Origin of the sequence: Desulfotruncus alcoholivorax DSM 16058, from assembly GCF_000430885.1 — a bacterium.
Classification (GTDB): domain Bacteria; phylum Bacillota; class Desulfotomaculia; order Desulfotomaculales; family Desulfallaceae; genus Desulfotruncus; species Desulfotruncus alcoholivorax.
Window position 1 is genome coordinate 1 of record NZ_AUMW01000001.1, and the last position, 57,671, is coordinate 57,671.

Consider the following 57,671-nt stretch of genomic DNA (forward strand, 5'->3'; position numbering starts at 1 on the left):
GACGTGGAGCGAACCGCGCTGCTGTAGCAGTTGCTCACAGCATTTTAACCATCGTCTACCACATTATTAAACGTAAGCAACCTTATATTGAGCTTGGTCCAACTTTTTATGAAGAACGCAAACGCGAAACTGTTATAAAACAGTCCATTAAGAAACTGGAATCCTTGGGATATAAGGTCACCGTTGAATTAATAGCCTAACGTTTTTAATTGGGCATATAGTCCTTCTGTTGACCGGATTTGCTTTTTGTAGAATTGATCAAGTCTGGTTTAGTATGTTATTGTCTCTTTTCATGGTTGTTGTTTGTTAATTTTCAGGACAGATTGCGCCATAATCCATAGCGCTTGTCTAAACAGGAGCCAGCCGGATGTTACCGGCAGCCGCCAGTTTGTCATTTTTGATTACCATTGCCCCGGTAACCGATTTAATTCCCATGGCAAAGTCAACCGCCGCCTGTAGGTCAGCTTCACTTTGCACTATATTGCCGGTAGCCGTTGCCACCGCATCCGCCAGCGCCGTTGAAGGGGCCAGGATAACCACGGCGTCGGCACAGCCGAAGCTGAGAGAATGTCCAACGGTTCCTGATGAGGTACAGATGCCCAGCGGAGTCTGGTGGGGCTCGATCTCAATGGCCAGCTTGTTGGTAAAAGGAGATGGGCCGGCAAAAATCCCAACCTTTCGCAGCCTGCCGGAGCGCAGGTAAATATCGCCTCCGTTTTCCACAATTACCTCAGATGACCTTCTGGCAAGATACGAACCTATATGATGGGCTATGGCGCCGGCCACTGCGGACATCGGTCCGATACCGGCGGCATTGCCGGCCTCGGCCATGATGCGCACTAATTCCGGCGCTTCCTTACTTACAAGAAACGGTTCTAATGTAGTTAAAAAGAGTTCATTTTCGCTGATGTAGCCCTCAATTTGGGATCTAATTGTTAAAACCTCTTTTCTAACTCCTTCAATAAGGGCAGGAGTTACAAATCTACCCGGCACGCCAATATCCAAATCTGTTTCCTTGACGACAACCCTAAAAAAGGACAGATCCTTTTGATTATGAAGTAACCTGTAGGTCCTGTTAACATAATCCGTCAAATTAGAAACATACCTCCATGGCCCGCATGGGGCAAGCTTTAACACAAAGGTGGCAAACGACACAGCGGTCACTGTCAAACCGCACGATCATATCCGGCCTTTCAATGTACAGGGCTCCCGATGGACAAATATCGGTGCAGGCGCCGCAGCTGACGCATTTTTGTTCATTCTGAATGATTTGTTCGGTCAGCGACTTAACCTGGACACCCAGACTGCGCAGATAATCAATGCCCTGTTCGGCTTTTTCTCCGTTAATGTCCAGCACCATTGTACCCTCTTTTTGAGGATTTACATTAGCCTTCAATATATTAATAACCAAATCATAATCTTTTACCAACTTGTAGATAACCGGTTGGTCGGATATTTTTGCGTCAAAACGCAAGACCACTTTCTGGGGGGCCATATGTCCACTCTCCTTTTATACGAATTAACCTTTTAACGAATTTGCAACTATGCCCGAGTCGGCATTAGCTAATAACTGCACCGGCTCGCTTAACAGAAAATCGCCTTTTTTAATCCACGTCTTCAGTGTAGCCGCGATTTCACGGGCCCGTGGGTAACTGGAAACCGGTGCCGTAGGCACTTCCTTGCCGTTAATATTAATTTTACCGCTTTTTAGTTGAGCGTAGCTTATAAAACCAAGACTGGAGGATTTAAAATTCGGATAATCTTCACTATAGTCAACAATCGGCGCATATAACTCATCGTCGCCTACAGCTGCGTAGCGGCAAATCTCTTCATTTAAGATAGGTATGGGTATACCCAGGCCAACGGTCATAGTTGCGCCATAACCGATCATACTTGTTCCCACCAACCAGCGTGGGCTCATTTGTTTTAAATCCCCAATTACGGAAAGTGTTCCTCCGGCAAAGCCATAATCAGTTCCGTCTTCGCCGGTGTTACGGCCGGGGAAGTGCTGAGTGCCGTTCCACGCTACGTAACCGATGCCCCCTCCAAGAAAGATACGAGTCCCTATACCGATGGTTCTGAACATAGGATCTTTTAACAGAGGGCTAAGTTGCCCTGATGTAGAAAAGTGAGCGTTACCCATATGGGGCTTAAGCACTCCAAGGTAGGTATAGATAGTTTTGGCACTCAGGTTTATCGCGCAGTTGTAATTTTGATAAGCGTTGCGCGGGTTGAACAGTATAGCTTCGTTGATATCATCAATAGTAATTTCAGTTTCAATTTCTTTGCGCGGGTAACAGTCAGTGCCGTAACCCGTAGCCTTCAGCATAACTTTTTTTCTGGCTACAAGGTCCTGAATGACGTGTCCGCCGCCGTAACGAAATTCACCGGGGTGATCGCTGTTAAGCGGATCGTCTTCCCGCACCTCTGTGGCTCCGATATATGCATCAACAGCTGCAATGCCGGTATAGGCCGGTACATTGTTCAGCCAGACTTTGTGCATTTTGATTCTTGGCTTGGCATGCCCGAAACTCAAAAATGCCCCTGAAGAACACATTGGGCCGAACGTTCCTGTTGTTACAACGTCGACTTCAGAAGCGGCACGTTCCACGCCTTTTTCCTTAACCATTGACACAAGTTCTTCCGCTGTAACAACTACAGCCTTGCCTGCTTTAATTCTGGCATTGATTTCCTGGTAAGTTTTTTCAACTGCCATTTTGACACCTCCAAATTATTGTGCTCCTACCGGCAAAATTAAACCTCTTCTGTTACAGAAGAGGTTATGATGCATTCATTACCTCTTATCTGTCAGAAGCATTTAACTCCTGCAGGAATTAGCACCATACTTTGCACCAACGACAAAGCTGGTTGCCGGGTTTCATTGGGCCAGTCCCTCCACCTCTCCGGATAAGAGCAGTTTATAAATTTTTAAGTTGTTGCACCTTACTAGTTTATCAATTACTATACACTAATGTCAATATGGCAAATAAGTATCTTTGTACAAAATTATATTTGGGGAATCTATGCCTCCGCTATGAACTGTTCAGATAACCGGTCAATAGCTTTTTTTTCTATCCTGCTGACATAGGAACGAGATATACCCAACTTTTTAGCTATCTCCTTCTGGGTTCTACGCTTTTTACCACGCAAGCCGAATCTAAGCACCAGAACCTTTCTTTCCTGCGGGGTTAAGTTCTTTAATTTCCGCCACAGCTGTTCCTGGTCAAGAATACGGGCAACCTTTTCTGCGACGGTTTCTGCATCCGTGCTCAAAACATCCATAAAATGGATTTCATTACCTTCCTTATCGGTGCCTATAGGCTCATACAGGGACATTTCCGAGCGCATTTTTTTCTTTGACCGCATATACATTAATATCTCGTTTTCAATACATTTTGAGGCATAGGTGGCCAGGCGCGATGATTTGTTGCCGTTAAAGGTATTAACAGCTTTGATTAAGCCGATGGTGCCGATTGATATTAGGTCATCAAAATCGTCACCGCTGCCGTCGAACTTTTTAATAATGTGAGCAACAAGTCGTAAATTTCTTTCAATTAAGACCTCTCTTGCATTATCATCACCCTTCGCCAACCTTTCCAGGTATTCCTGTTCCTCTTCCTCGGTCAATGGCTTGGGAAAACTGTTTTGCGCCACATACGACAGCAGCAGCATAATACCGTTAATTAAGGACGCAACAGCCAGAGTCCAAAAACCGGGCAATATAAATTCCCCCTCTTTTAATCGGATTCTATATGATATGCTTCGAAAAGATTTTCAGTGCCTGTACATGAAAAAATTCTAACCACAATCTACATACAACAAACAAACATAAAATCCTTGACTTTTCACCCGGTTCAAATATATAATAATTAATGCAGCCGCATTGACTGCTCAAAAAGACGACATCGGGGCGTAGCTCAGTTTGGCTAGAGCGCTACCTTGGGGTGGTAGAGGCCGCACGTTCAAGTCGTGTCGCTCCGACCATTAAATTCAAGGGTTCCGGCAATCGGGACCCTTGAATTTTTTATTTTATTTTGACGACAACCAGGGTTTGACGACAATACATGGCTGGACTATTTATTGGCAGTTATCCTTTCTTGTTTAGTTAAACGGTTATCCGACCTGATTATATCGTCCCGCACGGCTTTAACGTCCTTCTTAAAAGTGTTAATGTCTTTCTGCAGTTTGTGCTGGCCCTTCTCCAAACAAATCAGCCATTCATTAATTGGCTGAAGATGCTCATTTAATTGTTCAAGTTCACTCATTGGCGTTGCCCTCCTCTTAAAGGCGGTTCAAAGCATCAAGGTTTTTTACCGCTCGCACATCTAAAATTAACATATAATGGTGCCGATATTTCAGTTGTATACTATAATTAAAAAAATCTTTTCTTAAAGACAATTTGAGACACAATTGGAATACATGTTAAAATATAAAAAATAAAATGTGTTTACCGAGTTGGGCAAACCTGTGCGAAAGCCGGGGACGCTAGAGCCATGGGTCTAAAGCAAATGCAATGACTGCCAGGCACCAAGGCTTACGACTATTACCGGGGTGGGTATGGTCTTCAGGACCATGCATTTTTATTTCTAGGGAGGATACATCTTATGTCAGCAATCTTTTTCTTCAAAATGATGCGGGACCGTCAAAAAGTAAAACAGCATCCGGGCCGGCGGCACCATTGTCATAATAATTTTAAAAGTGGGAACAGGCGTTATGTAATTAAAAGATATGTCATATACTTAATGTCTTTTTTAAGTTCAAAGAAAGATATTAAATAAAGGGGTGGAGATTTATGAGTACCATACGGGAAACAGACCTGCCGGGTATAGGAAGAAAGTTTCAAATTGATACACGGAGTGGGGATAAACTAGTAATTGTAGTTCATGATGACGGGAAACGAGAGATGCACCACTTTGACTATAATGACCCGGATGAAAGCATTTCCATGATTACTCTTGATGATTCCGAGGCCCGTCGTGTGGGGGCTATCCTGGGAGGCATGGTTTATATGCCCAAAGCTCTGGAATCGGTGGATGTGGCTTTTGATGAAATGGTTATAGAGTGGTTCAAGGTTGAGCCTGAAGCTAAAGGCATTGGGAAAACAATAGGTGATCTTCATATCAGGAAAAAAACCGGGGCAGCGGTAATTGCCGTCATCTTGAAAGACCAGGCGAAAGTTATAAACCCCGGGCCCGAGCAGATGATCTATAAAGGGGCTACTCTTGTGGTTTTGGGTGAAAGAGGACAGGTTAAGGCGTGCAAGCGACTGATCAACGATGGGAGTATGTGATTAAATGGAGCAAAATATTCTCTTGGAAATTGGCATTGCCATCGGCATGATAGCCGCTGCCGGGATTCTGGCTTCCCGCTTGCGGTTTTCCATCGTCCCATTGTTAATACTGGCTGGGTTGGCCGTGGGACCGCACATGCCGCAATTGGGGATAGTTGATCTAAGGTTTATCAAAAGTGCTCCCTTAATAGACTTTATGGGACAACTAGGTGTACTTTACCTTATGTTTTACCTTGGTCTGGAATTTTCGGTCGGGCGACTGTTAAAAGCAAGCCGTGCCATCTTAAAGACCGGGTTAATATATATGGCAATCAATTTTACAATAGGAGTTTTATATCCTTTTCTCCTGGGTTGGCCAATTAAGGAAGTACTGGTGGTTGCAGGGATAATGACAATATCATCCAGTGCTATTGTAGCCAAGGTTCTGGTAGAACTGAAACGGGCTGTCAGACCTGAAACAGAAATGATTTTGGGCTTAATGATGTTTCAGGATGTTTTTGTTGCCATATATTTGGCTATTGTTTCCGGGCTCGTTTTAACCGGGTCGCCGTCGCCGGTAATAATTTTGAAGTCTGCATTGGTGGCTTTAGGGTTCATGGTAGGAGTTTTGTTGTTGGGCCGCAGGTTAATATCCTTATTAAACCGCCTTCTTAATATTCCGTCAGATGAAGTGTTTATGCTGGCTTTATTTGCTGTTTTAATTTTGGTGGCAGGGTTCTCAAAATCAATACACGTTGCCGAGGCCATAGGGGCATTACTGGTTGGGCTTATTTTGGCCGAAACGGAACACATCGAAAGGATAGAACATTTAGTTGTACCTTTTAGGGATTTTTTCGGCGCCCTGTTTTTCTTTAGCTTTGGTTTAAGTATAGACCCGTTGGCACTGTCAGGTGCAGTATGGCCAGTGGTAATAGCTGTATTGCTAACGGTTTTTGGCAATTTTGTTTCCGGCCTGATTTCCGGGCGTATATCCGGGTATTCACACCGGGCTTCCGTAAATATCGGGTTGACAATCACCTCACGAGGAGAGTTCTCCATTGTTTTGGCCGGCCTAGCGAAAGCAGGGGCTTTGCTGCCCGTCTTACAATCCTTTGCCGCATTATATGTAATACTTATGGCCGTATTAGGACCCCTGTTGACTAAAGAGTCGAAGTGGATCTATTCCCAATTAAGCCGCTTGTTCAGATGGCCTCCCATAGTAGAGAAAAGTAGAGGAAAACAAAAGGGCAGGGTTGCTGCTCCCGGTTAGAGACGAGATTAATATGTCAGCGGTTCTATGTCCAACATTTGAGTGAAAAAGGCCATAACTCTATGCAGCATAGAGCATATGGCCTTACCATTTTATTCGACAAGCTCATGAAGGGCGCCAATGTGGTGGGAACCCCCGGATTTTAGTTTACTTTGCGGTTGCGGCCGGCCCACTCTTTCTCACGCAGTTTATATTTCATAATTTTACCTGTTGAGGTTTTTGGCAATTCACCAAACTCTATCGCTTTGGGAACTTTGAACCGGGCCATATTCTCCCTGCAATAATTAATGATATCTTCCGGTGTTAGATTGCTGCCAGGCCTTGGTACGATAAAGGCTTTTGGAACTTCCCCCCATTTGGGGTCAGGTATGGCCACCACGGCTACTTCTTGAACATCAGGGTGGGTGTAAATAACGTTTTCAACCTCGACTGTTGAAATGTTTTCACCACCGCTTATAATGATATCCTTCATGCGGTCCTTAATTTCAGCGTATCCGTTGGGGTGCATCACAGCCAGGTCACCGCTGTGGAACCAACCGCCCCGAAACGCTTCAGCTGTTGCTTCCGGCTGTTTATAATACCCCATCATAACATTATTGCCGCGCATCACAATTTCTCCAATGGTTTCTCCATCCCAGGGAACTGACTCCATTGTGGCAGGGTCCACCACATCCATATACATGGCGGTAATATAGGGAACACCCTGGCGAGCCTTGATTTTAGCCCGCTCATCCGCAGGCAGGCTGTCCCATTCCTCCTGCCATTCGCAAATGCTATGCGGCCCAAAAACTTCTGTTAACCCGTAAGTCTGGGTTACTGTTGCTCCGATGGCTTCCATGTTTTTGATTATCGTTGGTGCCGGTGGGGCACCTGCAGTCATTATGCTTAATTCGCGTTTCATTTTTACATCTTTGGCTTTAGGATAAGTAGACATGGAAATCAAGACGGTAGGTGCGGCACAAAGGTGAGATACCCCTTCAACTTCTATCAGACGGTAGATTTCCTCCGGAACAACCTTGCGCAGGCAAATATGGGTGCCGCCTACGGCGGTAACACCCCAGGTAAAACACCAGCCGTTGCAGTGGAACATGGGTAAAGTCCAAAGATAAACCGACCGTGAATTCATCCCGATTTCCAAAGCCTCACCGATTGCGTTCAGGTAAGCCCCGCGGTGGTGATACATGACGCCCTTGGGCAGCCCCGTGGTTCCACTGGTATAATTGATCGTTGCAACTTGATATTCGTCATCCACTTCAGTTTCTACATAATCGGTCGAACCGGTGGCTAAAAATGCTTCGTAATCCATCCCGTCAAAGGGCTTTTCATCGCTAATATCACAAATATTAACATAAGTAGTTACATTGCTTAACGCGCCGGGGTTGACCAGGGCGGCGAATTCGTTGTCTACAAACAGAGCTTTGGCATCAGAGTGATTGATGATATAAGTAACTTCCTTTTCCATTAAACGAATGTTGATGCTGACAAGGGCGGCCCCAATCATGGGCACGGCATAATGTGCTTCCAGCATTGGCGGGGTATTGGGGCAGATGAAAGCCACCTTGTCACCCTTGCCGATGCCTATGTTTTTCAATGCGTTGGCCAGACGCTTGACTCTATTATAAAACTCATCATATGTGTACCGCTGGTCATTATATATTACAGCAGTTTTATTTTTATAGACCATGGCACTTCTCTTGATAAAGTTTACCGGAGTTAGTACATCATAACAAACCTTGTTATTTAACATAGGTTAACCCCCCCCTTTAAATTTTTACAATGCATACAGTAAAAACAGTAATCCGCCTTTTAGTTGGTCACCCCTTTGTTTTTAAAATTTTTAAATATATATATATTCTGAAATTAAAAGTAATTTCGACTTTTGTTTAAAAACTCCTTCTAGTTTTTTAAAAAAATATTCATTTTAATAAATAGAAAATTTTAAAATTTTTTAATTAATCGAATTTATTATTTCTTTTAGTTTTCTTCCGGTTAATTGTGCCATAACTTTGTTACCCCGGTGATTAAGATGGCACTCGTCATAAAAATAAACCGGGTTTCCCCGCCCCGTACCCGGAAGACACAACGCAGTATAATAATCAATTAGCGGTATTGATTTGGAAGATGTATAATACTTCAACCATTCTCTAAATTGATCAAGCCATAGCATCATTTCTTCAGCGCCAAAAGGTATGAAAGAACTGCCGCCTGAAGGATTGTGGCATAATGGTGTCGTTAGCCCGATTACAGGCTTTATGCCTGCATCCCGGCATTGGCCAACCATTTCATCAACTGCTTTTTGGGAATGGACCGGGTCATTGTTGAGCCAGGCATCGTTAGAACCGCCAAGTATATGAACAAATGTTGGTTTATGACGTAAGACATCTCTAATAAACCTCCTGTGCATATCCATTAGCGAATCTCCGTTGATGCCAAGGTTGATAGCCTCAAGATTGCAGTGCATGTTTTTTTGAAGTAAGCCAACCCAAGAGTATTCAGGGCCATAAGGATAACCATAAGTGATGCTGTCACCGATAAAAGCAGCAGTTATTTTTTTATTTTGGCTGATAACGGTCTTCAAACTCTTTCACTCCTAGCCTGGCAGATCTGCTTTATCAAGAACTTTATAGCAAAATATACGATGATTAAAGCCATAATAGCCAGAGGTAAACGGTTATGCAGGTATGAGGCTATTTCTGGCCATTTTTGACCAAACAACATACCAATTGAAATATTGGCGGAAACCCAGATCACAGTGAAAATAAAATTGTAAAATAAAAAATGAGCCAGCTTTAAACCGCTTGCGCCGGCCATATAGGGTGTTAGGTTGCTTACCATTGGAACAAATCTGCCGGCAATAATAAATAAAGGCGCAGATTGTTCAATCCAACTGCGTGCCCGTTTAATTTGATCTTTGGTAACGCTCTTGAATCTTTTGTTGTTAAAGATGGATTCTCCCATGCGCCAGCCGATAAAATAAGCAGCCACAGCCCCGATATTAAACCCGATTACTGACACTAAAAATACTTGATAAAAGTTCATTTCGTTTTGATTTACTAAGAACCCGGAGAACATAACCATGACGCCGCCCGGAAAAGGAAAACCCAGGGCTTCAATTACCAATCCCCCTAACAGCCCGGCCAATCCATAATTGCGAAAAAATTCCATAACATATTCCAGAATGAATGCCTCCCTCCACATAATATCTTATCCAGGAGAGAGGCCAAATTTTCATTAATTATTTTATAAAACCCTGGCGGTACCTTTGTAGACAAGGCCCCTTTGACCGTCAACGGTTACAATTTCTCCATCAGGAATAATCGACGTCGCTCCTTCCAAGCCAACTATAACCGGTATTCCAAATTCAAGGCCCACAATGGCGGCATGTGAAGTAAGACCGCCAACCTCGGTAATGATTGCCGATGCTTTTTCAATAGCGGGAATAAAATCACGATCAGTATCATAAGTAACCAGTATTTGCCCTTCACGTAATTTTTCTACTGCTTCACGCCAACTTCCTGCGACACAAACACTGCCGGTGACAGCTTTATTTCCAATACCTGTTCCCCTGGCTATGATATCTCCAACAGTATGAACCTTGATCAGGTTTGTGGTTCCATGCACTCCAACCGGTACACCTGCGGTTATTACCGTAAGGTCGCCGGCCTTGATCAAACCGGCAGCAAGTGAAACCTCCACTGCAGCATTAATCATGCTATCTGTATCCTCGGTCCGTCCAACCAGCAGGGGCTGTACTCCCCAAACAAGAGCCAGTTTACGCAAAACCTTGGCATGCGGGGTTGCCGCTATAACCGGCGCCCTGGGCCTGTACTTGCTTACCATTCTGGCGGTATAACCCGCTTCAGTGGATGAAATAATAGCGGCTGCACCAAGATCCATGGCCGTTGTAACTGTGGCATGACTGATGGCGTCTGTTACCGTTTTGGAGAGCGCCCGGCGTTTATTTTTCAACAGTTCCTCAAATTTAATGGCCGATTCCGCCTGGGCGGCTATTCTTGCCATGGTTTCAACGGCTTCGATGGGATATTTACCCGCAGCAGTTTCTCCTGAAAGCATAATAGCGTCCGTTCCGTCCAGTATAGCGTTGGCCACGTCACTGGCCTCGGCCCTGGTTGGGCGCGGGTTCTGAATCATCGACTCCAGCATCTGAGTTGCTGTTATTACAGGTTTTCCGGTTTGATTGCATTTTTCAATGATAGTTTTTTGAATCAGGGGCACTTCCTCCGGGGGAATTTCCACGCCCAAATCGCCCCGGGCCACCATTATACCGTCTGAAACCTTGATGATTTCAGCCAGGTTAACAACCGCTTCCCTGCTTTCAATTTTAGAAATGATGTCCATGTGGCCGTTATTATCCTCAATAATTCTTCTAATGGCCAATACATCGGAAGCTTTACGAATAAAGGACGCGGCAACAAAATCAAGATTATTCTCAATGCCAAAGATGATATCTTTTTTGTCATTTTCGGTTAGGGATGGCAGGCTTACCTTCACACCGGGGACATTAACACCCTTTTGGCTGGTGATTTCGCCCCCGTTCTCTATTTTACAAAAAATATTAGGCCCGTCCACAGCCTTCACACGCAGCGCAATCAGCCCGTCTGAAATGAGTATTCTATCACCGGCCTTGACATCACCGGGCAGTCCCTTGTATGAGACCGGTAATAGCTGTTCGGTTCCTTTTACGTCTTCGGTGGTTAAGCAGACATCGGCGCCGGCTTTTAATTCCACCGGTTCTTTTTCCAGCATGCCAAGCCGTATTTCCGGGCCTTTAGTATCTAACATGATTGCTATATTTTTCCCAACATTGCCGGCAGCCTCACGAATCGCCTTTATGCGCTTGGCATGCTCTTCGTGGGTGCCGTGAGAAAAGTTCAGCCTGGCAACATTCATGCCCGCCAGCATCATTTTTTCCAACATTTCAACGGATTCACTGGCCGGGCCAATAGTACAAACTATTTTTGTGCGGCGCAAATTTAGCTACCTCCTTTGGCGGTGGTTAAATGGACAATATGCCCGCCAATTTATATAGTTCAAGATCAACTGCGTTTTTGCACCTGAAAGTTGAAGCAAGCGATTCGGAAACAATCTTACCATCAACTATTCCCACCATGTGATTCGTATTACCAGACATTAACAGCTCTACTGCCTTTGCTCCCATTCTGCTGGCTAGAATACGATCGAAAGCCGTAGGCGTTCCTCCCCGCTGCAGGTGCCCCAAAATAGTAACCTTAGTTTCCAAACCGGTCATTTCATGCAGCATCTTTCCTATCTCCAACCCGCTGGCTGCGCCTTCAGCGACAATGATGATGCTGTGCAATTTGCCTCTTTGGTAGCCGCGGTACAGCTTTTCGCAAACTTCATTGATGTTATTATCCAGCTCAGGAATAAGTATGGACTCCGCGCCTCCGGCCAAACCCGACGCAAGAGCTATATGCCCGCTTTCCCGCCCCATTACCTCCAGGATAAAAGTCCTTTCATGCGAGGTCGCAGTGTCACGAATTTTATTGATCGCTTCCACCACAGTGTTGACTGCGGTGTCAAAGCCAATGGAATAATCCGTTCCCGCAATGTCATTGTCGATTGTGCCGGGCACCCCTATCACCGGAAGACCGTATTCTTCATGAAAAACATTAGCTCCCCTGAATGAACCGTCGCCGCCGATGACTACCAATCCCTGGATACCGAAGCGCAGCACATTTTCATGGGCCTTGGCTCTGCCGCGGTGAGTTTTAAACTCTTCCGACCTGGCAGTGCGCAATATCGTTCCACCCCGGTGAATTATATCAGCCACAGAACTAAGATTCATCGGTCCCATATCAGCATCAATAAACCCGCTGTAGCCCCTTTGAATTCCAATTACTTCAAGGCCGTGAAATATCGCCTTTCTAACCACGGCCCGGATGGCCGCGTTCATGCCCGGTGAGTCGCCGCCGCTGGTTAACACAGCAATTCTTTGCACATTACTGCACCCCCTGTCACATTCAACCATATCAACGGGTTTTTGAATGACAATAATACTTTTTACTTTCCCGTATTAAATATGCAATTTATTTTTACCGGGTGCCCGCAATCTGAAAAAAATCCAGAGCAAACTCTGGATCTTAATCTTCAACGGTCTTTATTTTACCATGCTTGGTTAGCAGCTCAGCGCGCCCGCGAATTTTTATGGCGGAAGTGTGCTCGGTAAATTGTGCAATCATTATCTCGCCCTTGTCCAGCTTTTCGGAATGGTGGAATTTGGTATCTCGGCCACGGGTTAGACCTATTATCGTAACCCCGTTTTCAAGCGCTTTAATCACAACATAATCACCTGTTATTTCAGGTAATGCAGTCAATTGTTTCACCTCGTTTTAAAAATTGCCTTCAAATTACCTATTAGTTGGGGACATTCCTCGCAGAAGTGTGTCCCCTTTCCTTGTTTTCTCCTTTCCTTATTATCCATTAATTCTCAAGTAAAAGTCAACTAATTAAGCCCGCAACCTGTCCCTGCTCCGACATGGGATTTTTAACTTTAATGCTGTTTGCTCCAAGCAGTTCAACAAGCTCATCAGCCACCGCCGTGTCAAGGTTGACCCAAAACCTGCGATCTGCCCGGGCCAGTTTTTTATCGCTTGGAAAATAGATATAAACCGGGCAGTCGCCTGGAAAAGAACAAAGGATTGCTTGTATTTCGGATACCAGTTTAGGTGAAGCCTGTTCAATTTTTATATATAATTCTCCAATATTCTTCTTATTTAATATCTCCAGTGAATTAACAATTATTTTTACTTCATCACCGTTTTGATTAACGTTTCCCTTGACTAAAACCGGGTTGTCAGCTTTCAGTAATGATATATGCTGCTGGTAAACGCGTGGAAAAATAACCAGCTCAACCGAGCCGGTCAAATCTTCCAGCACTGCAAAGGCCATGTTATCTCCTTTTTTGGTGGTAATTTTTTTAATGGTACCAAGCATCCCACCCACCGTCACTTCAGCGCGCTCCTCCAAATCTGCCAGCCCGGCCACCTGGTGAGTGGACTGCCGGTTAATTGATTCACGATATTCCGAAAGTGGATGCCCGCTGACGTAAAGGCCCAAAGCCTCCTTTTCCATGTTCAGCAATTCGCCCTGAGAGAATTCTCTTATCTCGGGCATTTCGACAACCAAGGTATCTTTTATTTCCTCACCCCAGAAATCAAGTAGGGATAGCTGCCCGGTTTCCCGGTCTTTATGCGAAGCCTGGGCCAAACTAAGCCCCGCATCTATGGCAGCCAGCATCTGTGAGCGATAATGCCCCAGTGAATCAAGTGCTCCGCTTTTAACCAGATTTTCCATAACCCTGCGGTTAACCATTCTTGTGTTCATTCTCTGGCAAAAGTCCGCAAAGGACTTATAAGGTTGACCGGATTTTTTTCTTTCTTCGATGATCCATTTAACTGCATTTAAACCAACATTTTTTATGGCAGCCAGGCCAAAACGTATTTTATCGCCGTCCACAGTGAAATTTTCACCGCTGACGTTAACATCCGGAGGGAGTACGTCAATATTCATTCTGCGGCATTCTTCAATAAACACAGCCACCTTGTCCGTATTGTCTTTAACCGATGTTAAAAGCGCGGCCATGTATTCAACCGGGTAATTGGCCTTTAAAAAAGCAGTTTGGTACGAAACCATAGCATAGGCGGCGCTATGGCTTTTGTTAAATCCATAGCCGGCAAAGTATTCCATTAAGTCAAATACCTGCCCGGCTATTTCCGCGTCAACATTGTTTTTAACAGCGCCCTCAATAAATTTGGTCCGCTGCCCCGCAATAATCTCAGGCTTTTTCTTGCCCATAGCCCGCCGCAATAAATCGGCCTCACCCAGTGTAAAACCGGAAAGGTCGCTGGCAATGCGCATTACCTGCTCCTGGTAAAGAATTACTCCGTAGGTGTCCCGGAGAATTGGCTCGAGCTTGGGATGAAGATAAGCCACCTTTTTTTCACCGTGCTTGTTTTTGATAAAATCTTCAACCATCCCGCTGCCCAGGGGCCCGGGGCGATACAGGGCAACCAGGGCGACAATATCCTCAAATACTTCCGGCCTTAAATCACGTAAGATAGCTCTCATGCCGCTGCTTTCCAGCTGAAACACCCCGACCCCGTCACCGTTGCATAAAAGCTCAAACGTTTTCGGATCATCCAGCGGTATTTCATCAATGTTTATTTTGATCCCCCGGTTAGAGTGAATCATATTAACGGCATCCGCTATTACCGTAAGGGTGCGTAATCCCAATAAGTCCATTTTTAACAAGCCCAGTTCCTCCACCTGGTCCTTGGCGAACTGAGTGGTCAGCGGGCCTTCTGCAGCCTTGTATAAAGGCACGTAATGAGTCAGGGGCTGGCGTGTAATCACCACCCCGGCTGCATGAGTGGAGGCGTGCCTGGGCATGCCCTCCACAAGGGCGGCCATGTCGATAAGCTTTTTTACCTGGCTGTCTTCCCGGTAAAGAGTGGTCAAATCTGTAGATTCCTGCAGCGCTTTCTCAATGGTTATTTTTAATTCGTTCGGCACCATTTTGGCTATCCGGTCTACGTCGCCATAGGGCATCCCCAGCGCCCGGCCGACATCCCTTATGGCGGCTTTGGCAGCCATTGTTCCAAAGGTGGCAATTTGAGCTACCCTGTCGCTGCCATATTTCCTGGCTACATAGTCAATAACCTCGGTGCGCCTTTCAAAACAGAAATCTATATCAATATCAGGCATAGAAACCCTTTCCGGATTAAGAAATCTTTCAAACAGCAGGTTGTACTTTAACGGGTCAATGTTAGTTATGCCCAATACATAAGCCACCAGGCTGCCGGCCGCAGAACCGCGCCCGGGCCCTACCGGTATCCCGGCTTCCCTGGCGAAATGAATAAAGTCCCAAACGATTAAAAAGTAGGCCGAATACCCCATTTGTTTAATAACTTTAAGTTCGTATTCCAGCCGCTGCTGTATAGTTTCATTCATTTCACCAAAACGCCAACTGACCCCCTGCAGGCACAACTCACGCAGGTAGCTGTCGACCGTATGTCCATCGGGAACCGTGTATACCGGCAGGTGAAGGTTGCCAAATTCCAATTCCACGTGGCAGCGTTCCGCAATTCTATTGGTATTATCCATGGCCTCGCGCAATTCTCCAAACAACAAGGCCATTTCCTGCTCGCTTTTAAGATATAGTTCCTGCGATTGAAATTTCATTCGCCCGGGGTCATCCACGGTTTTTCCGGTCTGAATGCACAACAAAACATCTTGCATTTCACTGTGTTCACGCAATACATAATGTACATCATTAGTAGCAACCAGGGGTATGCCGGTTTTTTTATGCAATTCCAACAAGCCGCGATTGGCCTTCTTTTGATCCTCAAAGCCATGCTCCTGCAGTTCCAGGTAGAAATTGTCCCGGCCAAAAATATCCAGGTAATCAGACGCGCTTCGGCCGGCCTGCCCGTAATCGCCTTTAATAACCTGGGATGCGATTTCACCGGCAATGCAGCCGCTTAAAGCAATTAGCCCGTCACTGTGGGCTGCCAGCAGTTCTTTATCTACCCTGGGCTTATAGTAAAAACCTTCGGTAAAGCCTATTGAGACAACTTTCAGCAGATTTCTATAACCTGTTTCGTTTTCAGCCAGCAACACCAGGTGATATAAGTTGTCGTCTATTTTGGGAGTGCGGTCATGCCTGGTACGTGGCGCAACGTATACTTCACAGCCGATTACAGGCTTAATGCCTTTTTTATGGCAGGCTTTATAAAAGTCCACTACGCCGTACATTACCCCGTGGTCTGTTATGGCCAGTGATTGCATGCCTAATTGGGTTGCCGTTTCAACAAGCTGCTTGATTCTGGCTGCGCCGTCCAGCAGGCTGTACTCTGTGTGCACATGTAAGTGAGCAAACAACCAAAAAACCTCCAACAACTATAAAAATTTAATGTGGTGCACATGAATTTCATAGTAGGGGAAATATGGGTCGTCAATAATAATTGGGATCATAAAATCGCGTTGATCTGTTTGGGCAGAAGCGCAAAGTTCCTTTATAAAATCAAAGGTCGCCGGTCTGCCCGGATGAGCCATTAAAAGGTTGCCGCCTTTAGAAATAACCTGCCTGATTACGCTTAGAAGATGCACATTTAATTTGGGGTCATAAAAAATATCCGAACCCATAACCCAGCCAAATTGCCTGTCTATTTTAAAATTGCGCCAGTCACCCAAGAATGTCTGAAAATCTTTCAGCCCGTTTCGCGCGGCATTTATGCTGGCCAGTTCCAACGCCAGGGGATTGAAATCCGAAAAAGTAACCTTTGCGCCCCTAAGACCACAGACTATACCGGGCAATCCAAGCCCTGTTCCCAGTTCCAGCAATTCCTCGTCCCCGAAGTGAAGGTTGTCCCAAATCCACCGGGACAAGCCGCGGGCCGCAGGCCAAATTTCAGCCCAACATGGAACCTTGTCTTCATCTGCGGGGTCCGTTATTAATGCTTCCACATTTTTAACCACTGTTAAGTTTATTGTATAACCAGGCAGCTCAAATAAAGTTTCAGTGGTTTCCACGGGCTGATGTCCACCGTCCTTTACATGAAAAACGCGATTAAATCAGTTCCCTTATTACGCGCTTTTCAGTACTTTTTTCCTTAGCTCTGGTCATATATATGACCAGAATAATTTTAAAAAAGTGCATTAAAAAATCCCCTTGCTAAGGGGATTTTACCTTAAAATAGCAGTCAAAAACAATATATTTTACATCTCTATTTGGTACTGTTTAATTTTTTTATACAACCAGGCCCGGGAAATACCCAAAAGCTTGGCTGATTGCAGTTTGTTGCCGCCTGTACTTTCCAACGCTTCAATTAATGCATCTCTTTCCACGGTTTCCAGCAAAGTGGGCAGGGTTTTGTTGGCACTGCTTACTTTAGGCTTTTTAACAGTATGATCAGCCTGGTCAACAAGGTAGGACGGCATGTGGCTCAGCTCAATTTCATCATTTTCAACCAGGTTAAAAGCCCTTTCAATAATATTTTCCAATTCACGCACATTACCAGGCCAACTGTACCGTTCAAACAAATCCAGTACTTTCTGGCTTACTCTGTTAATTTTTAAAGAAAAATCACGGTTAAACTTATTTATGAAATGGTTTACCAAGCCGGGGATGTCTTCAAGCCTTTCGCGCAAAGGCGGGATCTGAATATTTACCACATTTAGCCGGTAATATAAATCACGGCGGAACTTTCCTTCCGCAATCAAATCTTCAAGCTTGCGATTGGTTGCAGCAATGATTCTGACATCCACTTTCTGGGTCTTGGCGTCACCCAATCTTTCTATTTCTTTATCCTGAAGCACCCTGAGTACCTTTGCCTGCATCGAAAGCGGCATATCACCTATTTCATCAAGGAAAATTGTGCCCCGGTGGGCCAGTTCGAATTTTCCTGCCTGCCCGCCTTTCCTCGACCCCGTAAAAGCTCCCTCCCTGTAGCCGAATAACTCCGACTCCAGGAGGTTTTCAGGAATTGCGGCGCAGTTAACCTTAATAAATGGCCCCCCGGCCCTTGGCGACAGCGTGTGCACGGCATGGGCAAAAAGCTCCTTGCCTGTGCCGCTTTCCCCGGTAATTAATACTGTTGAGGGCCCACGAGCTACTTTACGCACTATTTCTTTTTGTTTATTGATGACTTGACTGGCTCCTATAATGTCGTCCAAAGAATACCGTGCTTGCTCATCATGCTTTACTGGTTTAGCTTGCTTGTCCTTAATTGCAATTGATGCCAGGCTTTGCAAATCATGATAAATAACTCTTCCTACAGTACCTTCAATTTTGCCATTGTTTAAAACCGGATAACAGCTGACCAGTACATTGTTATGATCAAATTTAATGATTTCGTTATGCTGTGACTGCCCGTCAATCTGCAAGAAATGCACTTTTGTTTCCGGTAAAATTTCAGTGATATGCCGGTTTATCATTTCAGCAGGGTTTTTTTTAAGCAAATCGGCCATGGCCCTGTTGGTAAAGTTAACGTAGCCATCACTGCTGATAGAAATATAACCTTCTTGAGTATTATCAAATATTGCTTCTAAAATATTTTTTTCTTTTTTTACTTTGTCCAGCTCCGATGCCAGTTGATGCAGTTCTGTGATCTCCTGTGCAACACCTATGGCCCCTACAATTCTTTTATCCTTGATTATCGGGGTTCTGTTAACTATAAAAAGAGAATTTCCCAGGACAAATTTGCGGCCTATATGTGACTTGCCGGTTTTCAGTACTTTTACCAGGCCGGTATAAGGGATCACCTTGGATACCGGTTTGCCCAGCGCCTGCTCCGCTGCTATGCCAAACAGTCTTTCACAGGTATGATTAAAAATTGTGATGCAGCCATGATGGTCAATAGCTATTACCAGGTTGGCTATACAGTCAAAAATTGAATTTTGATCTCCCATGGGTGGAATTTCTTTTACCAGATTGCTCTTAAGGGACATTGCTCACTCCCCTTTCACCGGCAAGTGGAGAATATTAAAAATATTCAACAAAAAAAACACAATTTCCTGCTAAAAATCATTTAATAAGCTGTTCTTTATTTGTGTTGATGGTCATGAAAACGGCAGGAACAACCATGAAGATTGGCTGATTTAGCAGGTTTAATCTCACCGGCAGCTTTTTTGACCAAATCATTGATATTCATTTCACTGACAAAGATCTGTTGATCATCTTTATTTTTCAAAAATATATTCAGGGTATTTTTAATATTGTCAACCGTAACTTCTGTTTCATCAAGAGCGGACAGTGCCTTGGCCCAATCAATAGTTTCGGCAATAGAGGGCTTTTTTCGCAAATTAAGATTGTTCCTGATATAATTGGCAATATTGGCTATTTGTTTTGTTATCTCCAGCCCTGCCTCAGGCACTTTAACCTGCAGAATGCGCGACTCTTTCTCTATGGACGGAAAATCAATGTAAAGGTATACACAGCGCCTTTTCAGACCGTCCGAAAGTTCCCTTTCGCCATTGCTGGTAAGTACAACGATTGGAATATGCCTAGCCTTTACGGTACCCAATTCCGGAATGGAAACCTGGAAATCAGAAAGGACTTCAAATAAAAATGCTTCAAATTCTGCTTCTACCTTATCAACTTCATCAATAAGCAAAACAACTTGCTTTTCAGATCTGATTGCCTGCAACAAAGGCCTTTCCAGCAAATAATCTTCACTGAAAAGATTGCGTTCTATGATTGGGGACATTTCTGCTAAGGAAGTGTGTCCCCTTTCCTCTATACTACCGGGCTCTGTATCCCGAGACAGTTGTATTTTTATTAATTGCCTTTGATAATTCCACTCATAAAGGGCCTTATTTTCATCTAATCCTTCATAGCACTGCAAGCGAATCAAATCTGTATTAAATATTTTTGCCAAAACCTTGGCAATTTCTGTTTTTCCAACCCCCGGGGCACCTTCTACCAGCAATGGTTTGCCCAGTTTTAAAGCCAAGAAGACAGTAATAACCAGCTCATCATCGCAAATATAGCCTTCGTTTTCCAATGAAGTTTTAAGTTCTTTAATCGTTAGGTCCATATTTATTCCTCCATATCCAGTTTACCTAAGACCGCAAAAATTGTTTTGCCTCAACGCTTCAAAAAGTACAATTGCCACCGAGTTGGAAAGGTTTAAAGACCTGGCGTTGTTGAGCATGGGAATGCGTATACAGCTATCTTGATGGTTATTAATGATCTGATCGGGCAAGCCTGCTGTTTCCTTCCCGAAAACAAGGAAATCGTTTGGCCCGTATGCCACCTCTGTGTATAGTTTATTTCCCCGGGTGGTTGCAAAATGGAAACTGTATTCCGGGTATGCCTCAAAAATTTCCTGTAAGCTATCATGATAATGGATGGTTAACAGATGCCAGTAATCAAGCCCGGCCCTTTTTAAATGTTTGTCGTCAACGGAAAACCCAAGGGGTTTTACCAGGTGCAGTTCAGCGCCCGTAACCGCGCAAGTTCTGGCAACGTTACCAGTATTTGCCGGTATTTCCGGTTCCACCAGTACTAAATGCATGCTCATATCTCCCTGTCAGCCTTTTTGCCTTGTTGATATTTACAAAATTTTTTAACTGGACAATGATCGCATTTCGGTACCCTGGAAGTACATATGGTACGGCCAAACTGAATCAAACGGTGGTGCCAGTTACCTCTTTCCTTCTCAGGTATTAATTCAATCAAGTCATTTTCCACTTGAAGCGCAGTGTTGCCGCCGGACAAGCCCAGCCTTCTTGAAACCCGGTAAACGTGAGTATCTACAGGAAAGGTTGGCTTATTGTATGCAATATTTAATACCACATTAGCGGTTTTTCGCCCAACTCCAGGCAGTGACTGCAACTCAATAAGATTATCCGGAACTTTTCCCCCGTACTTTTCAACCAGTATGCGGGATGTTTTTATTATATGCAAGCTTTTATTACGGTAAAGGCCGCAGCCCTTTATCTCTTTTCCCAGCTGTTCCGGGGTAAGGTTGGCAAAGTCCCGGGGTGTTCGATACTTGGCAAACAGGTTGGCAGTCGTTTTATTAACCTGCTTGTCCGTGCACTGCGCGGACAAAATAACCGCCAGCAGCAATTCAAAAGTGCTATTAAAGTTTAATGTCGGACCAATATCCGGCAGCTCACGGGCGAGGATTTTTAAAATTTCCTGTTTATTGACCATTCTTTATCAGTCTCTGATGTTCTACTTTAATACACTTATCCATAATCATAGCAATCCCTTGCAATGCTGCCAACTTTGCGCACTCCTCGTTCTCAATGCCCAACTGCAGCCAAATCGTCCCGGGCTTTTTAGTTAAAGCTTCCTCCACAACCGGCAATACCAGATCACTTCGTCTAAAAACGTTCACAATATCAATTTTACCAGGTACTTCAAGTAAGCTGGTGTATGCCTTTTGATTAAGCACTTCTTTCGCTCTGGGGTTGACAGGTATAATTTTATAACCGTTGTCAATCATATATTGGGCAACCATATAACTGTCGCGATGAGGTTTATCTGACAGCCCAACTATCGCAATAGTTTTGCTTTGCATTAATATTTGTCTGATTTGGTCGTCGCCAGGGTTTGTAAACATCAATAAATACCCCCGTTCCCTTTCAATTGCTCAAACGCTCAATTCCTCTAGTTCTATATTTAAAATTTTATACCTGCACACATAAATAGACAAATTTAATAAATTGTTTCATATAAGCAAAACAAAAAAATTATAAACAAAAAAGGTTATGGCAATAATAAAAAAGGCTTTAAATCAAAAACCACTATGCCGCGGAATGCTTATCATCATTAATCTTCCCGCCGGTTTTTATTTTTTTGACAGCATTGTTGAATCCATTTAAAAGGAGGTTTTTACAATTGGGCGTCATTTTTAACTTGGCAGTGGGAGTGGTTTTGGTTCTATTGCTCCTAACCGTTATTTTATGGTCCGCCAAAATTAGACGCAAACCGGTGCAGAAAAAGCCACAGGTGCCGGTTTTTCAAGAAGAGTTGGCTGAAGAAGTAGCCTTCCCAGTTTCACAATCTGATTCGGCACCAAAAGTTTCAAAACAACCTATCCCGGAAATACCATGGCACTATGGCATAGACAGGCTGGTGCTGATGGTTCGGGACCCTAACTGGATATATGCCTACTGGGAAATAACAGCCACAAAACAGGAGGAATTTAATGAGCAGTTCGGACCCGAAGCATGGAGTTCTTCCCGCCCGGTGCTCAGGGTTTATGATGTTACGGGCGTGGAGTATTTTAATGGTAATAATGCCAATGATTATTTAGATATTTCCATTAATGACTACACTGATAGCTGGCATATCGAGGTAGCCCGCCCCAATTCATCTTTTTGTGTCGATGTGGGTAGAGTAATGCCGGACGGAAGATTTATCACCATATTAAGATCCAATATAGTAAAGACCCCCAGTTTAAGCATTTCAAATTTGCTTGACGAAGAGTGGATGTGGATTGAAGGAATATACCGGTCCATTACCAACTTGCGCATGGGCAGTTCCCCCATGATAACTGAAGAAACAAGCCAGGGTTTGGGAATTATTCCCCTGGGAATCAGCTCACCCGGCATGCCTGATAAAAAGCATTGAATTTGATGATAAAGGAGAATGTTATTTTGGCCAATGGTTTTTTATGTTTTGTGCTACATGCGCATTTACCTTTTGTAAGACACCCCGAATACGAATATTTTTTGGAAGAGAGATGGCTTTTTGAAGCCATAACGGAAACCTATGTACCCTTAATAGAAAAATTTGACGAACTTGTAGACGAAGGTATACCGTTTCGTTTAACTTTTTCCGTATCACCAACACTGGTAAGCATGCTTACGGATGGCCTGCTGCAGCAAAGGTATCTGAAATACATTGACAACCTGATAGAGCTGGCACATAAAGAAACAACCCGCACTTCCGGTACTGAATTTCACCCGATAGCATTGATGTACCGGGACAGGCTGTTAAAGATAAAGCATATATACACTGACAAATACCAGTTCAACCTAATCAACGCTTTGGCCAAATTGAAGCACCTGAACAGGCTTGAAGTAATTACCTGCGCGGCAACCCATGGCTTTCTGCCGTTAATGATTCATCCTGAAGCTATACGGGCCCAAATAGGTGTTGCTGTAGACATTTATAACAAACATTTTGGTGAAACCCCGGTTGGCTTCTGGCTGCCCGAATGTGCCTACTCCGAGGGTGTTGACAGTATATTAAAAGAGTTCGGCATAAAATATTTTTTAACTGACACGCATGGAGTGCTGTTTGCCTCACACAGGCCCAAATTCGGTATCTATGCGCCCATCTATTGTCCAACCGGGGTAGCGGTGTTCGGGCGCGATATGGAGTCTTCCAAGCAGGTTTGGAGCTCAAATGAAGGTTATCCGGGTGATTTTGATTATCGCGAATACTACCGTGATATCGGGCATGACCTTGAATACGGTTATATTCAGCCTCATATTCATCCTGACGGAATCAGGGTAAATACTGGTTTAAAATATTTTAGAATAACCGGTAAAGATAATCATAAAGAACCTTATAACAGAGAAAATGCCTTGCGTAAAGCAGATATTCATGCGGGAAACTTTTTATTTAACCGCGAGCACCAAATTAAACACTTATGTTCACTGATGGACAGGGAACCTATCATTGTTGCACCTTACGATGCGGAATTGTTTGGACACTGGTGGTTTGAAGGTCCCGAGTGGCTAAAAAGCGTGCTGCGTAAAGCCTATTACGATTTTGACCTGATTGAGACCATCACCCCTGGAGATTACCTGAAAAAATATCCCTGCAACCAGGTTGCCCGGCCCTGCCCGTCAACCTGGGGCAACAAAGGTTATAACGAAGTTTGGCTATGCCGGGAAAACGATTGGATTTACCGTCATCTCCATATAGCCGCCGGGCGCATGATTGAGCTTGCAAGCAACCACCATCACAGCGGCGGACTGACAGAAAGGGCATTAAAGCAAGCGGCCAGGGAACTTTTGCTGGCACAGAGCAGCGACTGGGCCTTCATTATGAACACGGGTACAATGGTGGAATACGCAATACTCAGGACCAAACAGCATATACACAACTTTTTGGCACTTTACGACCAAATAAAATCTAATTACATCGACGCAGGAATGTTAGCTGAGTTGGAAAACAAAAATAATATTTTCCCCGACATAGACATTAACTATTATAACAAAGCAGTATAACTGGAAATATTTATATACAGTTGTAAACGATTATTTACATTTATAATAACCTCAAAAGGGGTTATTTTTTTTATATAAATGTATATTTTTTAAAATTTTCAGTCTTGTGTAAACATTCGTACTAATATTTTAATTTTAACAATATTAATTTTAACGACTATTTTGCTTATTGGATGTGAGCATGGTTTTTGCATATTATTTATTGTGAAGTAAAGGGGCATATTTTACAAAGGTGGAGGTGGTAGCAGGTTTAATTGGCTCTCAATTCTGAAAATTTAAACTTTAAAATCAAGGAGGTTGTTTAATGTCTCAAGGACACGCTGCTAATCCAGGACCCGCAGGGCTGGTTGCCCTTGCAATGGCATGTTTTACTTTTTATGCGGTTCATACCGGTAAAGTTGAGGCCACATGCATACCCCTGCTAGGCGTTTGGCTGCTTGGTGGATTCATTGTACAAGTTATTGTCGGCGTTATGGAGCTAAACCATGGCAATGTTTTAGGCGGCAATATTTTTACCTTCTTCTCGGCCTTTTTTATGTTTGCAACAGGGGGAGAACTTATTGTTAAATTTTTAGCCGGAGTATACAAATGGCCGGCATTGGATGCCCGTATCGACGGATGGGCCTGGCTTGCACTGGCCATTGCACTGGTAACCTGGACGCCGGGGTACTTTAAGTCCCCGCTCAGTCTTCTTGCGGTAGTTCTGGCTTTGGATATTGCCGTGCCGGTTGTGGCTCTGATGGACTTGGGAGTTATCGGCCATGAATGGCATGCTGTATCCGGAAACTTCCTTTTGATTGCCGGCATTTTCGGTCTTTACACTTCCACCGGCGTGGTGCTCAATACGGTGTTTGAAAGGACCATTATACCATTGGGGGGGCCGCTGGTTAAACCCAAGTCGACTGCCACACTGGCTAAATAGTAGGGGCGGACGACTCTGTCCGCTGCTTCGCTTATGATATTCTTATGGTGATTTTACCATTGCATGTATTTTGTAGGGGCGGACAGGGTCGTCCGCCCCTACTTTATTGGGGACATACCTCCGACCCCAAACTCTATTGGGGACATACCTCCGTCCCCCAAATTATGACCCCAAAGAGGAGGTGTGTCCCCATTCCTATTAACCTGTTTTGCTTGCTGGATTGATTATCTTTTGTATTTTATCAATATAAAAGTCTGCCAGGGATTCAGCTATCTCCATCGTGCTGCCTTCACTAAAGATACGGCAAACCGGTTCTTCAGGGTCCGGCAGCACCAGTGCCCACCCATTCTGGTGGTAAACTTTTACCCCGTCCTGCAACTCCATTTTCTCTTCGGGCATTTCCTCGATTAAACTGCGAATCACAGTGCCTTTAGCTTCCCAGGGCACGCCTGTTTCTTTCTTTTCCATAAAAAATGACGGGATCTCATCCACTGTTTCGGAGAGGGTAACCTTCTCCCGCGCCAGGTATTCGACAATGTTAATTATTGCGGCAAGTGCATCAAAATGAATCATAGATTGGGTGATGTGACCTTCTGAATCAATAAGGGACTGTTTATCCTCTTGGAGCAACTTGTCATAAAAATCTTGAACTGCTGTTTTAGTTCTAACTACCCGAACATCGTATTTACTGGCAAGAATGTCGATGGCACGGGGCGCAGTTACAGGAACCACAACCGACCCGCCCCTTGAACGCATCACCATTAAGGCCGAAAGTGCCACCAAGAGGTCCTCCTGAATAACCCGCCCCAGGTTATCTATTAAAACCATGCTATCTCCGCCTGAGTCGATAATCAAACCCATAGAATGCCCTTTTTCAGTAACTATTGCCGCAACTTTTTCTGCCAGCGACCTGTAATTACTCCAGTTCAACGGAAATTGCATTGGTTGTTCTACTTCCATTTGTTCCAGGGCGACATTTAATTCATTACATAGCGGCTCTATAAACCTGCCGGAATTAGTCCGGTCATAAATAGCCGCTATACTCAGGCCTGCTTTTCGGATTGAATGAATATCCACTTTCCGCAAAAGTGATCTAATATATTCTTTTGGTACATCAGAAATTAATTTTGATTCACGTATTGTTGAAAAATCTGCCCGCTTAAAATCTTCCCTGGCCAGCAGGTTTTCAATTTTTCGTTCCTGGCTGCGGGGTATATTCCCACCCTGACTATTGGTAAATAATATGTTAATCCGCTCCTGCCTTCTTGGTGATATGCGAACATGTATGCCACCATCACAGCCATACTTGCGGGTAGCAAAGCGGTGCATGGGAGTAACCCCTTCACTTATGCTTAACACATCAACTCCCGCAGACATTAATCCACAGGTTATAGCATCCCTGATCATCTTGGAAGGAGTATATAGATCACTGCTAACGCATATCCTGGCTCCCTCACCAAGTGTGGAAGCAAAGGCCGCCGCTACCCTGGCGGCAAATTCAGGCGTAACTTCAACATTAAACATGCCTGTTATGCCCTCTATACCAAAAATTCGCCTGGACACGCGATTACCCCAAATCATGCTTTCCCGCACAGTTGATCCGGTTTCAACCACTTTATACGGCCATAATTTAACATCGGGGTTAATAACGCACCTTTCCCGGATTACCGAGTCGCTGCCAATGACCGCCCCTTCATAGACATTACTGCCGGCCTGCACTTGCACCCTGCTGCCCAGCACACAACCCCGCAAGCTGACCCCGGGGGCGATAAAATTATTGTTCCAAAGCACACTTCTTTTAATCGATGAGCCTTCTTGGATTATAGTGCCCGGTCCAATGGATGTAAATTGATCGATCCGTACGTTTTTACCAATATTAACCGCTTCGCCGATAAAAGCAGGCCCGTTTATTTGTGCGGTAGCATCTATTTTTACCCCGCGCCCAACGTAAACGCCGGGCAGTTGCTCTTCCGCGTGTATTTTTAAATTTATTGAACCTGACAGGAAATCATAATGTGCTTGCACATACTGTCTTAAATCACCGATATCACACCAATAGCCGGATAATACCACGCCGTACATCGGTTTCCCCATTTCCAACAGCAGCGGAAATAAATCTTTGCTAAAATCAAATTTCGTGTTTGGTGGAATATAATCCAATACCTCCGGTTCCAAAATGTAAATGCCGGTGTTTACGGTGTCGCTAAAAACCTCGCCCCAGCTTGGTTTTTCCAGAAACTGCGCAATACTGCCATCCCGTCCGGTAATCACAACACCATATTCCAGGGGGCAGCTTACCCTGGTTAGTACCAGGGTGGCAACAGAACCTTTTTCTCTATGAAAAGACACCGCCTTGGTCAAGTCAAAATCCGTTAAGGCGTCACCACTGATAACAATAAACGGGCTGTCTAAAAATTTTTCCGCGTTTTTAACGCTTCCAGCCGTACCCAATGGGGTTTCCTCTATAAAATACTGCATATTGGTATTAAAATCGCTTCCGTTGCCAAAATAATTACGAATTTCCTCCGGCATGTATTGCAAGGTTACCCCGATATCGCTAAAACCATGGGTATTAAGCAAATCAACAATATAGGTCATAATTGGCCGGTTCAATATTGGAACCATCGGTTTAGGCAAACCGCAGGTCAAAGGTCTTAACCGGGACCCTTCACCACCCGCCATAATAATAGCCTTCAAACGCTATCCCCTCCTTGATTTAAGAATATTTACCCAAAACCCTGGAGAAACGTTCCATAAAACCGCGCTGCCGGGAATTCCACCTGGTGCTTAAATGTTCATCCCAAACTGTTTGATAAACCTCAATGGTTTTGGCAGCAATATCCTGCCAGTTAAATTTTTGTTTCACTTTTTGATAAGCATTGTTTTGCAACTGCTGGGCTTGTTGCGGATTTTTCAAGATCAGCAGGATCATATCGGCCAGCGAGCGTGGATTGCCGGGATAAGCTTTTAAACCGTCGTATCTATGTTGAACTATTTCGCTGAGGCCGCCAGTGTCTGATACAACCACCGGCGTCTTTGCCGCCATAGCTTCCAAGGCCACTATGCCAAACGGCTCATACAGGCTGGGGAATACCGCCACATCCGACCAGCTGTAAAGGGTATTACGAGTATATTCATCTATGTAACCCGTAAAGAATATCTTATTGGAAATTCCCAGCCGGGAGGCCTGGCTTTGCAGTTCACCCTGATAAGGGCCTTTTCCGGCAATGATAAATTTAGTATTGGGAACCTGTTCCAATATCATCGGAATTGCATCCAAGAGCACTTGCACTCCTTTTTCTCTTACCAGCCTGCCAACAAAAAAAACTATTTTTTCATCTTGTGCGGCATAATTGTTGCGGGAGATATTGTTATTTTTTTGAATAAAATTATCGGTATCAACACCGTTGGGAATAATCACAAGTTTGTCATCGGGGATTTGAAAAACATATTTTAATTCGCCTTTCATGTATTGGCTGCAGCAGATAACGCGCCATGACTCGTAGCACAGCCACCATTCCACGTCGCTAATATGCTTTTGAATGTCATTATGCAGGCCGTAATTCCTACCGTACTCAGTGGCATGAATAGTAGCAATCAATGGGATGCGGTAGGCATGTTTTAAAGCTCTTACCGTGTAAGCTACAAGCCAGTCATGGGCATGAAGGATCTGAAAATCATTGTTTTCACTAAATACCGGAATAGCTTTTTCCAGCATGGCCACGTTAAGCTGTGACACCCAGGTGGTGAAATCCGGGGAGGAGACGTTATATGGGATAACCCTGTATACAAAAATTCCGTTAACTCTTTCGTATTCCGGCAACCCTGGCTCTCCCAGCGTAAAAAGGTGTATTTCCATCCCCTGGCAGGCAAGATCCCTGGTCAGGTCATAGACATGCTGGGCCAGTCCGCCAACTTTTTTGGGGGGAAATTCCCACGAAAACATTGCTACTCGCATTACCATCCTCCTTTGGAAAATAAATGACAACATTTATATTTTATGTAATATCAAGTTAATTTATTAATGGTTCTTGCCGAACGATAATCAAACAAAAAAACCTGCCGTAAAACCGGCAGGTTTTTTAGATTCTGCTTTAGTGGCGCCTGCCATTATGAATTTCAAAGCTCCAGTTAAAACCATAATTATTATCCCAGTTGCCGTAACCATCGTGAAAGCAGAAGTTAAACCTGTCTTCATCCGGAATCTCCAGCGTTTTTACCCAACCCCAGCCCGTTCGGGACATGCGCAGGGTTTTAACATCTCTCCATTCTCCGGCATTACCATAGCCTACATGCAAAAACACCTGGGTTGCCCCGCTGGCAGCCAACAGTCCATCGTATAATATGGTTATTTCTTCACCCGTTGTAATCGGGGTGGGATCAACCACTACACCCCCGGGATAACTGGCATCATGCATCGCCTTTAATTTATAATCTCCGGTTCCAAAATTGGTGGGGTTAGCCATTGTATCGCCTCCGAGTATTTTCTTTACTTTTGTATTATCTTAATTAAGACAGTATTTTATGCGCAAAAAAGCACCCTAATTGGGTGCTTTTAAAAACTATTCTTTGGCAGTTTATTCCCTGAGCCAATAGCTGTGATAACTTTTTATCCATTATTCTCTTTTGCTGCCGCCATAATAATCTTCATAAATGTACATTAACTCTTTATCAAATAGAGGCCGCTTCATTGAAACGGTATAAGACCGGATTTTCGGCAGCAATTCCTCCGCCTGGTGTTCAGTCAGGCGGATACCGTATTCTGCGTATTTTGCCTTGAGTGCCGCAGTACCGGAGTGTTTACCCACCACAATTTGCCTCTCCAGGCCAACCTCTTCCGGGAGAAACGCCTCGTAGGTTTTAGGATTCTTTAACGCTCCGTCGGCGTGGATGCCTGACTCGTGGGCAAACATATTTGAACCCACAATGGCCTTCCAGGCGGGTAATTCGCGCCCGGATGCGCGTGATACATATTCAGCCACCTCTCTGAAAATCTCAGTTTTAAAACCAAGGTCAATTTTAAAAATGTGTTTTAAAGCCATAACAACTTCTTCAAGGGCCGAGTTACCGGCGCGCTCACCCAAACCGATAACCGTTACCCCAATCCAGTTGGCCCCCGCCATTACACCGGCCAGGGCATTTGCTGTAGCCATACCGAAATCATTATGGGTATGCATCTCAATATCTATATCAACACCATCTTTGATTCTCTTTATATTCTCATAGGTTGTAAACGGATCGAGAATACCGACAGTGTCGCAATAACGCAGGCGGTTTGCTCCGGCTTCCTTAGCAGCTTTGGCAAACTGAATCAAAAAGTCCGGATCTGACCGGGAGGCGTCCTCTGCGTTAACAGAAATATACATGCCCTCTTTTTTAGCAAACTCAACCGCCTTGATCATGTGCTCAAGTACCCATTCCCGGCTTGTTCTAAGTTTATGTTTAATGTGGATATCCGAAGTGGATATTGATATGGCTACGGCGTCCACACCGCATTCCAGGGATTGCTCAATATCCTTGATAACAGGGCGGTTCCACCCCATTATGCTGGCTTTAAGGCCGGAGTTGCAAATCTTTTTAATGGCTTCCTTTTCATCGCCACCCATTACCGGAACCCCTGCTTCTATCTGGTGGACACCCATTTCGTCCAGGAACCTGGCTATCCTTACTTTTTCCCTGTTCGCAAATACAACACCGGCTGTCTGCTCGCCATCACGCAGCGTTGTATCCACGATGTAAATATCTTTTACAGATAGTCTTTCATATTGCATAAAATATTCCTGCCTTTCTTTATCGATAATTAATAATATTATTAATATAAGAATATTTATGTAAACAATAGATCAAAACTTAAACTTAATTCTATCACATCTGGACAAGAGTGAAAAGCTGTTTGCGTATATAATGCTGTATACACTGATTGACGTAAAAGTCGTAAAAGTGCATAAAATTAACCGGAACACAGAAAAACTTATGTTCCGGCACGATAGCTTTAAAATTTAATTATCCAGCATGTCGCTTAGCATTTTATTGACCATGCCGGGATTGGCTTTTCCTTTGGTTAATTTCATTACCTGGCCGACCAAAAATCCTAAAGCCTGTTTCTTGCCATTTTTATAATCATCAACGGACTTGGGATTTGCTTCGACAACTTGTCGCACTACTTTTTCAATCAGGCCTTCGTCACTAATTTGGACCAAACCTTTTTCCCTAACAATGATTTCCGGGTCCATACCTGAATTAAACATTTCTTCAAAGACGTTTTTGGCAATTTTACCGCTGATAGTACCGTTGTCTATCAGCTGCAGCAGCTTGGCCAGTTGCTCGGGTTTCACGCGCACATCCTTTATTTCCAGGCCGCCGGCGTTCATCATTTTTAGCATATCGCCCATGATCCAGTTGCTTATAACTTTGGGGTTATTATATATTTTGACGCACTGCTCATAAAAATCGGCCAGTTCCTTGGCTGAGGTCAGCACCTCCGCATCATAATCAGGAAGACCCAGTTCGCGCACAAAACGCTCTTTGCGCTGGTCGGGCAATTCTGGAATTGCATATTGGATTTCTTTAACCCACTCTTCTGAAATAACCAGCGGCACCAAGTCGGGATCCGGAAAATACCTGTAGTCATGAGCTTCCTCCTTGCTGCGCATGGTCAGGGTTACGCCCCTGGCTTCATCCCAGGTCCTTGTTTCCTGGGTGATTTTGCCGCCGTCTTCCAGCACTTCAATCTGCCTTTCAATTTCATAAGCCAAAGCCTTATGCAGCGCCTTAAAAGAATTCATGTTTTTCAATTCCGTCTTGGTGCCAAGTTCCTGCTGCCCTGCAGGCCGCACTGAAATATTGGCGTCACAGCGCAGCGATCCTTCCTGCATCTTGCAGTCGCTTACCCCGGTATACTGGATAATAGCTTTTAATTTTTCCAGGTAGGCGATGGCTTCTTCCGCGCTGCGCATGTCCGGCTCGGAAACTATTTCAATCAACGGAACTCCGGTGCGGTTGTAATCTACCAAAGAGAACGGTGTTGTCGCAATTGTCCCCTGGTGTATCAGTTTACCCGCATCCTCTTCCATATGAACCCTGGTAATCCCGATCCTTTTTTCTTTTCCTCCAACGTTAATATCTAAATATCCATGTTCCGCGATGGGCAGGTCATACTGGGAAATCTGGTAGTTTTTCGGCAAATCCGGGTAGTAGTAGTTTTTTCGGTCAAACTTTGAAAATGAAGCAATTTTACAGTTTAAAGCCAGGCCTGCCTTGATGGCATACTCGACAACCTTTTTATTGACCACCGGTAAAACACCTGGTAAACCGAGGCACACCGGGCAGATATGGTGATTGGGCTCGGCTCCGAATTCCGTGCTGGAATTGCAAAATATTTTAGTGTTGGTTTTTAATTCAACGTGAACTTCCAGGCCGATAACAGCTTCGTATTGAGACAAGTTACACACCTCCCGAGTTTTGTTCGAGGGACATGGGGACAGGTACAATCGGGACACAGGACACAGTACCTGTCACCATGTCCCCTCTCCATGTCCCCTCTGTACCTGTCTCCGTGTCCCTGCCGCAGTACAGTGGTCCCCGTAGGGATTATAGTGATGGAAATTTGAGGTGATGGTCGGTATTTTGTTCAAACGCGTAGGCAACGCGAAGGATATCTTCCTCTCCAAATGGTTTACCCATTAAATGCAATCCAACGGGCAGATTACCGGACAGGCCGGCTGGGACGGAAATCGCCGGTATCCCGGCCAGGTTAATAGAAAGAGTACATACATCAACCAGGTACATTTGCATCGGATCATCTATTTTTTCACCGCGCTTAAAGGCAGTGCACGGGGCAACCGGCCCCAACAGCAGGTCATATTTTTTAAAGGCCTGGTCAAAATCTTTTTTAATCAGCGTTCTAACCTTAAGCGCCTTGTTGTAATAAGCATCGTAATACCCTGCCGACAGGGCGTAAGTGCCAAGCATAATCCTGCGTTTGACTTCCGGACCGAAACCTTCACTCCTAGACTTCATATACATATCTATCACATCCCGGGCTTTTTCCGACCTGTAGCCATAAGCCACGCCGTCGTAGCGGGCCAGGTTCGAGCTGGCCTCGGCAGGCGCAATTAAATAATAAACAGGCAGCGCATACTCGGTATGGGGTAAGGTGGTCTCTTCAATATAGGCGCCCAAACCCGACAGTACATCAATGGCCCTTTCGATAACTTCTCTTATCCCGGCATCGATCCCCTCACCCATCATTTCCCTGGGAACGCCAATTTTCATACCCTTGATATCCCCATCAAGCAACGTTCTGTAGTCCGTCTTGTCAAAAGGTGCCGATGTGGAATCAAGGGGGTCATGACCACAGATAGTATTGAGCAGTAGTGCACAGTCCGTAACATCTCTGGCAAAAGGACCGATTTGGTCCAGAGATGATGCGTACGCCACCAAACCATAACGAGAGACCGCACCGTAGGTGGGTTTCATCCCAACCACGCCACAGAAAGAAGCCGGCAGCCTGATGGATCCACCGGTATCGGACCCCAAAGCCAGCACAGTTTCACCGGACGCCACAGCCGCTGCAGAGCCACCGCTGGACCCGCCGGGCACCCTTTTTTCATCCCAGGGGTTGCTGGTCGGGAAAAAAGCAGAGTTTTCACAGGATGAGCCCATGGCAAACTCGTCCAGGTTAGTCTTGCCTATAATAACCATTTGCTCTCTGTTTAACCGTTCAATAACCGTAGCATTATAGGGAGGGATGAATTGATATAAGATTTTGGAAGCGCAAGTGGTGCGAACTCCCTTGGTGCAAATGTTATCTTTTACGGCAACGGGAATCCCGGCCAGGGGTGGAAGCTTGTCCCCGGCAAGCCGGGCCAGGTCAACTTTTTTAGCCTGTTGCAGGGCCTGATCCTTAGTCAAGGTGATAAAAGCGCGAATTCTCTCGTCTACTTGCTCAATCCGGTTAAATACCGATAATGTTATTTCTTCAGAGCTAATTTCCCCGTTAACCAGCATATCATGTAACTGGTGTGCGGTAAGGTAATGCAATTGCAAAACGACTACCTCCAGCCTGTAATATTATACTATTTTGGGTACTTTAAAATAGTGGTCTTGTTTTTCCGGCGCGTTAGCCAGGACTTTTTCCACAGGCAAATGTTCGCCGGCTTTATCTTCCCTGAATACGTTTTTTATCGGTAATACGTGTGCTGTGGGTTGGATGCCCGTGGTGTCAAGGTCTTGTAATTTTCGCGCGTGTTCCAGAATATCACTGAGCTGTTTTGTATATATTTCTTTTTCTTCTTCGTTTAATTCCAGACGGGCCAGTAAAGCTACATGTTCCACGTCTTTGAGGCTGATCATATTGCACCTTTCCTTTCACCCAAAAACTGAAATCATTATATCAGAGCCAAATTTAGGTAGCAAGTAGGGGCGGACAGGGCCGTCCGCCCCTACTTGCGGGCCAGTTCCAGGAACTCCTGCTCACCGATAATATTGACCCCCAGTTTTACAGCTTTGTCGTACTTGCTGCCCGGGTTTTCGCCAACAATCACGTAGTCGGTTTTTTTGCTTACGGAAGAAGCTACTTTTCCGCCTCTACTTTCGATTATCTCTTTGGCCTCATCCCGGTTTAAACTTGACAGTGTGCCGGTGAGGACCACTGTTTTCCCCGAGAAATCGCTTTGGTCTGTGCTTTCCTTTTTCTCCGCAACCACGTTTACTCCGCTTTGGGCCAGCCGCTCGATTAACCTCCTGTTCTGCTCTTCATGCATAAAGTTAACCAAGCTTTCGGCAATTTTGGAGCCAATCTCAGGGATATTGATTAATTCCTCGAACTTTGCATCCATTAATTCATAAATGTTGCTATAGTGTTCGGCCAGAATGCGGGCCGCCCTTTCACCGACATGCCTGATACCAAGGGCATAGATCAACCGGTGCAGCGGGTTGCTTTTACTTGCTTCAATGGCGTTAACCAGGTTATCGGCCGATTTATCAGCAAATCGCTCCAGTTGCTTTAATTGCTCAGCATTAATTTTATAGATATCCGAAACGTCCCTGACCAACCCTGCATTAACCAGCTGCGTTATCACCGCCGGCCCCAAACCGGCAATGTCCATGGCTCCCCTTGAGGCAAAATGGATCATCCCTTCCAGCAGCCGGGCCGGGCAGGCTGCGCCGGTGCACCTGTGAGCGGCTTCTCCCGACTGGCGCACCACTTCAGCGCCGCAAGCCGGGCAGGCGGAAGGCATAGCAAAAGGCATTTCCGATCCGTTTCTCTTATTTTTCAGCACTTCTACAACTTCGGGTATCACATCCCCGGCCTTATGGATAATCACCCTGTCGCCAATCCGCACATCTTTTTCCCTGATCATATCTTCATTATGCAATGTAGCTTTGGATACAGTTGAGCCGGCAATAAAAACCGGTTCCAGTATGGCTGTGGGTGTGATTACCCCTGTACGGCCCACGCTGACCATAATATCTTTTACTGTAGTTTCCGCCTGTTCAGGCGGGTATTTATAGGCAATGGCCCAGCGCGGGCTTTTCATGGTTGCACCCAGAAAGTTCTGCTGAGCCAGCGAATTAACTTTAATCACCATACCATCTATTGAATAAGGGAGTTCCGACTTTTTATCCCGCCAAATAGCACAATAACTGATCACCTCTTCGATATCGCGGCAAACCAGATAGTGGGGATTAACCCTAAAACCCAAATCTTTCAGCAATTCAAGTGCTTCATGATGTGTATCCGGCGGTTTTTGCCCGGGTATGTGCAAAGCGCCAACGCCGTAAACAAAAATATTTAAGTTCCTTCCGGCAGTAACTCCCGGATTCAACTGCCTCAGTGAGCCTGCCGCTGCGTTTCTGGGATTGGCAAAGGTTGGCTCGCCCCTCTCTTCCCTGCGACTGTTCAATTTCAAAAACGATTCCTTGGGCATATACACTTCGCCGCGTACTTCCAGTATTTCCACCGGGGTGCGCAAGCGCAGCGGTATGCTCCTGATTGTTTTTAAGTTGGCGGTAATGTCTTCACCGTTCTCACCATCCCCACGGGTCGCACCGCGGGCGAATACACCATGCTGATAGGTCAATGCAACAGCCAGACCGTCTATCTTCAATTCAACTACATAGCTGTAACTTTCGCCCCGCAGGGCAGTTTTCACCCGGTTGTCGAAATCCATTAAATCAGCAGCGCCAAAAGCATTGCCCAAACTAAGCAAAGGCGTGATGTGTTTTACTGTAATAAAACCCTCACGCGGTTTCCCCCCCACCCGCTGCGTTGGTGAATCAGGGGTGACAAGAGCAGGATTTTCCTGCTCCAACTGCAGCAGTTCCTGCATCAGCCGGTCATACCGGGCGTCAGTTATTACCGGCGCGTCAAGCACATAATACATGTAATCATGTTTTTCAATTTCCTTACGAAGTTCTTCTATCCTACGGCGGATATCCTCTAATTCGCCGCCCATAACTATCCCCTTTCTACCGCTCCAACGGGGCAAACCGGGCCAGTAATGTTTTTATACCCAGGCCTGGAAAATCAATTTTAAGTTCTGCGCTAGCTCCCTTACCCTTAACTTCTATTACCGTACCCTGTCCCCATTTACGGTGTGTTACCAGCTCGCCGGGAGCATAATCTAGCGTATTGTTTACGCTGCCTTGATTATTTGCAACTTTATTGGCAAAATTATTTGCCGCATGATTTATAACCTTGGCTTTAAGCCGGTCCAGCGGGTCAAAATGGCTTATGTTATCTTCCGGAAGCTCTCTTAGAAAGCGAGATGGCTCATTGATTTTAGTATGTCCATATATTGTCCGTTGCCAGCAATGAGTAAGATAAAGGTTTTCTTTGGCTCTGGTAATGCCCACATAGCAAAGCCTTCTTTCCTCCTCAAGTTCATGCCTGTCTTCCAGCGAACGGGAATGGGGAAATATACTTTCTTCCAAGCCGGCAAGGAAAACGATGGGAAATTCCAGGCCCTTTGCGCTGTGCAGGGTCATCATCGTTACCCTGTCGGTGTTTTCGTCCTCCAGCTGATCCAAATCAGTTACCAGTGCCAGGTCCGCTAAAAAATCAGCCAGGCTGCCGCCTCCGGTATTTTTTTCATATTCCCGGGTCACCGAGAAAAATTCGCTGATGTTTTCCTGCCTGGTTTGCGACTCGATAGTCCGCTCGTTCTGCAGCGCTTCCAAATAACCCGATCTTTCTAAAACCTCTTTAACAACACCTGTTACAGTAAGGTCATTGATCTTTTCCTTAACCTCTTTCATCATATACCCGAATTCACGGGCGGATTTGGCGGCCTTCCCACTTAACCCGGCTATGGATATACCTTCCTCCAGCAGCTGGAGGGGGGCGATCCCCAAATTGTCAGCCAAGGCCAAAATTTTATCTACAGAAGCAGGCCCTATACCTCTCTTTGGTTCATTAATGATGCGCCTGATGCTAACCCTGTCGTCAGGGTTAACCAGCAGCCGCAAATATGCCAGTAAATCCTTTATTTCCTTGCGCTCATAGAATCTTAACCCGCCAATGATGGTATAGGGTATTCCTGCTGCCAGTAGTTTTTCCTCCAGCACGCGTGATTGGGCATGGGTTCGGTATAGAATGGCGATATCTCCGTATTGCCTTTGTTTATATGTGTTCCAGTGATTTATCCGGTCTACGATATAATTTGCCTCGGCATGCTCGTCCCTGGCCGAGAATACAACTATGGGATCACCTTCCGGGCCGGCTGTCCAAAGGTTCTTATCCTTGCGATTTCTATTATTTTGGATCACCCTGTTGGCTGAATTCAATATTGTGGCGGTGCTCCGGTAGTTTTGCTCCAACATGAACACTGCGGCGTCGGGGTAATCTTTTTCAAAGCTCATAATGTTGCCGATATCCGCGCCGCGCCAACCGTAAATCCCCTGATCGGGATCCCCAACCACACAAAGATTGCGTCTTTTTTGCGCCAGCAAATTAACCAGTACATATTGGGCATGATTAGTGTCCTGGTACTCATCTACCAGTATGTAATGGAATTTCCCCTGGTAATAATCCAGTACCGCCGGGTTGTTTTGAAAAAGTCTGACGGTTTGCATGATTAAATCGTCAAAATCCAGGCCGTTATTTTGAAACAGCTTCTTTTGGTATAGACGATAAACTTTACAAACAATCTTGCTGTAATAGTCGTGTGATTTTTGCTCAAGTTCCTCCGGCCCGTATAAAACGTTTTTGGCCTGGGAGATCCCGGCCAACATAGCCTGGGGTGGAAACTTTTTGTCATCCAGATTTAGCTCTTTCAAGCATTCTTTAATCAGTGTTTTTTGATCATCAGTGTCATAAATTACAAAATTGGCACGGTAGCCCGCAAATCCTGCCTGGCGCCTCAATATGCGCAGGCAAGTGGAGTGGAAAGTTGAAATCCACAGTTCATGAGCCATTTCCGGGACCATAATATTGATTCTCTCGCGCATTTCCCGGGCAGCCTTATTGGTAAAGGTTATGGCCAGTATATGAAAGGGATCAACGCCCTTTTCTTTCAGCAGGTAGGCGACTCTGGTTGTTAACACCCTGGTTTTGCCGCTTCCGGCCCCGGCCAGAATCAGCATTGGGCCGTCGCCGTATGTAACCGCCTTTCTCTGCGCCTCGTTTAGAACAGATAAATCCATTACAACCTCCGCATTGTAAATAATACACAGCAAAATGCCACCTTGCGGTGGCTAGTGCATCAGCTTTTACCGTAGACTTTTTCAGGATCAAAGAGAGGCTTGCCAATAACCCTAACTTTACCGTCCGGTGCCAGTGCATAATGAAAACAACTGTAATAGCCCTCATGGCAGGCGGCTCCTTTTTGTTCAACAAGCACCAGCAGCGTGTCCCGGTCACAATCATATAATACTTCTTTAACTCTCTGTACGTTTCCTGACGATTCGCCTTTGTGCCAGAATTTTTGCCTGCTTCTGCTCCAGAACCAGGTTTCTCCGGTGGCAAGCGTTTTGTCAACAGCTTCGCTGTTCATATAAGCCAGCATCAGCACTTCTTTGGTCTCGACATCCTGAACTATGGCTGGAATCAGCCCGTCTTGGTTATATTTTAATTCTTCCGGTTTAATCTGCAATTTAAACACACCTTTGCTTGAATCTATTTGCTAAATCCTGACCGGGACGTTGTGCTCCCTTAAATACTGCTTTGCCTGGGCAATGGTGTATGTACCGAAGTGAAATATTGATGCTGCAAGGGCCGCATCGGCCCCGCCGGCGGTCAGGCCCTCCACGATGTGATCAAGATTGCCTGCGCCGCCGGATGCTATAACCGGTATATTAACCCTATCCGCTATGGCACGGGTCAGGGCAATATCATAGCCGTCTTTGGTGCCGTCCCGGTCCATACTGGTCAGCAATATTTCACCGGCTCCCAGGTTTTCCGCTTCAGCTGCCCAGGCCACGGCATCAATCCCGGTAGGGGTCCTTCCACCATGAATATATACTTCCCATTTACCCGGCCCAACATTACGGGCGTCAATGGCCACCACAATGCACTGGCTGCCGAACCTTTCCGACGACTCGGCGATAACCCGGGGATTTTTAATTGCGGCTGTATTGATGGATACTTTGTCAGCTCCGGCGCTCAGCATGGCCCGAATATCCTCGGTTGTGCCGATACCGCCGCCTACTGTAAACGGTATGAACACTTCGGATGCGGTGCGGTAAACCATATCCAAAACAGTTTTCCTGCCTTCGTGGGAAGCGGTAATATCCAGAAATACCAGTTCGTCCGCTCCTTCACGGTCATAAACCGCCGCCAGTTCCACCGGGTCGCCCGCGTCGCGCAAATCGACGAAATTTGTGCCCTTCACCACCCGGCCGCCGGTAACATCAAGACAAGGGATAATTCTTTTCATTAACATGACAGCGCTGACCTTCCCTCATTGACAACTTCCAGTGCCTCTTCAAAATTAACCGTGCCGGCATAAAGCGCCTTGCCTACAATAACTCCCTCAATGCCAAGATGTTTCAGATCATTTAATGCTCTGATGTCTTCAATTGTTGAAACTCCACCGGAAGCGATAACCTTAACCTCAGCGGAGGTGACCAGCTTTTTAATCGCTTCAAGGTTCGGTCCCTTTAAAGTTCCATCGCGGGAAATATCAGTAAAAATAACCCTTTTGATCCCCATCTTACAGACTTCGTTAACCAGTTCAAGCGCATCCTTTTCCGCAGTTAAACCCCATCCTTCTATGGCTACTTTTCCGTTACGGGCATCTATGCCCACAACGATGCGCTCTCCAAAGCGATCACAGGCTTCCTGGACAAGTTCGGGGTTCCTGATGGCCACCGTGCCCAGGATTACCCTTGAAACTCCCATTTGCAGCAGCCGCTCGATGGTTGGAATATCCCTGATTCCTCCTCCAACCTGTACGGGAATACGTACTGCTTCGATTATGCTTGCTATGGTCTCCAGGTTTTTGGGTGATCCTGCAAAGGCGCCGTCCAGGTCCACCACATGCAGCAGGCGAGCGCCATTTCCTTCCCAAATACGGGCAACGGCCATCGGGTTGTCGGAATATACTGTTTCGCGGTCAAGCCTGCCCTCCACCAGCCGGACACATTTCCCAGCCCGGAGGTCTATTGCCGGGATTATTAACATTTTTCAACCAACCTCCCAAAGTTTTTCAATATTTGCAGGCCCAGCGCGCTGCTTTTTTCGGGGTGAAACTGAATCCCGAACACGTTGTTCCTGGCCGCAACTGACGCAAACTCAATCCCATATTCAGTAACGCCGGCGATATTCGTGGGGTCGGACGGGTCAACAAAATAGGAATGCACAAAATAAAAAGCGCTGTTTTCGGGAATCCCGTCAAAAAGCGGACATGCTCTTTTAAATGTTAAAGTATTCCAACCCATATGAGGTATTTTCACCCCAGACGGCAGCTTTTTAACCCGGCCGGGCAAAAGTCCCAGTCCTTTAGTTGTTCCCCACTCTTCGCTGGACTCGAACAATAGCTGGAGACCCAGGCATATTCCCAGAAATGGTTTACCTTCTTCCACCACCCGGTTTATTGCTTCTACCATGCCTTGTTGCAACAAACTGCCCATGGCGTCGGAAAACGCGCCTACTCCGGGCAGCACCACACCCGGGGCACTGCTTAAATCTCTGGGGTTATTTGTTACTCTGGCATCAATCCCCACTTTTTCAAAGCCTTTGGCCACACTGCGCAGGTTACCCATACCATAATCAATAATGGCTATCAAAAACTTTCCCTCTCCCTTGATACTAAAGTACTCCCTTGGTGGACGGCACTCCCCCGGCAGGATCCACTACAACTACGGCCGACCGCAAAGCCCTCCCCAGCGCCTTGAAAACAGCTTCAATGATGTGATGCGTATTCTTACCTGCCAGCAGGCGAACATGCAGGGTTAATGACCCGTTAACAGCCATTGCGCGCAAAAATTCTTCAACCAATTCAGTGTCAAATTCGCCTACCCTGGAAGAGGGCATTGTGACATCAAAGGCCAGAAAACCCCTGCCGCTAAAATCCAGCGCCACAGCCACCAGAGATTCGTCCATAGGCAGCAAAACGTGGCCATATCTTTCAATACCATTTTTGTCACCCAGCGCATCCTTTATCGCCAGACCCAGGCAAATACCAACGTCTTCCACGGTATGGTGCCCGTCCACAGCCATGTCCCCGCTTGCCTTGATTTCCAGATCGATTTTTGAATGGGCCGCCAGTAATTCCAGCATGTGATCCAAAAAAGGTACCCCTGTAGCTATGTCCGCCTTGCCGCTGCCGTCCAAGTTAATGGACACCGTAATAGCTGTTTCTTTTGTCTCTCTGTTAATTTGTGATATTCGTAATTTTTTCTCTAACATGATTTTTTCTCCCCCAAAGTATCAATAACCTGCTGCAGAGAGTGTAAAAAATACTTATTTTCATCCGGAAGTCCGACAGAAACACGTAAATACTTGGATAAACGGGGGTCTCCGAAATTTCGTATCAGTATATTTTTTTGCAATAATCCTTTATAAACTTTCAAGGAAGGCAATGCAGTTTCAAACAGCAGGAAATTTGCGTCGGAGGGATATACACAAACGCCTCTCATCTCCTGCAAAGCACGCAATAATTTTATTTTTTCTTCATTTATTATTTTTACCTGTTGCATAAACAAATCCCTGTTGCGCAGTGCCGTTAAGGCGGCAAACTGGGAAAACCCGTTTAAATTAAAAGGTTGCTTGACTTTTAATAAATAATAAACTATTTCCGGGTGTGTCAATAGATAACCGACCCTGAGCCCGGCCAGTGCGAATGCCTTGGAAAAGGTCCGCATAATTACCAGATTACGGTGCTCAGCCAAAAGACTTAAAAAATCGTTTCCCCCAAAGTCCACATAAGCCTGGTCAACCACAACCGGGCAGCAGCAGTTTTCTAAAATAGACACGACTTGATCTGTGCCGGCGGAATTACCGGTGGGGTTGTTGGGAGAGCAAAGCACCACTAATCCCGCGCCTTCCGCTGAGGATATTATTTTATCCACATCAAGTTCAAAATTGTCCTGTCTGGCTACTTCCACGATTTCTGCACCTGCTATGGTGGCATGAATACCGTACATAGAAAAAGTGGGAACCGGTATGACTACACGATTTCCTGCACCAAAAGCAAGCATCAGGTCAAGAATTAATTCGTCTGAGCCGTTACCCACCATAATTTGATTTGCTTCAACTTTATGCCATTCCGCCAGCTCATTGATTAGTTCTACAGCCATGGCATCGGGATAGCGGTTAAAGGTCTTTGGACCAGCCGCATCAAGTATCTGCTGCATCAGTCCGGGGGGAAAATCATAAGGGTTTTCGTTGGCATCCAGTTTTACCAGACCCGAATAATTACCAGGGTCGTAAGGAATAAGTCTTTTCAGGCCTTCTCTTACCAACCGCTCCGGTTTAAAATTACTTATCATTTAATTTCCCCCCTTCCCGCCCTGGCCCGGTTTTCCCCGGCTCGAGCCTGATTCCAACGGCTTTGGCGTGAGCGTCCAAGCCTTCCGTTGCAGCCAGGGCCATGATTTGTCTTCCTTCTTTTTGGAGAGCTTGCCTTGAGTAATCAATCAGGCTGGTCTTTTTCATAAAGGTATCAACGTTAAGCGGGGAAAAGAATTTTGCCGTGCCCCCGGTAGGTAACACGTGATTGGGCCCTGCAAAATAATCGCCAACCGGTTCAGGCGAATATGCTCCGATAAAAACCGCACCGGCATTTTTGATGCTACCCAGCCACCTGTAGGGTTCTGAAATCTGCAGTTCCAGGTGCTCCGGCGCGTAGCCGTTAGCTATTTGAATACAATCCTCCAGCTTCTCCGTAATGATAATAGCTCCTCGTTCGATAATTGACTTTTCAGCTATCTCCCGCCTGGATAATTCTTTGATTTGCTGTGCCAGCTCGCTTTTGACCATGCTTGCAAGTTCATTATCGTTTGTCACCAGTATCGCCGACGCCATTTCATCATGCTCAGCCTGCGCCAGCATGTCGGCCGCAACAAATTCGGGCCTGGCAGTGCCATCGGCAATTATCAGAACCTCGCTGGGTCCGGCCAGCATATCAATATCCACGGTACCAAAAAACTGCCGCTTGGCAGCTGTAACATAAATATTTCCCGGCCCGGTGATTTTTTCAACAGCGGCTATGGTTTCGGTGCCATAAGCCAGAGCAGCAATGGCCTGGGCCCCACCCACCCGGTAAATTTCTGTAACGCCCGCCTCGGCAGCAGCCACCAGGGTGTGCGGGTTAACAGAGCCGTCTTTGCCGGGCGGAGTGACCATGACTATTTCTTTTACCCCGGCCACAGAGGCCGGAAGAGCGTTCATTAATACTGATGAAGGGTAAGAGGCCTTACCACCTGGCACATAAATACCCACCCTGCGCAGCGGGGTTACTATCTGGCCCAGTATAACGCCGTCAGACCTGGGGTCAAACCACGAATTTCTGAGCTGGCGCCGGTGGAAATTTTGAATGTTTTCGGCAGCTTGCCGCAAAGCTACGATAAAATCTTTATTAACAGCTTGATAAGCTTCTTTTATTTCCTCCTGGCTTACGAGTAAATCCGCTGGAGCAATTTCAACACCGTCCAGCCTGGCAGTAACGGCACATAGCCCGTCATCTCCCCCGGTTTTAACCTCTTTGATTATCTCTTTAACTTGTTCATCAACTCGATCAAGATCCAGCGATCTATTCGCTAATATTTCGGATAGGCCATTATCTCCCGGTTTAACAACTTTAATCAACGGAGCACCCCCATCACTTTATTACGTTAAAATGTTGACATAATAAAATATTAAACACTCCGGGATGCTCTGTCAATACTTTTATTTGTAGCCTGTAACCTGTCCAAAATGGTTTTATAACCATCCGCACCATAATTTAAGCAGCGCTTTACCCTGCTAATGGTGGCAGTGCTTGCGCCGGTGCTTGTTGTTATTTCTCCATAGGTGTAATTAGAACGCAGCATTCTTGCCACTTCCAGCCTCTGGGCCAAGGATTTTAATTCGGCTACAGTGGAGACATCCTCAAAGAATTGATAGCACTCATCCAAGTCTTTTAACTCCAAAATAGCATTAAAAAACTGGTCTATAAGCGGGTCTCTCAGTTTTCCATTGTATACCATGAAAAATTTCACCCCGGTTTGAAAAATTAACTATGACAGTTTATTATTTCTGCTATTACACAATGCAATTCGCCATAAAACAACGAAATCCTTTCACATGGCAAAGCGCTAAACTAAAAAAGATAACCGCCATAATTAACGGTTATCTTCTAATTCTAACAGCAATATTTAAGCCAAATTCATGCGGGCGGACAGGGTCGTCCGCCCCTACGATTTCACCAAATAAAATCAATCTATCTTTTGAATATATTTTTACAACACTACTTTCTTAGTGCTTTTTGCCCTATGTCCCTGCGGTAGTGCATGCCTTCAAAACGTACCCGGGAGACGCCCTGGTAGGCCAGTTCGATGGCTTCGGAAATACTTCCGGCTTTGGCGGTTATACCTAATACCCTGCCCCCGGCAGTTATTACGCGACCGTTTTGCAGAGCTGTACCGGCGTGGAATGCTACTACGTTTTCCGGCATGGCATCAAGTCCGGAAATTTCGAAACCTTTGGCATAATCCCCGGGGTAGCCGCCTGAAGCAATAACCACGCAAACCGATGCACCATCGCTCCAGCGAAGGTTCACTTTGCCCAGTTCGCCGGCTAAAATGGCGCCAATCACGTCATCCAGATCAGATTCAAGCATCATCAGTATCGGCTGGGCTTCCGGATCACCGAACCGGGCGTTGAATTCAAGCACCCTGGGTCCTTTGTCAGTCATCATCAGACCGGCGTATAATACTCCCTTATACGGCCGGTCTTCCCGGGCCATGCCGCGCACGGTGGGAATCATCACTTTTTCCATAACTTCCTGCTTTTGCGCGTCACTAAGCACGGGCGCCGGCGCGTAAGCTCCCATCCCGCCGGTATTCAGTCCTTTGTCTTCATCAAATACACGCTTGTGATCCTGGGCCGGAATCATTGGCATAACCTGTTCTCCATCGGTAAACGCCAGCAAACTTACTTCCTCGCCCTTTAGGAATTCTTCAATGACAATTCTGGTTCCAGCCGCACCGAATGCCCTGTCCCGCATGATAAAATCAACGGCATCAAGCGCCACTTGTTCGTCTTCAGCCACTATAACACCTTTGCCGGCAGCAAGGCCGTCGGCCTTAATCACACAGGGAACTCCTGTTTTCCGTATATAGCTCCTGGCTTCCGAGGCATCTTCAAATACCTCGTACCCGGCAGTCGGTACATTATACTTCCGCATAACTTCTTTGGCCAAAACTTTACTGCCTTCCAGTTCCGCCGCCCTTTGCCGCGGCCCGAAAACCGGGTACCCTTCGGCTTCAAGCCTGTCCACCAGCCCGGCCACCAGGGGCGCCTCGGGCCCCACCACGGTAAGGTCAAATTTATGCTGCCTGACCAGGTCAACGATTGCCGGAATGTTTTCAGCTTGAATATTGACGCACTCGGCCAAAGCTGAAATGCCGGCGTTTCCCGGTGCGCAAAAGATCTTTTTTACGCGCGGGCTTTGGCTTAATTTCCAGACCAGGGCATGCTCCCGCCCGCCGCCGCCAACTACCAATACTTTCAAAAATATCCCTCCTTACGGTTTAGTGCCTGAAGTGGCGCATGCCCGTAAAGATCATGGCCATGCCGTTTTGATCAGCCAATTCTATTGATTCCTGATCCCTAATGGAGCCGCCCGGCTGGATGACTGCGCTGATGCCTGCCGCGGCCGCCTCTTCCAAGGAATCGCTAAACGGGAAAAAGGCATCGGAAGCAAGCACGGCCCCCCTGGCTTCTTCGCCGGCCTGGGCCAGCGCAATGCGGGTGGAGGTCACCCGGTTCATCTGGCCCGCTCCCACACCCAAAACTTTTTTATTTTTCACAATCACAATGGCGTTGGATTTGACGTGTTTCACCACAGCCATGGCAAACAGCAGGTTGTCCATCTCGTCCCGGCTTGGCTCGCGCCTGGTCACAACTTTTAGTTTGCCTGCGTCCACCACACCGCGGTCAAAATTTTGCACCAGCAGGCCGCCATTGACCTTGCGCAAATCAAAACTGTCGGAAGATTGGCCGGTTAAAGCAGCTGTTTGCAATACCCGCAAACCTTCTTTTTGTTTTAAAACAGCCAGTGCTTCTGCGTCATAACCGGGAGCGATAACGGCTTCCAGGAATATCTTATTCATTTCTTCGGCTGTGGCTGCGTCTACAGTTGTATTAAAAGCAACAATTCCTCCATAGGCGGAAACAGGATCTCCCTCATAAGCCCTTTTATAAGCGTCCAGAGCATTATCAGCGCTGGCTGCGCCGCAGGGGTTGTTATGTTTAACAATTACCGCAGATGGCTCGCTGAACTCCTTTACAGCTTCAAAAGCTGCATTAATGTCCAGTATGTTGTTGTAAGACAGTTCCTTGCCGTTCAATTGCACAGCATTGCCTGCACACGCACCCACCACGGAGGGGTCACGGTAAAAAGCCGCTTTTTGGTGTGGGTTCTCACCATATCTCAGGGTTTGCGCCAATTCATAACGCTGCTGCCAGACGGCAGGGAAACCTTGTGTATCTTCACTTAAACCGCTGAGATAACCGGAGATGGCCGCGTCATACGCCGCAGTGTGGGCAAATGCTTCTTTGGCCAGTTCCAACCGGTATTCTTCATTAACATCTCCCGATTTAATTGCCTCCAGCACTTGTGAGTACCTCTCAGGGCTGACCACCACCAGTACATGACGGTAATTCTTGGCCGCAGCCCGAACCATTGACGGACCGCCAATGTCAATGTTCTCAATGGCTTCTTCCAGGGTAACGCCCGGTTTGGCCACCGTTTCACGGAAAGGATAAAGGTTTACCACCACCAGATCGATAGGTGTAATATTATTTTCTTCCAATTGAGCCAGGTGGGCGTCGTTGCGCATGGCCAGGATACCGCCATGTACTTTGGGATGCAGGGTTTTAACCCGGCCATCTAAAATTTCCGGGAAACCGGTGACTTCTGTTATGTAAATTACAGGTACCCCGGCCTCACGCAGCGTTTTTGCGGTACCGCCTGTGGATACGATTTCAAACCCGCACTGTACCAGTTCCCGGGCAAAGTCAACCAGCCCGTTTTTATTGGACACACTGATCAGGGCACGCTTAATTGCCATGATATCCCTCCTATCCTTATTCTTTTATGTACACTTTCCTGCCTTTGATTTCCAATTTACCCTCACAAAACAGACGCACGGCTTCGGGGTAAATTTTATGCTCCTGTTCCAGTATGCGCTCGGCCAGTGTTTCAGCCGTATCTGAAGCATAAACGGGCACCACTGCCTGCAGGATTATAGGTCCGGTGTCCATTCCCTCATCCACAAAATGCACTGTGCACCCGCTGAATTTAACCCCGTAATTCCACGCCTGCTCCTGAGCGTGCAGGCCGGGGAATGAGGGCAGCAGTGCGGGATGGATATTAATAATCCGTTCGTTAAAAGCCGCCAGCAGTCCCTTGCCCACCAACCGCATATAGCCGGCGAGGCAAACCAGTTCCACGTCGTTTTGTTGTAAAACCTCAACGATTTTCCGTTCAAAATCAGCTTTACCGGAATAATCTTCGGGGTCAATGAATTCCGCCTTGATTCCGGCCCGGCGGGCTCTTTCCAAGGCAAAAGCGCCGCTGTTGTCGCTGATGACCATGGCCACCCGCGCAGGTATCCGGCCGGACTCGCAGGCATCCATAATCGATTGCAGGTTTGAACCCCGCCCCGACGCCAGCACTCCCAGGTTGATCTTGTTCATAGTCTCCCCCTAATCCCCGGGGTCAGGCTTGAAATATTCCCTTATTTTTTAATAAGGGAATATTTCAAGCCTGACCCCTTAACTTAACTTAACTTAAATCTAGGTTAATTGAACCTTTCCGTTTCCCTTTGTAACATTACCGATAATCCGGGCGTCTTCCCCTTGTGACTGCAGCTCTTCCACAACCCTGTTCGCTTCAGCGGCGCCAACCACCAGCACCATACCTATACCCATATTAAAAACACGGTACATTTCCAGCTTTTCAACCGGGCCCTCTTCGGCAATCAGTTGAAACACCGCAGGTTTTTCCCAAGCGCCGGTTTTAATACACACAGACGTTCCCTCAGGCAGTATTCTCGGCACATTTTCCAGCAGTCCGCCGCCGGTGATATGGGCTATTCCTTTAATCCGGCCGGTTTTAACCAGCGGCAATACTAAAGGGACGTAAATCCGGGTTGGCCGCAGCATTTCTTCAATAATTGAACAGCCTAAAGCTTTCCTGACCTGCTCCGTCTCCATATTGTTATCCAGGAGCACCCGGCGCGCCAGTGAATAGCCGTTGCTGTGCAGGCCCGAAGACGGCAGCCCAATAAGAACATCACCGGGTATGATTGATTTTCCGTCAATAATTTTATCCTTCTCCACCACTCCTACGGCAAAACCGGCGATATCATACTCTTCATCACTGTAAAAATCGGGCATTTCCGCCGTTTCCCCGCCGATCAGGGCACACCCGGCCTGCCTGCAGCCCTCGGCAACCCCGGCAACTATTTGGGCCGCTTTTTCCGGCTCCAACCTGCCCACGGCCAGGTAATCCAGAAAAAAGAGCGGTTCCGCCCCTAGTGTTAATATGTCATTGACGCACATGGCCACAGCGTCAATACCAATGGTGTCATGTTTATTGGCAATAAAAGCCACACGCAGCTTGGTGCCAACGCCATCAGTGCCGGAAACCAGAACGGGTTCCCGGTAATCTTTAACATCCAGTTGAAAAAGTCCGCCGAACCCCCCTATGCCTTTAAGCACACCGGGCCGGAAAGTGCTTTGCACGGATTTTTTCATTAACTCAACGGCCCGGTTGCCGGCGTCTATATTAACCCCGGCGTCCGCATAGGTCACATTTTTACGATCAGGCATAGAAATCCCTCGTTTCAAAGGTTATTCCAGGCTGTACTTACCCGTATCTTTGGGCTTGGCAATCTCAACCGGGTAGTTGCCGCTGAAACATGCCGTACAAAAATTATTGCTGTCTTCACCGAAAATGTTGAGCAGCCCTTCCAGTGACAGGTAGTGCAGCCCGTCCGCGCCGATTGAGCGCCTGATTTCCTCCAGTGATTTCTGCGCGGCTATCAATTCCTGTTCGTTTGAGGTATCAATCCCGTAATAGCAGGAATTAGTTATCGGGGGTGAACTCAGGCACATGTGAACTTCCCGGACACCGCAGTCGCGCAGCATAGCTACAAGTTTATTGCTGGTAGTGCCGCGTACAATGGAATCGTCCACCATCACCACTCTTTTCCCATTCAGCACTTCCCGCACCGGATTCAGTTTCAGCCTGACCCCCAAATCGCGGATTTGTTGGGAGGGCTGAATGAAGGTGCGGCCAATGTAGCGGTTTTTCATCAACCCCTCTTCAAAAGGGATTCCGGAGGCTTCGGCATACCCCCTGGCAGCGGCGGTGCCGGAGTCGGGCACAGGTATTACCACGTCAGCCTCAACCGGGTATTCGCTTGCCAGCACCCGGCCCATTTCCCGGCGCACCTTGTTCACATTGTACCCGTCAATTGTGCTGTCCGGCCGGGCAAAATAAATGTATTCAAAAATGCAGTGGGCACTTTTGCGCGGTTTCAATACCTGGATGGATTCCAAACCTTTATCGCTGATAACAACAATTTCACCGGGCTGCAGGTCGCGGATAAATTTGGCTCCCACCGTATCCAGGGCGCAGGACTCCGAGGCTATGACATAGCTGTCACCCAGCGACCCCAGGCAGAGCGGCCTGAACCCGTTGGGGTCGCGAACCGCCACGAGCCTATTCTCGGTAATAATCACCAGTGAATAAGCGCCTTTAATGTCGATCATGCTTTTTACCAGGCCTTCTTCCAAGCCGTTTTGGGCCGACCTGGCAATGATATTGACAATAACCTCACTGTCGGTTGAAGACTGAAACACCGCGCCGGTAGCCATCAACATTGAGCGCAATTCGGTAACATTGGTTAAATTACCGTTATGTGCCAGTCCCAACATCCCGCCGGCATACCTGAACAGTAGCGGCTGGGCGTTAACCGGATGGCTGGCTCCCGTGGTTGAATATCTTACGTGCCCGATAGCCAGGTGCCCCTGCAGGCTGTCCAGCTGATTCCCTGAAAAAACCTCCGCCACAAGCCCCATACCCTTATAAAGCTGGACCTTTTCACCGTTGGCAACGGCAATGCCGGCACTTTCCTGCCCCCGGTGCTGAAGAGCATACAGCCCGTAATAGGTTAGCTTGGCCACATCGCAACCGGGGGCGTAAATTCCAAAGACTCCGCATTCCTCTCTGGGCTTATCGGGCAACATTATTTGATTATAAAATCCGGGCCGGCAAGCTGCCATAAATATCTCCCCCAGATAAAATGTTATTTGGTGTTTAACGACCCGTTAAACGCCGGTATACTTCCTTATAGGCTTCTTCAACATTGCCGAGATCGCGGCGGAAACGATCTTTATCCAGCTTTTCCCTGGTATTCTTATCCCAGAAGCGGCATGTGTCCGGTGATATTTCATCACCCAGCAGCAGCTGTCCGTTGTGCAGGCCAAATTCCAATTTAAAGTCGATCAGGTCCAGTTCCCGCTCCGCCAGGTGAGCACGCAATATATCGTTTACTTTAAGCGCTATTTCTCTTATGGCGGCCATTTGCCCCGGTGTGGCAAGGTTCAGCGCCCTGATGTGATCATCATTAATCAAAGGGTCGCCCAGCTCATCGCTCTTATAATAATTCTCTACCACGGTGCAGGAAAGCACTGTTCCCTCTTCCAGACCCAGGCGCTTGGCCAGGCTGCCGGCAGCTATATTACGAACCACGACCTCAACCGGAATAATTTGGAGCGCTTTAACTACCATTTCACGCTCGGATTTCTCCTCGACAAAATGTGACTCTACACCTTGCTCCGCAAGCAGGCGGAAAAAATAAGCTGATATGAGGTTGTTTAATTCACCTTTGTTGGCAATGGTTCCTTTCTTTAAGCCGTTAAAAGCTGTAGCATCATCTTTGTATTCAATCCAATATAAGTCGGGATTATCGGTGCGGTATACTTTTTTAGCTTTGCCCTCGTAAAGCTGTTCTTTTTTCAACATAACTCTCTACCCCTTTTATTATTAATTGGGGACATTCCTCCGACCCCAATGCCATTACACCAAAGAAGAGGTGTGTCCCCTTTCCTATTACAGCCCAAAACGTTTGTAGATGTCGTCCACATGCTGCAGGTGGTAACTGTAATCAAACAGCCCCTCAATTTCTTTTTCCGTCAAAGAGTTCATTACATCGCTGTCAGCCAACAACAGCCGGCGGAAATCCGCCCCGGTGTTCCAGGATTGCATGGCATTGCGCTGCACCAGTTCATAAGCCCTTTCCCTGGACAAACCTTTGCCGACCAGCTCCAGCAATACGCGCTGGGAGAAAATCAGCCCGTGCGTACGGTTCAGATTTTTCTTCATGTTTTCCGGGTAAACAATGAGGTTTTCCATAATGTTGGTGAATTTATAAAGCATATAATCCAGCGTAATGGTGCTGTCTGGTATGATTACTCTTTCAACGGAGGAATGGGATATGTCACGCTCGTGCCACAGAGAAACGTTTTCCATAGAAGCCAGGGCATTGCCCCGCAGTAGCCTGGCCATTCCGCTGATCCGCTCCGTAGTGATGGGGTTACGTTTGTGCGGCATGGCCGAAGAACCTTTTTGACCTTTTTTAAAGTACTCTTCGGCTTCCAGTATGTCGGTGCGCTGCAGGCTTCTTATTTCTGTTGCGAATTTTTCCAGCGAGCAGCCGATTACAGCCAGTGTGGTCAAAAATTCCGCATGCCTGTCCCTCTGTAAAATTTGAGTGGATACCCTGGCTGGTGTTAACCCCAGTTTTTTACATACATATTCCTCAATGAAAGGGTCGATATTGGCGTAAGTTCCAACGGCGCCGGATATCTTGCCCGCGCTGATGGTAGCCAGAGCGTGCTTCATCCGGTCGATATTGCGCTCGTTTTCAGCCACCCATAACAGCATCTTCAGGCCAAAGGTAGTGGGCTCGGCATGAATGCCGTGGGTGCGCCCGATCATTATCGTGTAACGGTGTTCTTTGGCTTTATCCAGCAGCACCTGGTTAAGTTTTTCCATCCTGCTGAGGATCTTTTCGCCCGCCTCCTTAATTTGAACCGCCAGCGCCGTATCCAGCACGTCGGAAGAAGTCAGCCCCAGGTGAATATATTTGGAGGCTTCACCAACATATTCCGCCACACAGGTAGTAAAAGCGATCACGTCGTGATTGGTGATGGCCTCAATCTCTTCTATGCGCTCCACCGTAAAATTAGCCTTTTCTTTAATTTCGTGCAACGCATCGTCCGGCACGATGCCCAGCTGGTTCATAGCCTCGCAGGCGCATATTTCCACATCCAGCCACTTACGGTACTTGTTTTCCTGAGACCAAATTGCTTTCATCTCAGGCAGGGTATACCGGTCAATCAAAATTTACTTCCTCCCATCTTTTCCAGGTATCCTTCAAAGCCCAGCTGCTGCAGCTTCTCAGATTTTTGTTCCACCTGCCGGGCCATTTTATCCTTATAAGCAATTATTTTTTCCATAATAGAGGGATCGGCGGAACCGATGATCTGGGCGGCCAGTATGCCTGCATTCTTTGCTCCGTTGACAGCCACCGTAGCCACAGGAATTCCCGGTGGCATTTGCACAGTGGCATATAGCGCATCGACTCCGTTTAAAGCACCGGATGCTATGGGCACGCCGATTACGGGCAACGGGGTATGCCCCGCGATTACTCCAGCCAGGTGAGCCGCGCCTCCGGCGCCGGCTATAATCGCCCTTAAGCCGCGCCCGGCGGCCTCCCGGGCGTAAGCAGCTGTTTTTTCAGGCGCCCGGTGGGCCGATGATATAATCATTTCCCAGCCAATACCGAATTCATCGAGAATTTTTGCCGCATCCTTCATTACCGGCAGGTCCGAATCACTGCCCATTACAATACCTACCAAGACGCTCATCATCTGCCTCCTTGAAAAAATTAAAAAGCCAGGCAAGCAGGTTCTCACTGAGTGAAACCTACCCGCCTGGGCTTTTATCCCGACCGGTGTAGCTGCGGAATTTAACCTTCGCAGCCTGTACCGCTTGGTCCAAACCGCCGTATTACCGGCGCGGAACCCTAGGTACACTTTCTCTCACCATATTATATTACATGTTATATTAGGGACATTTCTTGTAAAGGTGTCGACTCTTCCCTTTCTATATTTCCAGGTTAATCATACCTAAAAGAAACCGAAGAGTCAAGCACGTTTACTCCCACTCAATCGTGCCTGGCGGCTTGGAGGTGATGTCATAAACCACCCGGTTTATGCCCTTTACTTCATTGACGATGCGGTTGGAGATACGCCCCAGCACATCGTGGGGTATCTTGGCCCAGTCTGCCGTCATACCGTCGTTGGAATAAACCGCCCTGATGGCCACAGTCTGGGCATAGGTGCGCTCGTCACCCATTACTCCGACGCTGTACAGGTTGGGCAGCACCGCGAAGTACTGCCATATCTCCCTGTCCAGGCCAGCCCTGGCAATTTCCCCTGTAACAATTGCGTCAGCTTCCTGCAGCAGCGCAATTCTCTCAGGCGTAACCTCTCCAAGGATACGGACAGCTAGCCCGGGGCCTGGAAACGGCTGGCGCCAGACAACACCGGCCGGCATGCCGAGCTCTTCTCCCACCCGTCGCACCTCGTCTTTAAAAAGCCAACGCAGCGGCTCAATTAAAGCAAGACGCATGTCCTCAGGCAGGCCGCCAACATTGTGGTGGGATTTAATCACGGCGGCAGTTGTGGTCCCGCTTTCTACCACATCCGGGTAAAGCGTACCCTGCACCAGAAAATCAATTTCTCCTATTTTTGCCGCCTCGTCTTCAAAAACGCGAATAAACTCCTCGCCAATGATTTTCCGCTTGCGCTCAGGGTCAGTTACCCCCTTTAGCTTGGTTAAAAAACGATCTGATGCATCTGCATACACCAGGTTGATGTTAAACTGGTTTCTAAAAACATCGAGCACAGATTCTGCTTCACCCTTGCGCAATAAGCCGTGGTTTACAAATACGCAAGTAAGTTGATTTCCAATCGCCTTGTGCACCAGCACCGCAGCCACGGAGGAATCCACTCCACCGCTCAACGCGCAGAGGACTTTTTTATCCCCAACCTGTTCTTTAATTTCGCTTACTGTTTGCTCAATAAATGAGCCCATATTCCAACTGCCGGTGCACCCGCAAATATCAAACAGGAAATGGCGGAAAACATCCTGCCCCTTCGGCGTGTGCACCACTTCCGGGTGAAACTGAACGGCGTACAGCCCACGACCGGGGTCAGCCATTGCCGCAACGGGGGCGGTTTCCGTGCGTGCCAGCACCACAAAGCCCGGCGGCGGCGTTTCAACCATGTCACCGTGACTCATCCAGCATTGTGACCGTTCCCCCATACAACCAAGCAGCCCGTCTATTGATAAAATATTTATTTCAGCATGGCCGTATTCCCTTCTTACCGCCCGGGATACTTTGCCGCCCAGTTGGAAGGCCATTAGCTGCAATCCATAGCAAATACCCAAAATAGGAATTTGTTGCTCGTAAATACCCGGATCAACTACCGGCGCCCCCTCCTGGTAAACGCTGGACGGTCCCCCGGAAAAGACAATGCCGCGCGGGTTTTTGGCGCGAATTTCCTCAAGTGCCGTGTTATAGGGCAGCATTTCACAAAAAACATTTAACTCGCGAATACGGCGAGCGATCAACTGGCTGTACTGGCCGCCAAAGTCCAGTACAATAACCATTTCCTGCTCCGGAACAGCCAACTTCTAGCCCCCCTTGTTCTTTTAATCGAATTCAGCATTCAGGTGTCAGAATTCAGTCACAATTCAATTGAAGGAATACAGAAGCCGGAGTGTCCTGAGAATATGCTTCCAGTAATAGACCAACCTCTTGTAATCACCGGTTCTCTCATTCTAACTTTTAACTTCTAACTCTGACTTCTTACTTCTGACTACTTATTTGTATACACTTCTTGCTTTAAGATGTAAATTTCCGGTAAATTGCGGTACTTTTCATTATAATCCAGTCCGTAGCCGACCACGAACTCATCAGGAATTGAAAAACCGTTATAGTCAATGGCAACATCAACTTCACGCCTGGAAGGCTTGTCCAGCAAAGTGCAAATGCGCACGCTGGCCGGTCCCCGGGCCTTTAATATCTCCTGCAAATAATTAAGGGTCAGACCGGTATCGACAATGTCTTCAACTATCAAAACATGCTTGCCTTCAATAGTTTGATCCAGATCCTTTAAAATCCGGACAACACCCGTTGATTTACTGGAAGCGCCATAGCTGGAAACTGCCATAAAATCAATCTGCACGTCTACTGACAACGACCTGATCAAGTCGGACATAAAAACCATGGCGCCTTTTAATATGCCAACCACCAGTAAATTTTTACCCGCGTAATCCCTGGATATAACGCTGCCGAGTTCACTGACTTTTTGTTTTATTTTTTCATCTGAAATTAAAACTCTTTCAACATCCTGATGCAAAAAATCTCCTCCTGCCGTCAAAATCTGGGCTATTATAACAAGAGCCACAAAATAATGTCAAGATAAGTTAAGGGACGAAAATCTGAGTATGTTAAACTCGGATCCCGTCCCTTATATTATACAACAGGCTGCTCAATTTTAATTTGTTTATTGTGATCCCATAATTCAAGGTTTATTTCCAGCTTATTAGTATCTTTAATTTTGCCCTGGGCCTGGATCAGCGCTTTAGTAATTACCTGCCGCTTGGGGTCCACCCAAACCCGGTAAAAGTAATTATCATAATTCAATTCCATTAAGGAGTTTTGTACTATCGGGTTAAACTCAAGCACTTTTAACTTTGTTTTTTTGTCTTTTATTTCTTTTACCACCGGAATATCTTTAAAATTAAAATTTCCCAGAGGGTTGAATTCCGTAATAAAAAGATCGGATTCCGCCATTTTGTTTCCTTCCAGACAAGTCCACCGGTCGGACCAATAGCCTTTAACATAAGTTTTATCTCCGATATGAATAAATTCGACCGGCAAGTCCTGCATTGTTCCTTTAATGTGGACACTATCCGGCGCCACTCTTTCACCCTCAACCCTTGATATTGTATCATCCCTGATTTTGACCGTCATACGAAAGCGAAATGCACTGCTATTAATGGTTTTATCCAGCGCCACGGTAAGCCTTTCCTTTGGCGGAACGCGAACATTAGCCAGATAAGTCTCGGCGCCACGGTAAACACCAGCCAGGCAGAGAACTGAAATAACAGCAATGAGCAATAACTTTTTGTTTAACAAAAACGAGTAGGGTCTGGACATAATAACTTCTCCCCCCATAACCTTCTTTAAAATTTATACTGGTGGCTAATCGCAAATATTCCTCCTGGGAAAGGTATCCTGTTTTTATATTTAGGTATTCAGAATTCAGTAGTCAGAATTCAGAATACTTCGGGACGATATACCGTTCCCTCATCCCAACTTCTGACTCCTGACTTCTGACTCCTGATTATTTATCCTGTTTTTTATATTCTCTATGTGTTAAAATAGGAATATTGTAAAAGCAAGGAGGTTCCAGTGATGGACATTCTTGACATGCAAAAAGAGGTGGACAACTGGATTGGGCAATTTGAAGAAGGCTACTGGCCTCCACTGGCAATGCTGGCCCGGCTGACTGAAGAGGTAGGCGAACTGGCCCGCGAGATAAACCACAGGTACGGCACCAAGCCCAAAAAACCGGAGGAACCGGAAGGTGACCTGGCCCTTGAACTGGCGGACATATTATTTATTATTATTTGTTATGCCAACTCGCTGGGCATCAACCTGGAAGAAGCTTTTAC

52 protein-coding genes, 1 tRNA gene, 1 pseudogene and 3 riboswitches (1 of these 57 running past the window's edge) are annotated in these 57,671 nt (G+C 46.4%); of the genes and pseudogenes, 8 read left to right on the plus strand and 46 right to left on the minus strand.

Annotated features, from left to right (window positions below):
• Positions 1-200 (plus strand): annotated as a pseudogene (locus H569_RS18790) (IS110 family transposase); the annotation flags it as partial.
• Positions 201-348: 148 nt separating this feature from the next.
• Here the strand turns inward: H569_RS18790 and H569_RS0100010 are convergent.
• The 4 genes from H569_RS0100010 to sigK form a co-directional block, all read right to left on the minus strand.
• On the minus strand, positions 349-1,092 hold the full coding sequence (locus H569_RS0100010) for a UPF0280 family protein (RefSeq protein WP_027363251.1): 744 nt from the start codon (positions 1,090-1,092) through the stop codon (positions 349-351).
• Position 1,093: 1 nt separating this feature from the next.
• On the minus strand, positions 1,094-1,495 hold the full coding sequence (locus tag H569_RS0100015) for an NIL domain-containing protein (RefSeq protein ID WP_027363252.1): 402 nt from the start codon (positions 1,493-1,495) through the stop codon (positions 1,094-1,096).
• Between the two features lie 24 nt (positions 1,496-1,519).
• Complete coding sequence (locus tag H569_RS0100020) at positions 1,520-2,716, minus strand: homocysteine biosynthesis protein (RefSeq protein WP_027363253.1); 1,197 nt, start codon at positions 2,714-2,716, stop codon at positions 1,520-1,522.
• Positions 2,717-2,798: 82 nt separating this feature from the next.
• Positions 2,799-2,914, minus strand: a riboswitch (SAM riboswitch).
• Between the two features lie 107 nt (positions 2,915-3,021).
• The gene (gene sigK / locus H569_RS0100025) at positions 3,022-3,723 is read right to left on the minus strand and encodes an RNA polymerase sporulation sigma factor SigK (protein ID WP_027363254.1); all 702 of its coding nucleotides are present in this window, start codon (positions 3,721-3,723) and stop codon (positions 3,022-3,024) included.
• 183 nt (positions 3,724-3,906) lie between these two features.
• Here sigK and H569_RS0100030 point away from each other — a divergent pair.
• Positions 3,907-3,984 (plus strand) — tRNA-Pro (locus H569_RS0100030).
• 89 nt (positions 3,985-4,073) lie between these two features.
• On the opposite strand, the gene H569_RS0100035 is transcribed toward H569_RS0100030, so the two are convergent.
• The gene (locus H569_RS0100035) at positions 4,074-4,265 is read right to left on the minus strand and encodes a hypothetical protein (RefSeq protein ID WP_027363255.1); all 192 of its coding nucleotides are present in this window, start codon (positions 4,263-4,265) and stop codon (positions 4,074-4,076) included.
• Positions 4,266-4,448: 183 nt separating this feature from the next.
• Positions 4,449-4,532: riboswitch (cyclic di-GMP riboswitch) on the plus strand.
• A 260-nt stretch (positions 4,533-4,792) separates the two neighbouring features.
• Here H569_RS0100035 and H569_RS0100045 point away from each other — a divergent pair.
• Both H569_RS0100045 and H569_RS0100050 read left to right on the plus strand, forming a co-directional pair.
• The gene (locus tag H569_RS0100045) at positions 4,793-5,290 is read left to right on the plus strand and encodes a cation:proton antiporter regulatory subunit (protein WP_027363256.1); all 498 of its coding nucleotides are present in this window, start codon (positions 4,793-4,795) and stop codon (positions 5,288-5,290) included.
• 4 nt (positions 5,291-5,294) lie between these two features.
• The gene (locus tag H569_RS0100050) at positions 5,295-6,539 is read left to right on the plus strand and encodes a cation:proton antiporter (RefSeq protein WP_027363257.1); all 1,245 of its coding nucleotides are present in this window, start codon (positions 5,295-5,297) and stop codon (positions 6,537-6,539) included.
• Between the two features lie 142 nt (positions 6,540-6,681).
• Here the strand turns inward: H569_RS0100050 and H569_RS0100055 are convergent, their stop codons facing one another.
• The 13 genes from H569_RS0100055 to H569_RS0100120 all read right to left on the minus strand — a co-directional run bounded on the left by H569_RS0100055 (position 6,682) and on the right by H569_RS0100120 (position 21,652).
• Positions 6,682-8,286, minus strand: coding sequence for an acyl--CoA ligase family protein (locus H569_RS0100055; protein ID WP_027363258.1), 1,605 nt, complete (start codon positions 8,284-8,286; stop codon positions 6,682-6,684).
• Positions 8,287-8,487: 201 nt separating this feature from the next.
• The gene (locus H569_RS18795) at positions 8,488-9,117 is read right to left on the minus strand and encodes a GDSL-type esterase/lipase family protein (protein ID WP_051273078.1); all 630 of its coding nucleotides are present in this window, start codon (positions 9,115-9,117) and stop codon (positions 8,488-8,490) included.
• A complete protein-coding gene (locus H569_RS0100065; RefSeq protein ID WP_238492431.1) occupies positions 9,114-9,704 on the minus strand; it encodes a DedA family protein in 591 nt (196 codons plus the stop codon). Before H569_RS0100065 ends, H569_RS18795 begins: the two co-directional genes overlap by 4 nt.
• 75 nt (positions 9,705-9,779) lie before the next feature.
• On the minus strand, positions 9,780-11,531 hold the full coding sequence (gene pyk / locus H569_RS0100070) for a pyruvate kinase (RefSeq protein ID WP_027363260.1): 1,752 nt from the start codon (positions 11,529-11,531) through the stop codon (positions 9,780-9,782).
• Between the two features lie 25 nt (positions 11,532-11,556).
• Positions 11,557-12,519, minus strand: coding sequence for a 6-phosphofructokinase (gene pfkA / locus H569_RS0100075; RefSeq protein WP_027363261.1), 963 nt, complete (start codon positions 12,517-12,519; stop codon positions 11,557-11,559).
• Between the two features lie 142 nt (positions 12,520-12,661).
• A complete protein-coding gene (gene mtrB / locus H569_RS0100080; RefSeq protein ID WP_027363262.1) occupies positions 12,662-12,895 on the minus strand; it encodes a trp RNA-binding attenuation protein MtrB in 234 nt (77 codons plus the stop codon).
• 124 nt (positions 12,896-13,019) lie between these two features.
• On the minus strand, positions 13,020-16,460 hold the full coding sequence (locus H569_RS0100085) for a DNA polymerase III subunit alpha (RefSeq protein ID WP_027363263.1): 3,441 nt from the start codon (positions 16,458-16,460) through the stop codon (positions 13,020-13,022).
• 18 nt (positions 16,461-16,478) lie between these two features.
• Complete coding sequence (locus H569_RS0100090) at positions 16,479-17,111, minus strand: class I SAM-dependent methyltransferase (protein WP_027363264.1); 633 nt, start codon at positions 17,109-17,111, stop codon at positions 16,479-16,481.
• Between the two features lie 186 nt (positions 17,112-17,297).
• Positions 17,298-19,028: a sigma-54-dependent Fis family transcriptional regulator gene (locus tag H569_RS0100100; RefSeq protein WP_027363265.1), complete on the minus strand. Its 1,731-nt coding sequence runs from the start codon at positions 19,026-19,028 to the stop codon at positions 17,298-17,300.
• Between the two features lie 95 nt (positions 19,029-19,123).
• Positions 19,124-20,116 (minus strand): AAA family ATPase, encoded by a 993-nt coding sequence (locus H569_RS0100105; RefSeq protein WP_027363266.1) that lies wholly within the window; start codon positions 20,114-20,116, stop codon positions 19,124-19,126.
• Between the two features lie 21 nt (positions 20,117-20,137).
• The gene (trmL, locus tag H569_RS0100110; protein WP_027363267.1) at positions 20,138-20,596 is read right to left on the minus strand and encodes a tRNA (uridine(34)/cytosine(34)/5-carboxymethylaminomethyluridine(34)-2'-O)-methyltransferase TrmL; all 459 of its coding nucleotides are present in this window, start codon (positions 20,594-20,596) and stop codon (positions 20,138-20,140) included.
• 2 nt (positions 20,597-20,598) lie between these two features.
• Positions 20,599-21,240 (minus strand): endonuclease III, encoded by a 642-nt coding sequence (gene nth / locus H569_RS0100115; RefSeq protein WP_027363268.1) that lies wholly within the window; start codon positions 21,238-21,240, stop codon positions 20,599-20,601.
• Positions 21,230-21,652, minus strand: a complete 423-nt coding sequence (locus H569_RS0100120; RefSeq protein ID WP_027363269.1) for a CoA-binding protein — start codon at positions 21,650-21,652, stop codon at positions 21,230-21,232. Before H569_RS0100120 ends, nth begins: the two co-directional genes overlap by 11 nt.
• A gap of 278 nt (positions 21,653-21,930) precedes the next feature.
• Between H569_RS0100120 and H569_RS0100130 the strand changes: the two genes are divergently transcribed.
• The 3 genes from H569_RS0100130 (at position 21,931) to H569_RS0100140 (ending at position 25,197) form a co-directional block, all read left to right on the plus strand.
• Positions 21,931-22,665, plus strand: a complete 735-nt coding sequence (locus tag H569_RS0100130) for a DUF4912 domain-containing protein (protein WP_027363270.1) — start codon at positions 21,931-21,933, stop codon at positions 22,663-22,665.
• 26 nt (positions 22,666-22,691) lie between these two features.
• On the plus strand, positions 22,692-24,275 hold the full coding sequence (locus H569_RS0100135; RefSeq protein ID WP_027363271.1) for a glycoside hydrolase family 57 protein: 1,584 nt from the start codon (positions 22,692-22,694) through the stop codon (positions 24,273-24,275).
• Positions 24,276-24,579: 304 nt separating this feature from the next.
• Positions 24,580-25,197, plus strand: coding sequence for an acetate uptake transporter family protein (locus H569_RS0100140; RefSeq protein WP_027363272.1), 618 nt, complete (start codon positions 24,580-24,582; stop codon positions 25,195-25,197).
• A gap of 198 nt (positions 25,198-25,395) precedes the next feature.
• Here H569_RS0100140 and H569_RS0100145 read toward each other — a convergent pair whose 3' ends face one another.
• The 28 genes from H569_RS0100145 to H569_RS0100280 form a co-directional block, all read right to left on the minus strand.
• Positions 25,396-27,894, minus strand: coding sequence for a sugar phosphate nucleotidyltransferase (locus H569_RS0100145; protein ID WP_027363273.1), 2,499 nt, complete (start codon positions 27,892-27,894; stop codon positions 25,396-25,398).
• Positions 27,895-27,913: 19 nt separating this feature from the next.
• The gene (locus tag H569_RS0100150; RefSeq protein WP_034629028.1) at positions 27,914-29,155 is read right to left on the minus strand and encodes a glycosyltransferase family 4 protein; all 1,242 of its coding nucleotides are present in this window, start codon (positions 29,153-29,155) and stop codon (positions 27,914-27,916) included.
• A 136-nt stretch (positions 29,156-29,291) separates the two neighbouring features.
• Positions 29,292-29,663, minus strand: coding sequence for a carbohydrate-binding protein (locus tag H569_RS0100155; protein WP_027363275.1), 372 nt, complete (start codon positions 29,661-29,663; stop codon positions 29,292-29,294).
• Positions 29,664-29,813: 150 nt separating this feature from the next.
• Positions 29,814-30,968, minus strand: coding sequence for a homocitrate synthase (gene nifV / locus H569_RS0100160; protein ID WP_027363276.1), 1,155 nt, complete (start codon positions 30,966-30,968; stop codon positions 29,814-29,816).
• Positions 30,969-31,196: 228 nt separating this feature from the next.
• On the minus strand, positions 31,197-32,639 hold the full coding sequence (gene gatB / locus H569_RS0100165) for an Asp-tRNA(Asn)/Glu-tRNA(Gln) amidotransferase subunit GatB (protein WP_027363277.1): 1,443 nt from the start codon (positions 32,637-32,639) through the stop codon (positions 31,197-31,199).
• Positions 32,640-32,787: 148 nt separating this feature from the next.
• A complete protein-coding gene (gatA, locus tag H569_RS0100170) occupies positions 32,788-34,245 on the minus strand; it encodes an Asp-tRNA(Asn)/Glu-tRNA(Gln) amidotransferase subunit GatA (protein WP_027363278.1) in 1,458 nt (485 codons plus the stop codon).
• Between the two features lie 24 nt (positions 34,246-34,269).
• On the minus strand, positions 34,270-34,551 hold the full coding sequence (gene gatC / locus H569_RS0100175; protein WP_027363279.1) for an Asp-tRNA(Asn)/Glu-tRNA(Gln) amidotransferase subunit GatC: 282 nt from the start codon (positions 34,549-34,551) through the stop codon (positions 34,270-34,272).
• An 89-nt stretch (positions 34,552-34,640) separates the two neighbouring features.
• Positions 34,641-36,656, minus strand: a complete 2,016-nt coding sequence (gene ligA, locus H569_RS0100180) for an NAD-dependent DNA ligase LigA (protein WP_027363280.1) — start codon at positions 36,654-36,656, stop codon at positions 34,641-34,643.
• A 13-nt stretch (positions 36,657-36,669) separates the two neighbouring features.
• Entirely contained in the window at positions 36,670-38,844 is a 2,175-nt protein-coding gene (pcrA, locus tag H569_RS0100185; RefSeq protein ID WP_027363281.1) for a DNA helicase PcrA, read from the minus strand.
• A gap of 59 nt (positions 38,845-38,903) precedes the next feature.
• Positions 38,904-39,293: a phosphoribosyl-AMP cyclohydrolase gene (gene hisI, locus H569_RS0100190; protein WP_027363282.1), complete on the minus strand. Its 390-nt coding sequence runs from the start codon at positions 39,291-39,293 to the stop codon at positions 38,904-38,906.
• 30 nt (positions 39,294-39,323) lie between these two features.
• Positions 39,324-40,082: an imidazole glycerol phosphate synthase subunit HisF gene (gene hisF / locus H569_RS0100195; protein ID WP_027363283.1), complete on the minus strand. Its 759-nt coding sequence runs from the start codon at positions 40,080-40,082 to the stop codon at positions 39,324-39,326.
• Positions 40,076-40,822, minus strand: a complete 747-nt coding sequence (gene hisA, locus H569_RS0100200; protein WP_027363284.1) for a 1-(5-phosphoribosyl)-5-[(5-phosphoribosylamino)methylideneamino]imidazole-4-carboxamide isomerase — start codon at positions 40,820-40,822, stop codon at positions 40,076-40,078. The genes hisF and hisA overlap by 7 nt, the downstream gene beginning before the upstream one ends.
• Positions 40,816-41,427: an imidazole glycerol phosphate synthase subunit HisH gene (gene hisH, locus H569_RS0100205; protein ID WP_027363285.1), complete on the minus strand. Its 612-nt coding sequence runs from the start codon at positions 41,425-41,427 to the stop codon at positions 40,816-40,818. Before hisH ends, hisA begins: the two co-directional genes overlap by 7 nt.
• A gap of 22 nt (positions 41,428-41,449) precedes the next feature.
• Positions 41,450-42,049, minus strand: coding sequence for an imidazoleglycerol-phosphate dehydratase HisB (hisB, locus tag H569_RS0100210; protein ID WP_027363286.1), 600 nt, complete (start codon positions 42,047-42,049; stop codon positions 41,450-41,452).
• Positions 42,043-43,131 (minus strand): histidinol-phosphate transaminase, encoded by a 1,089-nt coding sequence (gene hisC / locus H569_RS0100215; RefSeq protein ID WP_027363287.1) that lies wholly within the window; start codon positions 43,129-43,131, stop codon positions 42,043-42,045. The genes hisB and hisC overlap by 7 nt, the downstream gene beginning before the upstream one ends.
• A complete protein-coding gene (gene hisD, locus H569_RS0100220; protein WP_027363288.1) occupies positions 43,121-44,449 on the minus strand; it encodes a histidinol dehydrogenase in 1,329 nt (442 codons plus the stop codon). The genes hisC and hisD overlap by 11 nt, the downstream gene beginning before the upstream one ends.
• Before the next feature lie 50 nt (positions 44,450-44,499).
• The gene (locus tag H569_RS0100225) at positions 44,500-44,829 is read right to left on the minus strand and encodes a YerC/YecD family TrpR-related protein (RefSeq protein WP_027363289.1); all 330 of its coding nucleotides are present in this window, start codon (positions 44,827-44,829) and stop codon (positions 44,500-44,502) included.
• 260 nt (positions 44,830-45,089) lie between these two features.
• Positions 45,090-46,355: a phosphoribosylamine--glycine ligase gene (gene purD / locus H569_RS0100230; protein ID WP_027363290.1), complete on the minus strand. Its 1,266-nt coding sequence runs from the start codon at positions 46,353-46,355 to the stop codon at positions 45,090-45,092.
• A 19-nt stretch (positions 46,356-46,374) separates the two neighbouring features.
• Complete coding sequence (gene purH / locus H569_RS0100235) at positions 46,375-47,916, minus strand: bifunctional phosphoribosylaminoimidazolecarboxamide formyltransferase/IMP cyclohydrolase (protein WP_027363291.1); 1,542 nt, start codon at positions 47,914-47,916, stop codon at positions 46,375-46,377.
• A 16-nt stretch (positions 47,917-47,932) separates the two neighbouring features.
• Entirely contained in the window at positions 47,933-48,544 is a 612-nt protein-coding gene (gene purN / locus H569_RS0100240) for a phosphoribosylglycinamide formyltransferase (RefSeq protein ID WP_027363292.1), read from the minus strand.
• Positions 48,545-48,643: 99 nt separating this feature from the next.
• On the minus strand, positions 48,644-49,681 hold the full coding sequence (gene purM, locus H569_RS0100245; RefSeq protein WP_027363293.1) for a phosphoribosylformylglycinamidine cyclo-ligase: 1,038 nt from the start codon (positions 49,679-49,681) through the stop codon (positions 48,644-48,646).
• Positions 49,682-49,702: 21 nt separating this feature from the next.
• Positions 49,703-51,139, minus strand: coding sequence for an amidophosphoribosyltransferase (gene purF / locus H569_RS0100250; protein WP_027363294.1), 1,437 nt, complete (start codon positions 51,137-51,139; stop codon positions 49,703-49,705).
• Between the two features lie 34 nt (positions 51,140-51,173).
• On the minus strand, positions 51,174-51,881 hold the full coding sequence (gene purC / locus H569_RS0100255; protein WP_027363295.1) for a phosphoribosylaminoimidazolesuccinocarboxamide synthase: 708 nt from the start codon (positions 51,879-51,881) through the stop codon (positions 51,174-51,176).
• Positions 51,882-51,968: 87 nt separating this feature from the next.
• On the minus strand, positions 51,969-53,261 hold the full coding sequence (purB, locus tag H569_RS0100260; RefSeq protein ID WP_027363296.1) for an adenylosuccinate lyase: 1,293 nt from the start codon (positions 53,259-53,261) through the stop codon (positions 51,969-51,971).
• Positions 53,258-53,791 carry a 5-(carboxyamino)imidazole ribonucleotide mutase gene (gene purE, locus H569_RS0100265; protein ID WP_027363297.1) on the minus strand — a complete coding sequence of 178 codons (534 nt, stop codon included), beginning with the start codon at positions 53,789-53,791 and terminating at the stop codon, positions 53,258-53,260. The genes purB and purE overlap by 4 nt, the downstream gene beginning before the upstream one ends.
• Before the next feature lie 58 nt (positions 53,792-53,849).
• Positions 53,850-53,961, minus strand: a riboswitch (guanidine-I (ykkC/yxkD leader).
• Between the two features lie 116 nt (positions 53,962-54,077).
• Positions 54,078-55,619 carry a glutamine-hydrolyzing GMP synthase gene (gene guaA / locus H569_RS0100270; RefSeq protein WP_027363298.1) on the minus strand — a complete coding sequence of 514 codons (1,542 nt, stop codon included), beginning with the start codon at positions 55,617-55,619 and terminating at the stop codon, positions 54,078-54,080.
• A gap of 188 nt (positions 55,620-55,807) precedes the next feature.
• On the minus strand, positions 55,808-56,350 hold the full coding sequence (hpt, locus tag H569_RS0100275; protein WP_027363299.1) for a hypoxanthine phosphoribosyltransferase: 543 nt from the start codon (positions 56,348-56,350) through the stop codon (positions 55,808-55,810).
• A 116-nt stretch (positions 56,351-56,466) separates the two neighbouring features.
• Entirely contained in the window at positions 56,467-57,153 is a 687-nt protein-coding gene (locus tag H569_RS0100280) for a hypothetical protein (RefSeq protein WP_027363300.1), read from the minus strand.
• Between the two features lie 258 nt (positions 57,154-57,411).
• Here H569_RS0100280 and H569_RS0100285 point away from each other — a divergent pair, with 258 nt between their 5' ends.
• Positions 57,412-57,671: the 5' portion of a nucleotide pyrophosphohydrolase gene (locus H569_RS0100285; protein ID WP_027363301.1), read on the plus strand. The gene runs 73 nt beyond the window's last position; the window shows 260 of its 333 coding nt (coding positions 1-260); its start codon is at positions 57,412-57,414; its stop codon lies off the right edge, out of view.

Bases quoted from the DNA above. Each gene is read 5' to 3' on its own strand.
- purE (WP_027363297.1), bottom strand. From the start codon at position 53,791: ATGATGAGCGTCTTGGTAGGTATTGTAATGGGCAGTGATTCGGACCTG.
- pcrA (WP_027363281.1), bottom strand. From the start codon at position 38,844: ATGGATTTATCTGTTCTAAACGAGGCGCAGAGAAAGGCGGTTACATAC.
- hisF (WP_027363283.1), bottom strand. From the start codon at position 40,082: ATGTTAATGAAAAGAATTATCCCTTGTCTTGATGTTACCGGCGGCCGG.
- purH (WP_027363291.1), bottom strand. From the start codon at position 47,916: ATGGCAATTAAGCGTGCCCTGATCAGTGTGTCCAATAAAAACGGGCTG.
- H569_RS0100140 (WP_027363272.1), top strand. From the start codon at position 24,580: ATGTCTCAAGGACACGCTGCTAATCCAGGACCCGCAGGGCTGGTTGCC.
- H569_RS0100150 (WP_034629028.1), bottom strand. From the start codon at position 29,155: ATGCGAGTAGCAATGTTTTCGTGGGAATTTCCCCCCAAAAAAGTTGGC.
- ligA (WP_027363280.1), bottom strand. From the start codon at position 36,656: ATGGGCGGCGAATTAGAGGATATCCGCCGTAGGATAGAAGAACTTCGT.
- H569_RS0100015 (WP_027363252.1), bottom strand. From the start codon at position 1,495: ATGGCCCCCCAGAAAGTGGTCTTGCGTTTTGACGCAAAAATATCCGAC.
- hisB (WP_027363286.1), bottom strand. From the start codon at position 42,049: ATGTTAGAGAAAAAATTACGAATATCACAAATTAACAGAGAGACAAAA.
- nifV (WP_027363276.1), bottom strand. From the start codon at position 30,968: ATGCAATATGAAAGACTATCTGTAAAAGATATTTACATCGTGGATACA.
- H569_RS0100035 (WP_027363255.1), bottom strand. From the start codon at position 4,265: ATGAGTGAACTTGAACAATTAAATGAGCATCTTCAGCCAATTAATGAA.
- H569_RS0100225 (WP_027363289.1), bottom strand. From the start codon at position 44,829: ATGGTATACAATGGAAAACTGAGAGACCCGCTTATAGACCAGTTTTTT.
- H569_RS0100065 (WP_238492431.1), bottom strand. From the start codon at position 9,704: ATGGAATTTTTTCGCAATTATGGATTGGCCGGGCTGTTAGGGGGATTG.
- purN (WP_027363292.1), bottom strand. From the start codon at position 48,544: ATGAACAAGATCAACCTGGGAGTGCTGGCGTCGGGGCGGGGTTCAAAC.
- H569_RS0100055 (WP_027363258.1), bottom strand. From the start codon at position 8,286: ATGTTAAATAACAAGGTTTGTTATGATGTACTAACTCCGGTAAACTTT.
- purM (WP_027363293.1), bottom strand. From the start codon at position 49,681: ATGCCTGATCGTAAAAATGTGACCTATGCGGACGCCGGGGTTAATATA.
- H569_RS0100045 (WP_027363256.1), top strand. From the start codon at position 4,793: ATGAGTACCATACGGGAAACAGACCTGCCGGGTATAGGAAGAAAGTTT.
- H569_RS0100120 (WP_027363269.1), bottom strand. From the start codon at position 21,652: ATGTTTACAAACCCTGGCGACGACCAAATCAGACAAATATTAATGCAA.
- H569_RS0100280 (WP_027363300.1), bottom strand. From the start codon at position 57,153: ATGTCCAGACCCTACTCGTTTTTGTTAAACAAAAAGTTATTGCTCATT.
- H569_RS0100105 (WP_027363266.1), bottom strand. From the start codon at position 20,116: ATGGACCTAACGATTAAAGAACTTAAAACTTCATTGGAAAACGAAGGC.
- hisC (WP_027363287.1), bottom strand. From the start codon at position 43,131: ATGATAAGTAATTTTAAACCGGAGCGGTTGGTAAGAGAAGGCCTGAAA.
- hisA (WP_027363284.1), bottom strand. From the start codon at position 40,822: ATGTTAATAATCCCGGCAATAGACCTCCGGGCTGGGAAATGTGTCCGG.
- trmL (WP_027363267.1), bottom strand. From the start codon at position 20,596: ATGCATTTAGTACTGGTGGAACCGGAAATACCGGCAAATACTGGTAAC.
- H569_RS0100155 (WP_027363275.1), bottom strand. From the start codon at position 29,663: ATGGCTAACCCCACCAATTTTGGAACCGGAGATTATAAATTAAAGGCG.
- H569_RS0100050 (WP_027363257.1), top strand. From the start codon at position 5,295: ATGGAGCAAAATATTCTCTTGGAAATTGGCATTGCCATCGGCATGATA.
- gatC (WP_027363279.1), bottom strand. From the start codon at position 34,551: ATGATCAGCCTCAAAGACGTGGAACATGTAGCTTTACTGGCCCGTCTG.
- H569_RS0100020 (WP_027363253.1), bottom strand. From the start codon at position 2,716: ATGGCAGTTGAAAAAACTTACCAGGAAATCAATGCCAGAATTAAAGCA.
- H569_RS0100100 (WP_027363265.1), bottom strand. From the start codon at position 19,028: ATGTCCCTTAAGAGCAATCTGGTAAAAGAAATTCCACCCATGGGAGAT.
- nth (WP_027363268.1), bottom strand. From the start codon at position 21,240: ATGGTCAATAAACAGGAAATTTTAAAAATCCTCGCCCGTGAGCTGCCG.
- purF (WP_027363294.1), bottom strand. From the start codon at position 51,139: ATGGCAGCTTGCCGGCCCGGATTTTATAATCAAATAATGTTGCCCGAT.
- purC (WP_027363295.1), bottom strand. From the start codon at position 51,881: ATGTTGAAAAAAGAACAGCTTTACGAGGGCAAAGCTAAAAAAGTATAC.